The sequence below is a fragment of the Alteromonas sp. S167 genome (assembly GCF_036864375.1).
GTDB lineage: Bacteria > Pseudomonadota > Gammaproteobacteria > Enterobacterales > Alteromonadaceae > Alteromonas.
Map to the genome: position 1 here is coordinate 230,687 of NZ_JAZETR010000006.1, position 57,671 is coordinate 288,357.

Here is a 57,671-nt window from a genome sequence, read left to right on the forward strand (position 1 = left end):
CAAAAGCCAATTTATACAACGCCTTTTACTGCAGAAGTCTTAAGGCGTAAGCTCTCTCGAAGTAAATTGGCTAATAAAATACCTATTATCGAAGTTGATGCCGGCAGCACCAAACAAATTGGCCCGTTCTCTGTTACATGGCTAGAGATAACGCATTCTTTACCAGAACCGTTTGCCCTTAAGATTAGCACCGAGGCTGGTACGGTTCTGCATACGGCAGATTGGAAAATAGACGCCAATCCAATAACCGGCAAGCCTTTCAATGCAAAGCTATACAAAGCGTTAGCTGAAGAAAATATAATGGCGCTAGTAGGTGATTCTACTAACGCGCCTAAAACGGGTTTCTCGATTTCTGAAAGAAACTGTTATGACGGCCTACTCAGTACGATAAAAGGCCTCAGAGGCCGTGTTGTCGTCGGATGCTTTGGCAGCAACGTTGCACGATTAATTTCAATAGCACGGGTGGCACAAAAGACTAATCGTTATGTAGGTCTTTATGGTCGCTCACTAGTGAACATGTATGCTATTGCTCGCCAGCAGGGTATATGGCCAGATGATCTTCCCATAGCTGACCCAAGCCATTTAGGATATTTACCGCCAAATGAAGTGCTTGCTATTGCAACAGGTAGCCAAGGGGAGCGCAACACGGCACTTTCTCGTTTTGCCAAAGATACGCATCCTCATCTTCAATTAGATAAAGGCGACACCGTACTATTTTCTTCTATTGTGATTCCAGGTAATGAAGTTAGCGTTAAAAAGCTAAGCGACGCCTTAAAAGCGAAAGGCGTTTCTGTTATCCATAGTGAAGACAGTCCGCTGCCCATCCATGCAAGCGGCCACCCTTGTGCCGAAGAATTGAAATTAATGTATCACTGGGTCAAGCCACAAATCGCCATTCCTGTACATGGAGAGCACGAGCATTTGCAGGCTCATGCAGATATTGCCAAAACGTGCGGAGTAAGTAAGCACTATGTTGGTCAGAATGGTGACTTATATCGCATTGCTCCTCAGCCAAGTATTCGTCGCCAGGTAGTGCCCGTAGGTCGTGTGCCAGTACAGCAAGATTAATTGTTGCTAATCAGTTTACTATCCTTGGTGAATTTTTTGGTAATTATATATTATTCATCAATGAGTTATGTGTTGTTCTGTTATGTAAATAAGAATGCCTTCTGCATTGCCCATCTTTAAAACAATCTGGTACACTTGTACGCAAAATAACAATAATGAATTAAAGCGACCCTCTTGGTATGAAATGTTTTAGTTTCCTTTCACTGCTCCTTCTTTTTATTAGCGTTCACGCTGACGCTTCGCCAAGGCTAAACAACCCTGTTTTCCAGTCTCTTTCTACTAAGAATGGTTTGCCGCAAGATATTGTTACTGACATTGAAATAGATGCATCCGGTTTCGTATGGATAGCAACCGAGGGTGGCCTGGTTCGTTGGGATGGTGTTAGAACGCGACGTGTAACCGGCCCTGATAATTCCCTTGTAGACGCTTACATCAATAAGCTGTCGTTACAAGACTGTGATGCGCTGTGGTTTAGCGTTTATGGGCAAGGTGTTTTTTACCTAGATTTGGCAACTCAAGAAGTTGTGCAACTAGAACCCACAGCTTATAAAAATTTCGAAGACTTCACGCAATATGCCCAAGACTTTCACTGGCAAGATGAGGACAATATTGTTATTGCACTCTCTGAGCAAGTGCAGCGCTACAACGTTAAAACCAAAACACTTGAAACTCTCGCCATATTGCCTGATGAAGCGATAAAGAACTTCCAAAGCATTCGCGCTGCTATGGTGGTGGAAAACATTCTTGTAATGGCAACTACTGCAGGCGTTTACACAAAGGTGTTAGGCGAACCCAACTCACCATTGGAAAAGCTAGATTACTTAAACGGTATTGAAGAAAACCTAGACAACGCTAATGCGAAGTTTCTTTTGCATGATGAAGATGAGCGCGTGTGGATATCTACTGTGCAAGGCGTTTATGTTTCCACAGTGAAAGATTTTGTAGGGCAGGTGAGACACAGCGCTGAAAGTCAGTTTAAGGTAGCTATTGCCGATAGAAATGTATGGACAATGGAACAGTTTAAGAACGATGCGTTTTGGGTAGGCACGAACAAGGGCTTGTACATGCTTAGCGATACCGCGACCGGCTGGAAGAGTGAGCATATCCTTGAACCTCACAACGGTTTTACTGAAGTTTCAGACAAAAAAATAACGGCAATCGAAAAAGACGAAACTAACAATTTGTGGTTAAGCTCTGTTTACGCGGGCGCGCTGTATTTCGGTGTTAAAAGTGCCGATATCTACGCTATTCAGAACCAGCGAAGCGGCAAAGAACAAACACTTTCAAGTCCTGTTGTGTGGGCTTTTGCAGAAACTGAGCCTGGTAAAATGTGGGTGGGTACCTCAAACGGGCTTAATAACTACGACTTCTCAACAGGGGAGTCTGAAAAGTATCTTTATGCAGAAGGCGAAAATACCTACGTGGGTGAAGGCACCATTGAACGGATCATTCCCATGCCTACAGGCGAATTGCTGCTTCAAACCTATGACGGTATCAGGCTGTTTAATACGGTAACCGGCGAAACAAGAAGGCCGCCAGTTAGTAGTGGTGCAGAAGAGACTATCTTTGATGCTTACAGTGCAGGCACGACGCTTTCAAGTGATGGCATTTTATATTTTATCGGTAATGAAAATTTTTACGCTTACGATATTGCATCATCCTCAGTAAATACGTTGTCACTAGACCCACGTATTTTCGATATCAATTTCTCTGTAGGCTTTTTGGGTGAGTCAAAATATCACGGAAACCGCTTGTTCTTTGCGACTGAAGGTGGTTTGTGGTTAGTCGATCCAAAAACATTCGAGCATGAGCTTGTTTATCGCTTCTCGGAACAACAGCGTGGTCAGGGACGCTCGATATCATCTTGGGTAATTGATGACATCGGAGTGTTGTGGCTTGCTTATGACAGTGTGGGCTTGATAGGGATAGACGCTGACACGTTTGAGCCGCTTTATAATTTAAACGATACCAACATTCTTCTCTCGAATCTTGTTTATGGATTGCAAAAAGATGAGTTGGGCAATATTTGGTTTAGTTCTCACAAAGGGTTGCACAAGTACGACCCGTCCACAGGCCAGATAAATAACTTTATCTATGGTAGAGAATTAAGTGTTTCTGAATTTAACCAAGGTGCTTTTATTAAGCTAAATGATGGACGCTTTGCCTATGGCTCTACAAGTGGCGCTGTAGTGTTTTCCGCGTCTCAGTTAGAGAGCTTAGAGTCTTCACGCAGCCTTATCAGTAAGCAAACTGCCATCACTCAAGTCGCGGTAGACAACAGGTTAGTGCCACAGCCTATTAAAAACCTACATGAAAGCCATTTCGATTTGGATTATGAGGACTACGGTTTAACCATTCATTTTTCGGCACTCGCAATGTCGGGCATTGGCAAAGTGAAATATTATTATAAGCTGCTTGATAACGACCGCATTGTTACCGAAGGGTTAACTGAAGACGCTAAAATTACCTTCGCTAATATTGAACCCGGTGAGTATGTATTTTCAGTATCTCCAACGCCTGGCAGCTTTGATTTTACCGTGTTACCCGCCGAAATTACCTTGTCCATGCCTTATGCTCCTCTTCGCTCGCCGTTGGCTTATAGTATTTACGCTACCTTACTGGTGGCACTGTTTGTGGCTTACTTACTTTCAAGGCAGCGACAAATTTACCAACTTCAAAGTGCACAACAACAGGTAACGCTTTTTAGTGATGCATTCAGGCAAACTCGCGATTGGGTCTTAATTTTCGATGAAGATAAGCGCTTGGTTGCGGCAAATCCCGCGTTTGAACAGGTATTTGGGTTTAATAAAAGGGAACCTCTTCCTAAGCAGTTAGCAAAGCTATATACACGCTATCCAAATTTAAACCGTCAGCTTTCAGGTAAATTACCTGACATGCAGGGAGGCGATTTCTTCAAAGATGAAGCCGTAATTGATGGAGCTGACGGTAAACGTTACGACGTGCTAATAGACATAACCGCTGTAAGTGGTGAAAGCAACGCGCCAGAGCACTACTTAATTGTTATCTCAGATATTACTGAGCAAAAAAATGCCGAGCGAAAACTACTCAAAATAGCCACCTACGATAATTTAACAGGGTTGGTTAATCGCACGCTTCTGCTCGATAGACTAGAACATGCAATAGGGCTTGCTAGGCATCACAAGCACAGAGTTGCCGTAATGTTCGTCGACCTTGATAGGTTTAAGGGAATCAATGACTCATTAGGCCATGACTATGGCGATAAACTGCTGCGTATTGTGGCAAATCGTATGAGAAATCTAGTTGCCGATTCCGGCACGGTGGCAAGATTGGGTGGCGATGAGTTTGTTATCGTTATCGAGGAAGTAACCAATGATGATGATTTAAGCTCATTTGTAGGGCAAATCATCGACTCGGTTGAAACACCGATATCCCTTGCTGAAGAAGTGTTAAGAGTATCGTGCAGTATTGGTGTGGCATTTTATCCAGAGGATGCCTCTGAGCCAGCTGAGCTTATTAAGCAAGCCGATGTGGCAATGTACACCGCGAAAAAAGACGCACTTAGCGGCTTTACGTATTTCACAAAAGACATGAATGAGCGTGCGAAGACCCGCTTACAGTTAGAGAATAAAGTGAAGAAAGCGTACTCAGAAGATGCCTTCTATAACCACTACCAGCCTATTATTGATGCCCGTTCAAACAAAACGGTTGGCGTGGAATTGCTGCTTCGTGGCACGCTTGAAAGTGAACCTTTATATCCTGATCAGTTCATCCCGGTGTTAGAAGAGCTAAAATACATCATTGAAGTAACGCGCAAAGCCATGCGCCGTTCGGCCGAAGACTTAGCAAACTGGTACAAAGACGGTTTTACAGGTTTTGTGTCGATAAACCTTTCAGCGCTGCATTTTAAAACCGAATTCGATTTGAATGGCGTGTTTGCTTTGCTCGATGAATATGACTTGCCAAAAGAAGCGTTCCGCTTTGAAATCACCGAAGGCGTATTGATGGATGACAGCGACAATGCGTTACGTCAAATTCAGCGCTTTGTTGACGAGGGCTTTGTGCTTGCACTTGATGACTTCGGTACAGGTTACTCATCGTTGAGCTACTTAAAGCGTTATCCGTTATCGGTGCTTAAAATCGATAAAAGCTTTGTTAACGAAATGGCGCCGGGTAATGCGAATGAAGCACTTGTGGCTACCACCATCACCCTTGCCACAAGCTTGAACATGAGCTGTGTTGCTGAAGGTGTTGAGACAAAAGAGCAGGTTGAAGAGTTACTGAAAAAAGACTGTTATTTCCACCAAGGCTATTTTTATGCCAAGCCTTGTACAGCAAACGAGGTTAAACCTCTGCTGTTTAAATCTTGGGTAAATCCGCAATAAACATAGGCTTAGAGAGATGGTTCTATTAAGAGATAGGACCATCATAAATCGAAAGTATCGACTATAAGAAATTTCAATTCTACCCGTTATCCCACGTCGTTCGTCGCATAAGAATGTAAACGCTTGTTTAAAAAGCTTGTTATTCTGTTAAAAATAAGGATTATTAGAAGTCTGTGAAATCATTGTAAAAATGAACTACATTATAACAACAAATGAGTGAACTATGCCGCTAGATATGACAGCAGACGCCAACAGCACGGAAGTAATAAAATCGCCATTAACTATGTTATACCACTGGGAACAAACCCGTGGAGACGAGGTATTTCTTACTCAGCCTATTAAAGGTGAATATCACGACCTAACTTGGAAACAAGTAGGAGAGCAAGCGCGCAGGGTTGCTGCTCGTTTACGTGAAATGGGCTTGCCGAAGGGAAGCCGCATAGGCATTTTCTCAAAGAACTGTGCTGAATGGTTTATCACTGACCTTGGCATCATGATGGCTGGGCATATCTCGGTTCCTATCTTTTCAACTGCAGGTCCAGATACTGTTCAATATGTGCTAAAGCACGCAGACGTACAGCTACTCTTTGTCGGAAAACTCGATAATACGGCAGAGCAAGTAGCTTCTATTCCTAGCGAGTATCTAACGGTAGCGTTCCCATACCCAAATATTGCGACAAAGCAACAATGGGACGAATTTGTAGATATTGAGCCAATTAGCGACATGCCGGTTCAAGACATGGATGATGTTATGACGATCATCTATACCTCTGGTAGCACAGGCCAGCCAAAAGGTGTTGTGCATAGCTATAACACGGCATGCTGGGCAGCGCGTCGCTCACTTGATCAGCTTGGCATCAATAAAAACGATAGAACAATGAGTTACTTGCCACTTGCGCATATTACCGAACGCGTATTGGTAGAACTTTCGAGCTATTATAGTGGTGGTAAAATACACTTTGTTGAAGATCTCTCTACATTCCAGAGAGATGTGGCCCATTGCCAACCAACATTGTTTATTTCTGTGCCTCGTTTGTGGACTAAGTTCCAAATGGGCGTGCTGGCAAAAATGCCACAGAAAAAGTTAGATGTATTACTTAAAATTCCATTCCTAAACAAAGTGGTTGCGAAGAAAATTCGCAATGGCTTGGGCATTAATAATGCGCGTTTGTGGGCAAGCGGTTCAGCACCTTTGGCGCCAGCGGTTATCGAGTGGTTTGCTAAAATCGGTATCAACATTTCTGAAGGCTGGGGAATGACTGAAAATAGTGCATACGGAACGGGAAGTGTGCCTTTCAGACACGATAAAATAGGCTGTATAGGTCGTCCATATGACGGCGTGGATATTCGCACGTCTGAAGAGGGTGAAATTCAGGTTAAGTCTCCATGTAATATGCTGGAATACTATCTAGAGCCTGAAAAAACTGCAGAAGTGTTTACCGAAGACGGTTATCTTCGCACTGGTGATAAGGGCGTTATTGATGCCGATGGCTATGTGAAGATTACCGGTCGTTTGAAAGATATCTTCAAAACGGCCAAAGGCAAATACGTCACACCAGCTCCCATAGAAGCCAAGTTCATGGAAAACCCAATTGTTGAGCAGGTATGTGTTACAGGTAATAACCTACCGCAGCCAGTTGCGTTATTAGTACTTAGTGAAGATGCGCAGAAAAAAGATAAAGCAGGTATAGAAGCGAGCTTGAAGAAAACATTCGATGCCATTAATGCTAAGTTAGAAAGCCATCAGGTAATGGACAGGGTGGTAATAATGAAAAACGAATGGAGTATAGAAAACGACTTGCTTACGCCTACGCTTAAAGTGAAGCGACATGTGCTAGAAGAGCGGTTCGAAGAAATTATTCAGGGGTCTTACAGCGAAAAGCTGGTTTGGGTTGATGCTTAAAAAACCGTAACCTTGCTTCATTCGAAAAAGGCGCTTATTAAAGCGCCTTTTTTATGTGTTTTGAACTACTTGAACGCTAAGCTTAACGCTTAAGCTTGTGGGTAGCGTGCTTTCAAACCATCGTACACTAAGTCACTAAACTCTGGCTTGCTTAAATCTAGCGCATCCATAACTTCTACCAAATGTTCATTATCTTCGCGGCCATTCCACATTTTAATATAGCTGCCTTCTTTATAGCCGTTATCCTGACGGAAGAAGTTAAGCACGTTTTTGCCAACGTACTGGCGGTAAAGTTCATCAGCCGACATATCGCACTGAGTAACAATAAACATGAAAAGCGGAACGCTGAAACGTTTTGCTGCACATAAACCCGTCATTAACTCAAGGTTATCAAGCAGGGACTGCATAGAAGCGTCGTAGTCTTTACCATCGAACGACACCGTTGTATTTCCGCTAGCAAGCTCTGCCGCAATACTCTGCGCCGACGCATCAACATCGCCTTTATAGTCAATAATGCAGGCGCTAAGCGCAAAATGCCATATATCAACAAGCTCCATTTGTAACTGAGGCAAATCTTTTTGTTGTGCCTTCCACCATTTCCAGCCATGGTGCTCTATCGCTTCTACCGACTCTACCATTGCGGCGCGCAAATATCCGTAGCCTGCGTTTAGCCAATCTGGGTTTACCTTTTTATTCATTTTATCTTGTAGGTTTAGCATGGTCGCTAGCTGTTGCGCACTTAACATCGAGGCTCCTGAATTATGATGAACGATAACGCACAAATTGTACTGGATAGCGTAGGGAAGCAAAACCGTTTAATTGAGCAAACCCAAAAATGTCAGTCTCTATTTTAAAAGGGGAGTTCACGTAACCAAAAAATATGTAGGTTGCCGATCAATATTATGGCTTGCTTGCTTTTGGTGCGCTTGCACCACACTTAACGCACAATGTCATTTATACTTTATGTTTAAATTTTTAAGTGCATGATTTATATTGATTTTAATGTTGGCATTGAACCTGCAAAACCTAAAAGTGTTAACAGTGCTATGTGGTAACGCTAACGTGAGTAAGTGCCAGGCAACGCTTTTTCACGTTGTTACTGGATGGCCCGTAAACCTTACCCATACAGATTTTTCGTGTCCTGAGGTCTGTATGGGTTTTTTTTAGCGCATGGTGCTATTCTATTATGTGCATTGTGTTTGTCTCGGCAAAAGATAGCTTTATTTCCCTCTTACCACTTTCTTGAGTTACACTCATTCTACGGTTGTATCTACCTTACAAAACTGGCGTAACTAAGCTTTAGTGAGCTTTGGTTGCGATTTAACGCCATGCTGCATAAAGGATTTTTAGATTGCTCGCGCTTTATCCCTCAAACAAGCTTGAACACTTAAGTTTTCTTCTTACAACGCTACTAAAGCAACAGCCTACGGGTATTTTTGTACCCGAGACCATTTTGGTTGAAAGCCCTGGTATGCAGCATTGGATAAGCATGCAGCTTGCCCGCGAGCAGGGTGTGGCAATGAATATCGACTTTCCTTTACCAGTGCGCTTTATGTGGAATACCGCGCGCACTGTGTTAGGCAGTGATACCGTACCTAAACAGTCACCTTATCGACGGGAAGTGTTAACGTGGCGAATAGATAATTTGCTGCAAGATAAATCGTTGATAGATACGCCCGCGTTCGAGCAAGTAACAAAGTACTGGGCAACGGCGGGAAACGAGCAAGAACAAGGTGTTCAAAGGTTACAATTAGCCACTGCATTGGCCGATGTATACGAGCAATATCTGCTTTACCGACCCGATTGGTTGTTTGCATGGGAAAATAACGAACGTGTTGTGTTTGATGACATGGAAGTGTGGCAAAGCGAAATATGGCGAGAACTGACTAAAAGCCAGCCGCTGCACCCTGCGCGTTTACACCAGATGACCCTTGAAGCACTTGAGGCGGGGAATGTTCCAGATAACTTACCTCAGCGTGTCATTGTATTTGCCATTAATACTATGGCTCCTCAGCTCATTGCATTCTTTGACGCCCTTGCAGCACATATCGATATTCACATTTTCCACCTTAACCCCAGCGTAAACTATTGGGGTGATGCAAAAAGTAACGCCGAGCAAGCCAGGCAGCTTCGTACCGAAGGCCTTGATAAGTGGATGGAACAAGATCAGTCAAACCCTTTGTTGGGTAATTTAGGTAAGCAAGGCAGAGAGTTGTTTAATTTACTTACCGAGTTAGACACGTTTGAAATTAGTGCTTTTGATGCACCGCGATTCAGTGAACCCCCAATTAGTAACAGTGCCGATATTAATGACGCCAATAGCGAGCACGGTTTTAGTTTACTCGACTACATTCACGACGATGTACTTCAGGCTATTAAACCCGTTTCAAACCGCGCTATAAAGCCTGACGATGACAGTGTAACCGTAATGTGTGCGCATTCAGCGTTGCGCGAAGTGCAAGTACTTCACGACCATCTTCTGCATTGGTTATCTCAGGATCCTTCGCGTACACCGTCCGATATATTAGTGATGTGTCCGGCCATAGAAAACTACGCTCCTTTTGTAGACACTGTTTTTCATCGTGTTGGCACAAAGCCACTGCAAGATAACGGTCCCGTGCGTTTACCATGCTCAATTGCCGACAGAAGCCCTATGGATGCCGAGCCACTTATTGCTGCGTTTATGGCACTTTTACAGCTACCTGATAGTCGGTTTGGTGTGTCGGATGTAATGGATTACTTGCAGTTAGATGCAGTTCAGCAGCGCTTCGATGTGTCGCAAGACGATATTGATCAAATGACGGTATGGCTAAAGCAAGCGCACATACATTGGGGCTTAAACGCAGGCCATAAGTCAATAGTGTCTGAAAATGAAGCGTGTGACGATACTTACAGCTGGTGGTGGGGCATCCGCCGATTGCTAATGGGCATGCTGGCGCCCGACAGTGAAATGAAAGTAGAACACCTACTTACTATTCCAGATGTTGAGGGGCAAAGTACCCTGACATTAGGAAAACTGATAGATGTAATTCAGTTGCTGGGAGAGTTTTCTACATCGTTGACCGTAGCGAGAACGCCAAGCGAGTGGGGACGCGATTTAATAGCACTTCGTGATGCCTGTTTTAAGCCCACCCGAGAGCAAGATCAAAGTTGGGATTTAATAGCAAAAGTTGCGGCGGACCTGGCTGCGCGCTGTGAAGAGGCCGATTACAGCCATAAGCTAACACTTCGCCAAGTGAGAGAGCTACTGTTAAATAGATTTTCATCGCCTGATGCTGGCAACCACTTTATGACGGGGCAAGTAACGGTATGTTCTATGCTCCCCATGCGTAGTATTCCGTTTAAAAAAGTGTGTATTTTAGGGCTGAACGACAGCGAATTCCCGCGTAAATCTACTCCCTTAGGGCTCGATTTAATGGCAGGCCCTGAGCGGCGCCTTGGCGACCGCTCTCGTCGATTGGAAGATCGCTACTTGTTTCTCGAAGCAATAGTGTCGAGCCGTGAAGGCCTATATCTAAGCTACCAAGGTAACGATGTAACTAATAACAGTGAGCGCCAGCCCAGCTTAGTACTGGCTGAGTTTCTTGAAATGCTAGAAATAGGCTATAACGTTGAGTTACCTCATTATGTGAAACACGCCGCGTTACATCCGTTTAGCGAAACTGCCTTTGCAGGCAGTATACCTAGTTACGAAACGGGTTGGCTTCGGCTTGCGCAAGCGCTAAAACAATCAAAAGGCAATGTTGACGAGGGCGTAATTAATGCAAAGAACACGTCACCTGCTATTGAAATACCTACCGAGTTTGATGGTCAAGCGCGCTTCAGTGCCAGTCAGATTGCACGAGCGTTTGACGACCCTCTAGATTATTTTGCTACACAGCGATTAGGCGTTAACTTGTCACAATCGTTTACATTGCTTGAAAACAGTGAACCCTTCGAAACCAATGCGCTGGTGCGTTATCAAGTGCTAGACGCTATTTTTTCTTCGCCAAGTAGAGCCGTTTCAACAGAGCAAGTTAACAGCTCACAGCATTACAGTGAACAAGTTGTCGAATTTGCGGCACTTAGGGGTGACATACCAAATAACCCTGTTGCCAAAGAAGAACTTAAAATGTGGAAAGAAGGTGCGTTAGCGCTAAACCAAGCAATGGGGCCACATGACGCCGACCTTAAAACAGCTGTATTTACTGGGCAACACATCACCATAACTGCCAATGCTTACGCCGCTAGCGACGCGCTGGTGTTGCTGAGTGCGGGTAAAGTAAACGTAAAACGCGCTCTTGAGTATTTCATCACGCAATTAGTATTTTGCGCACAGGGCGCAGAAGGCCATTATCAACACTATCCACTAGATGTGTTTTTCTGCGATTGGGACAAAGGTGATATTAAATTGATGAAGCGTCATTACACTCCGTTTGACGCCGAGACAGCGAAAGATGTATTGCTATTTATTGAGCATCTTTTCGTAGCGCTTTATTCGTCGCCAACACCAATGTATAGCAGCTTGTTCGCAGAAATTGTTCCGGGCAAGAGAAAGTCAGACAGCGCAGCCATCGTGGCAGAAATTCAACCGCCCCTTTTTGGTGAATTGTCTCAACAATGTTTGCAAACCTACAACGACATGCAAGGAACTGCATCAAGCGAGAATGCTCAAAAAGCAGCAGATGTTTTGCGCGATATCACCGACTTTCTTCACGGATCATCTGCTGAAAAAGCAATTAAAACCTGGCTACAGTCTACAGGTCAATTTAGCGCTGATATGGTAAATAACCCTTATCTTAAGTGGCTATTTCCTGATGGCGTAACCTGGACTGATATGCCAGCACAGCACGCTTTTGTGTTGTTTTCCATGGTGGCAAATGCTGCACAAGAGGAGACATTGTAATGACGAACAATGCCAAATTACTTGATGTAGTGAACATGCCGCTGCGCGGTAGACACCTGATTGAAGCCAGTGCTGGCACAGGAAAAACATTTAATATTACTCGCCTTTATTTACGTTTGTTGTTAGAGGAAAAGCGCAGCGTAAAAGAGATACTAGTGATGACATTCACTAAAGCGGCGACAGAAGAGATAAAAGGTCGTGTGGCGAAAACGCTGCGTGAAGCCACGCATATATGGCAGCAAGCAAAACACAATGACAATGTCATTGATGACGATTGTGACGACGTGTACAAGCATCTGTTCAACAACAACGATATAGATGAATGTTTGTCGCGACTGCACGCGGCGCAGCTAGAACTTGACGAAGCGTCAGTGTTTACCATTCATGGGTTTTGTCAGCATGTTATTGCACAAATGGCTTTTAACAGCGGTTTCGCCATGACGTTAAACCTAGGTAATGATACCAGCGAGCTTTATCTGCAGGCGGCAGAGGACTTTATACGCCAAATCAGTAACGATGAAGAAAGCTTTATGTTATTGGCGCAGTCTGGCTGGCATGTGCCAGAGCGGTTGTTGAACGACTTCAATGGCAGCATTAGAAGCACACTAACGCCTAACTTGCTCGACGAAGCGCAAATTCAAACCGCATTTGTCACAGGCTTAAACAGTAACGAAGGTACTGCACTTTACGTTTTCAGCGATATGCTTCGGGCAATTGAAGACAATGAGCAGCTGCTTCACGAACAGCTAATAAAAACACCAGCGCACAAAAAAGAGCGCCCGCAGGAGCTTGAGGCCCTAAAGCTATGGCTGCAACAGCGAATAGATAAACAAAATTATGAGGTTGCTCCCGCCTCGGCACAGGCTTTCCTTGATGCTAGGCGATATGCCCGTAATAAATCTGGTGTAAAAGAGTTGCTTACGCCTATCAAAACACTGGTAAAAGCCATTGATGCCGCGGTTGAAGAACGCGATGCCGCGCTGTCGCAAATCCCCGTGTTTAAGTTAGTTAACGATGCCATTTTATTTATAAAGCAGCGCGTCGCTAAACAGAAAAAACAGTTGGGACTTATCGATTTCGATGATCTTATTCGCATGCTTGCAGATGAAGTAGTGAAACCTAACAACACACTGGTGCCACAGCTTCGCAAGCGATTTCCGGTAGCGCTTATCGATGAGTTTCAAGATACAGATGCCAACCAGTACGCCATTTTAGACGCTGTATATGAAAACGCGCCGAGCAATGAAGTACCGACAGCGGATTTAGCTTCCAATCATAAAAGTGAGTCTTCTAACAGTGCGTTACTGATGATTGGCGATCCTAAACAGGCAATTTATCGCTTTCGCGGCGGAGATATATTTACCTACCTTAAGGCGGGGAGACAAGCCGATTATCGCTGGGTGATGAACACGAACTGGCGCTCGGTTGAAGGCATGGTGAAAGCCTATAATCGCCTGTTTTATGGTGCGCCTGTTGCCAATAATCAATCGTCAGATGTTTTTGGGTTTGATATTCAATACACACCCGTTGAATTCACAAGCAAAGCCGCTGCCGCTAAAACGCCGCTTGTCGATACACACGACGAACGCAAGTCAATGAACTACGTAGCCATGTACTTGCAAGACAAGCAAGACACCACTTCGATGCGTCGAGGAATGGCGCAATGGATAGCACAAGAAATCTATCGCCTTTTGAACGAAGCGCATTTTCAAACAGAAACAACACGACCTGTTCGTCCTGCTGATATTGCCATTTTGGTAAAAGACAGAGGTGAAGCCAACATCATTAAATACGTGCTGCAGCAGAAGGGGCTTAGCACCGTTTATCTAAGCGACAGAAGTAATTTATTTACGTCGCCAGAAGCTAAAGACGTACTGCGTTTACTCAATGGTATTTGGCATGCAAGCGATACACGTAAAGTAGCATCTAGTTTAGCATCGGCACTGTGGGGTTATAGTGCGCAAACGCTTATTTCGCTGTTGTACCAAGAAGATGATGCTCTGTGGGATGAGGCCTTTGAAAAAGTACTAATGCTCCGCGATATGTGGCTTCAAAAAGGCTGTATGAGTGTGTTGCTTTACTTGCTGAAAAACAGCTATGTACCGCATGGTGGTGATGTTGAACGGGCTCTGACTAACTATCAGCACTTAGCAGAAGTGCTTGAGAAAGCGAGCACCACGCACTCAAGACCCGAGCAATTACTAGACTGGCTAAATAAACAAATTCACCAGCCAGACAGCAATGAAGAGCTAACGCTTAGGTTAGAAAGCGACAATCAGCTAATTCGTTTAATTACTCAGCATGGTTCAAAAGGATTGGAATACCCCATTGTTTTTGTGCCGTTTGCTACGTCATATAAAGACGCGGCGCGTAACGGTAAATCAATGTCGCATATTTTTACCTATTACGACGAAGAAAAAGAAGACTTACAGCTACAGTTAGGGCAAACCAAACAGGCGATAGCGCGGGTTCGAGCCGAAGGTGAAGCGGAAGATATGCGTCTTACTTATGTGGCCGTAACACGCGCCGCGCATCGATGTTACATGGGCGTACTACCGTTAGATGGAAACGAGAAAAGCGCTTTAGGGCGTGCAATGAAAATAGGCGAAGCGCGTGATGATACTGGCGAACCGGTTAGTTGGGAAGACGCGTTAACGCTTCTCGATAGCGAACATGACGCCCATGCTCGCTATATAAATGCCGATGAGTTTAATGAAGTGTATAGCGCCTTTGAACAACACCAAAATATTGATGCGTTGCACGCTCAGCAGTTTACTGGCACAGCCAGTGAGGATTGGCGACTATATTCATTTTCAGCGCTTAGCCGACTTACTCAGTTCGCAGGTGGAGCAGCTTCACACAACAGTAAAAATATTGGCGAAGCAAACACTCAAAACATCCCTAGCATTCCTATAGTGCAGACACAGCGCGACGAAGAGGTGTACTTTGAAGACGTGCCGTTTAACAGTGTTTTTGAAAATGACAGGTTAGACAAGAACCAGCTTCGTTTTACTTTGGAAAAAGGTGCAAGTGCAGGTAACTTGCTGCACGATTTACTTGAACACAACGATTTTAGTGCCCCCGAATGGGAAGAAACAGGTGGTGAGTTGGTGACGCGATTTGGGCTTGAGCAACGTAGTACACCACAGTTATACGAATGGCTTGATGAAGTATTGCAAACGCCGCTGTACCCTAACATGCTGTTTTCTATGAGCGACTTGCCGCTTGATAAGACGTTGCGAGAGGCCGAGTTTTATTTTCCTATGAATGACAGCCGGTGGCAGGGGTTACGTTCGGTGCTTAAAGCGCATCGACAAGACGTTGCACAAATATTGAATACAGAGGCACAAGATACACCACAGCTTCTTACCCCTTCGTTGCAGGGCATGATGCACGGGTATATTGATTTAATCTTCGAGCATGAGGGAAAGTATTATGTGGCGGATTATAAGTCTACTTGGCTTGGCGATACCGTCGACAGCTACACACCGTCGGCACTGTTTGAAAACAATCAACATCACCTTTACGACCTTCAATACCTTATTTATTGCTTAGCACTGCACCGATATTTAAAGCAATCACTACCCAATTACAGCGCCACTGAACATTTTGGCGGCGTGTATTATCTGTACTTACGTGGAATGCACCCAGAAAATGAAAAGGGTGAGGGCGTGTTTTATTCGCCTATCACACCCAATATTCTCAATGCACTTGATAGTGTTTTTAGTACTAACGATTTCAGTAGCAACGTTTTCAATAACAATGAGGCTGAGGAGACAGCAGAATCTGTAAACACATCAGAGCAAGAAGAAAAGCAGCCAGCAGATAAGCTTTCTTCGCCCATTTCCGAAGGTGGCCAGCAGCAGCTTTTGTTCGATGATGAATGGGAATAAGAATGACCGCGACAACAACACAACATTCTACACCTAGCAAAAAGCTAATTCTCTCGGCACTTTTTCAGCGGTTACATGGTATTGAAGCCATTGATAAATTTGTTGCAGAAGAGTTTGCCACTCTGCCTGAACTTAACGCTGATGATGTTGAGCTTTGGGGCGCATTACTGGTTACGTTGTCTTTCATGCAGCGAAATGGGCACAGTTGCCTAAGCTTGGCGGAACTTGCAGATAAGCGCATGTTCGATGAGCCAGAAACAAGTATCGATAATGCACAGCAACAAAAATTAAATGCCACAGATGATGCTTTAGAAGAGGAGAACCAAGAGCGTTTAAAAGGTATTGTATTTCCCGCACTTACCCCGCTTATTAAATGTGTAAAAAACGCCCTTGAAAACCAGACGGTTGCCCAATTGTTTGTGTATCAAGAGGGGCGTTTGTACAGCCGTCGCTACTTCGATTTTGAACGTGAAGTCGCTTCAAGTATTGTGCAACGAACGGCCCTTGAAGTGTTAGATGAAACAGCAACAACACGCGTAAAAGCGCTATGGCCGCAGATGTTTCCCACATCAGAGGTACTTCAACAAGATTGGCAGCAGGTGGCAGTTGCAAAAAGTATTGCACAGCGTTTCAGCGTAATAAATGGTGGCCCGGGCACGGGTAAAACCTACACGGTTTTACGTTTGTTGCTTGCGCTTCAAGCTGTTGATGAAAACATAAACATTGTGCTGGCAGCGCCCACGGGCAAAGCGCAGCAACGTATGACGGAATCAATAGTTAGTAACATTGAAGGGTTGCGTGGCTTAGTACCTGAAGAGACACTACAAAAAGTACCTACAGACGCCGTTACGATTCACCGCTTGCTAGGACTTCGTGAGCATACGGTAGCAACCAAATTTGGCACAAATAATACGTTAAACCTTGATGTGTTAATCGTAGATGAAGCCAGTATGGTGGATTTGGCGCTTATGGCGCGCATAATGCGGGCGTTACCTGAGCATGCGCGTTTATATTTTATTGGCGATGCTGATCAATTACCCGCAGTAGAGCTTGGTAACGTGCTTGAGCAACTTGTTGAAGGCAATGTGACATCGAAGTTAGAGCTAGTAGGAAGCGACGACAGTGATCAGCTAAAAGGGAAAGCGCTGAGCGAGACAGACTTAAACAGTGCAGAACAGCTAGGAGCGGTACCAACTGATATGCGCCAGCACATTGTGTCGCTTTGCCCTCATTTGCCTTTATTACCTGTTAATGAGAGTGCCAAAACATGGGTATCTACTCTACAAGCTCCTCAACGTTTCAAAGGTCAGGTAGCAGAGGTGGCCACCGCTATACAGCAGGGCGATGCAGTAAAGGCATTATCTTCCCTCACACCAAAAAACGTATTAAGCAATAAAGCACAGCTATTGTTAACAGAAGGCGTTCATTTAATGTCCGAGGGTGTTAACAATTCAGAGCTATTAAAGCAGTTAGCCAAAGAAAGCTTTACAGATCTATTTGCACCACCGCTAAAAGAAAACGGTCTGCCGTTTGGGCCAGCAGACGCACTTGCCTTGTTAAACGCCGTTCGCTGGCTTACGCCAATGCGCAAGGGGCCTATGGGGGTTGAAGGCTTAAATGCATTAGTATTTGATGCGATTAAGCACAAAATAAAACGAAGAGAAGGGCAGTTTTATCAAGGCCAACCCATCATGATAGTTAAAAATCACCACCCACAGCGACTGTCTAATGGTGAGGTTGGCGTAATTTGGCCAGATAAATGCGGAAAGTTACAAGCGTGGTTTGAAGCACCAGAAAGTAGTGTAGAAAATGGGGCTGAACGTGGCGTGCGTCATATTTCTTTGTCGCGTTTGCCACAATTTGAAACTGTGTTTGCTATGACCATCCACAAATCACAAGGCTCAGAATTTAAGCATGTGGTGTTAATTCTGTCTGATGCACCCAGTGATATAGCAGCTAACTTGTTACATCGAGGCTTGGTGTACACCGGATTAACGCGTGCTAAGAAAGGATGTTTAATCTTAGCCAAGCAGCACACATTAACCACTATGATTGAAAAAGTAGACAAGCGTTTTTCAGGCCTTTCTCAAGCCATAAATGTGCTAGAAGCCAATAGGCAGCGCTAATACAACGTGAAGTAAATCCAAAAGAGTGAAAGGCACAAAGAGTGCGGTGCCAAGGCTAGAGTGGACAGAATAAAAACACACCGTGTTTGTGAATAGATCCTAGTTCGCGCCCCATAAGGTAAATACGGGTTGGAAGCGTCGTACGCAGAACGCCGCAGTCTGCACGTAAGAATTGGGAGGGTAAAAGCACTGACCCCTTCTCGCGTTGATTCAAGTGCGCAGCCTGTAACTCTCTTGCAGCTTTATGTTCATTCGATGATTGCAGGTGGTGCTCTGTTTCATGCTGAACCCCATATTCCACGTTGAAGTGAGACAAGCCAGTGTGGTCTACCCATCCAATGATGTTATGTGGGCGAACGATAAAGCTCGCAAATTCAAACATGCTACTGTGCAGCGTAATGTTAGCGCCGAACACTGGCTTCGTTTCTATAGCAACCTGCGTAGTGGGTTTAACACAAAGTTTGTAAAGGCTGTGAGCCTCCGCCTTAATGCTGGTATTTGCATCGGTATCACCAATAATAGAAAGCATGCGCTTAGCCTTGTGCAAAGGGAGTAATGTTATTGTGGTTAAACATCGAATTGCATGCGTTGATGTGGATCAAAATTGCTTGGTGTAATGTCAAGGTAGCGTTTAATATCGGCGCGAAAATGCGATTCTGGCTAAGTTCGCCCGCAAGACGTAGGCATTTCAACTTAACCATGGGGGCTGCTACAGCTGCTACGCTTTTATTCATTTTGTAATAGTTGTTGGTGTGGGTTTGCTTTGATAAGAGACGTGAAGAAAAGGCCAACACATGAAATAATAAACCCAATTCAACGCAGTGGAATATTTAGGTAGTGACAAAAGCAACACAGACTGTGTCGGTAAGCTTCCGCTTACTAAAATTAGATATGATGCAAGCCTATACCTTCAAAAAAGAAATCAACGGTGCCTCTTTTTATAAGTTAGATAATGAAAACATTTTTGTGGGCACAGTGCCGCTAAATGATGACTTGTTTGATGAACTAAACGATTTTGTCATTCGCCAACAAATTCAATATGACGATTGTGATATTTACGTTGAAAGTACGGTAAGCGCTGCCAGCACTGGAATAGAAGTGCCACGAGTAGTGAACAGAATGTTGAAGTACATAGACTGCAAGCTAAGCTACGGTATTGCCAGCTATCAACATTAATGCGGGCAACAGTAAGGTAATACAATCACAATGAATAAAGTTCACCCCAAGAAGTTGCTACACAGCAAATGGACGGCAGTTAGCCCATTTAATAAAGAAAAGCATTTTATGGTAACGTCAGTAGAATTTGACGACGATAACAACGTAATTGACTGTGTTGTTGAAGCTGTGATGTCGAAGAACGAATACCATATAGCATGGCGAGACTTAAACAACATTTCGCAGTGGCGTCAGGGTTGGAAGTAGGGCTATACATTACGGTATAGTTTTCAACAGCATGGGATGCACGCATATCAACACATGTACCAACACCAAAACCAAGATCAATACCTACTTAACTGGGAATACAAAGCATGGAAGTGAAGTACGTAGAGCAACAACACATTCGCGGTTTTTCTACCATAACTAATAATGAAGCTGAAATGACGCCGGGCAAAGGAAAGATCCCAGCGTTATGGCAAAAGTTTGATAATACTATTCCTGTTAATTATCAAGGTGGAGAACGCGTTTATGGTGTTTATTCAGACTACGAGTCGGACCATACTGGTCACTTCAGGGTACTTGCTGGCTTCGATGGTAGTCTTGATGATAAAACGTTATCTGAAGGTGTGAAGGTAGAAACTGTAACCATACCAAGCGGGAAATATTTAGTGTTCAGCCACAAAGGCGAGATGCCACAAATTGCCATAGACACATGGGCATCAGTTTGGCAGTACTTCACTGAAGGCAAACCTGAACACACGCGTACCTTCGGTGTAGACTTTGAACACTACCCAAACGCAAATCAGATTGATGTGTATATTTCAGTTACGTAGTTAAGCCAAATTCCAGCGTAAAACTATATTGCCGTTAGCCAACGTAAGAACGCTTTCTTATCAGAAAGGGTTTGAAAGTGAATGTTTTTCAGCTGAAAACTGTCTTTAAACACAACGTTGAGTTTGTTAGCAGATATAGCGGTGATGGGGGGACGAGCGTTTATTCTGTCACCATTATAATGATAAATCATGATTTTTAGTCTTATTGTAGATTGGTCAGTTTATTAGAATTGTCTTACAGAGTGTTGTTTAGCGTAGATATTTTATGGGAAGTGGTGAGCTGAAATAAAAAAGGCCAGCTAGCACTAGCCTTTTAAAAAGAACGTTAATTAAAGTGCAACAACGTTTGCTGCTTGTGGTCCTTTTTGACCTTGTTCAATAACAAACGACACTTGCTGTCCTTCAGCAAGTGATTTGTAACCTTCAGAAGCAATTGAGCGAAAATGAACGAAAACGTCTTTGCCACCTTCAGTAGGTGTTAAAAAACCAAAACCTTTCTCTTCATTGAACCACTTTACTACGCCAGTAACTGTGTTAGACATATTTGAAACCTTTTATTAATTAAAAAACAGTATCGGTATTGAACCGAAAGAACTCTAGATAAACCACGTAAAACATTAACCAATAGAGCAAATGGATATACAAGTTCGACCTAAATTAATAAAAGAAGAAAAAGAAGTACAAAATGCAGTAGTAGATAAAGCTTTAAATTTCTAAAGCCGGTGCACAGTACGCTATAAAAGTAGGTTTGTATATAAATATATTTTTGATGATGTATAAAAGAGGTTAATTCATAATATCGATATTATTTTTCAGTTCTTATGATTTAACTCTGATCAATTCATCACAAGTAAACTTATAAAGTACACATAATTCTTTGCCGCTTTAGGAAACAACATGAATAAAAAGCAAGGTAGCTTGTTATCCGTAGCACTACTTTTAGCAAGCTGCATGTCGCTGGTATTTGCAAAAACCGAGTTTCAAAAGCTTCCAGAAGGCAACTATCAGGTAGATTTAACTCACGCCAGTATTGTTTGGAAAGTAAGCCATCTTGGGCTTTCAAATTATGTGGCGCGGTTTGCAAAATTTGATGCAAGCATAAACTATAACCCTCAAGACATCGAAGCTTCTACAGTAGCTGCTTCTATCGACCCAATGTCGATACAAACCGCGTTCCCCAATCCTGAAGAAAAAGACTTCAACAATACATTAGCTACCGATAGCGGTTGGTTTAATGCGGGTGAATTCGCTAGCATCGACTTCGTTTCTACAAGCATTAAAATGAACACCGAAACTACAGCAACAATGAAAGGCAACCTTACATTTTTAGGTATTACCAAACCTGTAACATTGGCCGTTACGTTAAATGGTGCAATGGCTCGACAGCCTTTTTCAGGAAAGCCAACCATGGGTTTCTCAGCGACTACCACCATTGATAGAACGGCGTGGGGAATGGATAAATATGCGCCCATGATAGGCACCGATGTTGAAGTAATGATTGAAGGCGAGTTTTTCAAAAACGATGAATAAACCTGCTCGCTACCATTCTTTCGCTATTGTGCTTCATTGGGCAATGGCCCTAGGCGTTGCCTTTATGATTGGCTCTGGCTTGTATATGGTAAATGGCGATCTGCCAAAAGCACAGCAATTCGACTTGTACCAAATTCACAAAGCGTCTGGCGTGGTGGTGTTGTGGGCTGTGGCATTACGAGTAGTGCTGCGGTTTATGTTACCTCGTCCCGCACTTCCTAGTTCAATCCCGCCCACTCAAAGGCGCAAAGCGGCTTATGGCCATGTAGCACTTTATTGCCTTCTGTTTATTATTCCTATTGCCGGGTGGGTAATGGTTTCGGCAAGTCCTTTCGGCTTGCCAACGTTTGTGTTTTTTGACTGGCTTAAGTGGCCGCATATACCGGGAATTGCTAGAAATAAAACGGTTGAAGGTATAGCAAATGCCGCGCATTGGTATGGCATGTTGGCGCTTGTAATGCTTTTATGTGCGCATATTGGGGCGGTTGTTTTACATAAAATTAAGCACAGTGAAAACTTACTAAAAAGAATGTGGTGGTAAATACATGCGAATTATAACAATGCTAATGTACTGTATTCTCTCATGCAGCGCGCTTGCCGAGACTATAAAAATTGATTCGAAAAATGCGAGTTTGCAGTTTTCTGGCGAGCATGCGGGTAGGGCGTTTACTGGTAAATTTAATGAATGGCAGGCCACGCTGATGTTGCCTCCAGAAACTGAACCGCGAATAGAAGCGCAGTTTTCATTAGCATCTGCTGAAACTGGCAATGCAATGTACGATGAAACCTTGGTTGAAGACGACTGGTTCAATGTCAAAAACACACCAACGGCGAAGTTTGTTGCATCAGACATCGCTAAAACTGACAGCGGCTACATGGTAAAAGGCGAGCTTTCTTTACGTGGTATTTCACACCTAGTGACTTTTGCGTTAACACGAAACCAAACAGGCCTAAGCGCAGAATTTGACATAGACCGCCTGGCCTTTGGAATAGGCAAAGAGTCTGACCCTGACGCAGAGTGGGTGAGTCGAGAGATTGGGTTAAGGTTAACTATTCCAAAATAGGGGGCTTTCAAATTAGAGCGTTAAGGAGAAAGTAAAAAACCTTGATGGTGATGACGTTATCTGTAACTATCGAATGGGACGCAAAGACCTTCGAAATAACAAGGAGTTACCATGGCATCACAATTCAGGGATTTTATCAGTGGTTTTAAGAAAATAGGCACCTATACCACGGTCGCTGTTGTGCTGTTTTTAGGCGCTAGTCATTTTCATACTGTTGCTGCTCCTACGCAGAATGAAGAAGCTAACGAAGTAACCGTTATTAAAAGAGCAATGCCCAAGTACCCTCAATAAGCGGTAAAAAACGGCTTAGAGGGCGCTGTTTTAGTAAGCTTTAGTATAGAAAAAGACGGCAATGTGTCAGACATTCAAGTTGAAGCGTCTGACAAAGATGGGCTGTTTGATGCAAGTGCAATACTTGCAGTGCAAAGGTGGGTTTTTACCAAACCTAGCAAAAAAATCAGAAACAATTACGTATCGCTAGAGTTTGCCCTTACTGATAACCCTGATACTACGTTCTTTAGTAATGTTGAAATAATTCAAATCAAAGGTAGCTGATGTAGGTTTGGTTCAAAATTTCATACGACGCCGATAGAAGTCTTATCGGCATCTTTGTTCAATCAAGGAGCGGTCGTTCACAAGTGTCGATTTTAGTGAATATACCCGACCCCTATGTGCCAGAAGCTCCCGTTCAATTATTTGTGATTAAACGGCAGAGGGGGTACTAGAGCAGCCCTTCAATTAAAAGCAGTGAAACTCCAGCAATTCGCTTGAAGCAGTCTACAATACTACCAACCCTATAGGCGAGAAACTCAGATTAGTTATGAGTTTATACAATTTGAAGTGTTGTTCTCAGCCCCGCCCGTTTTCCCAAAAACTAGCTTCTTATGTCGTCTGCTGAATCAAAGCTGCAGCATGTTTAATGGCTTTTCGAATTCTATGATAGGTACCACAGCGGCAGATATTGTCGCTCATAGCTTCATCAATGTCACGATCGTTGGGATTGGGATTAGACTCTAATAGTTTGACGGCGGTTAAAATTTGTCCCGCCTGACAAAACCCACACTGAGCGACATCTTCGTTTATCCATGCTTCTTGCACCGGATGCAGAATATCATCGACCGCAAGCCCTTCAATAGTGGTTAGCGATGCACCTTCCACTTCTTCCATCGGAACAATACATGGGCGAACTAGCTCACCGTCTTTAAAGATAGTGCAAGCGCCACACACGCCAACACCGCAACCATATTTTGGGCCAGTAATACCAAGTCGATCACGCAAGAGATACAGAAGCTCATCATCGTTTTCAGCGTCGATAGAAACCGGGTTATTGTTAACATTAAATGTAATTTGTGGCATGAATTAACCCTCTGGATAGAAGTCACGAAGTGGAAAACGACGTGGTGCGATACCCGTCGCCCTGGCAAATGCGTTGGCTATCGCCGCTGCCGCCGCAGGCACTACCAACTCGCCTGCACCTCCCGGTGTTTCTCCGTTAGGCGGCATAAAGTGCACTTCAATTTTTGGTGGCGTGTTGCGCATTCGAGCAATCTCAAAATCGCCATAACTGCTCTCGCGTATTGCGCCATTGTCGAGGTGTAAACTGGTGCGAATCATGTAGGTAATGGCATCGGTTGCCGCACCGATAACTTGCGCCTCTAGGCCGGTTGGATTCAATACTCGGTTCACGTCCAGCGCAACAACAATCTTAGTGACTTTACATTCTTTCTCCGGATTTTTGAACGTTTGTAATTCAACAAGCACTGCGGCTCGAGACTTATACTCTTTATGTAACCCGAGGCCCTGGGCACGTCCTTTTTTCATTCTCCTTCCCCACTTGCCCTCTCGAGAAACTTTCCGCAAGACAGATTTGGAGCGCTCATCATCCAGCATTTGTAATCTGAACTGGCATTCGTCCTCGTTCATTGCGCGTGCCAATTCGTCAACAACTATCTCGTTTGCGACGGCAGCTGTGCCAGAGTAGATGCCGCGCCAAGAGGAGGTTGGCACAACGAATTTTTTTTCGTTTAGCAGCAAGGAAGTTGCACCAAACTTATATTGCACTAGTTGCGTTGAGTGCCAGACTGTCTGGCTGAAAGCAGCGGGAGCTAATTCTCCTCCCAATGCAGTAATACCGTCGCCAAAGCCATGTTCGAGATCCAATTCAGCGGTTGCAGCGCGATGGTCAAACGACAACACTTTTTTGCCTATTAAAAAACCTCTAGTGTAAGTCGCTTTTACGTTGTGCAAGCTGAGCGGTCGTGCGCGGCCAAACTTTGTATCGTCCTGTCGGGTAAACATAAGTTTGATGGGGCGGTTTACAATTTGTGAAATACGCGCGCCTTCAACTGCTGCATCAAAAAATAAGCGACGGCCAAATGAGCCGCCGCTCTGAATTACATTCACCTCAACGTCAGTGGGTAAGACTCCAAGTTCACGCGCAATTTTAGCTTGTGCTGCAAGTGGCGTCTTGGCGCCAGTCCATACCCTGATCTTTGAGCCGGTTGCATCGGCAACTGCTGTCATGGTTTCCATAGGGGCATGTGCCAAATAAGGAAAGATGAACTCGCCGCCAACAGAATCGGTAGCCAGAGGAATATTAGGTAAGGTTGGCAGGTTTATCGCACGTAACTGCTCAATGACCTCGGCATCAGACAGGTGTTCGGCAGCACCCACACTCCATGAAATTTTAAGTGCATCACGTGCCCGAAAAGCTTCGCCAAAGGAACGCGCAACAACTGCCACGCCAGAGGAATTTGCATCAACATCCAATGGAACTTCTTTGATGGCAAGGACACCGGGCAGGCCTATTGCCTCAGAATCGTCAAACGTGACCACGCAACCCCCTAAGCTGGGTGGCCTAGCGACCACAGTGGGCATCGCGTCTGGTATGTCGAGGTCCATCGCGAAATCTAGTTTGCCGGTAACAATATCGCGCGCGTCAGCCCGCTTTTGCGGCGTACCGATAATTTTGTATTGAGACGGGTCTTTAGGCTTTGCCAGTCGAGCTGCATCGTTGCGTCCCTCAACACCTGCGGTGAGCTCAGAGTAAGCAATGCGGTTGCCATTGTTATCAATTGCAAAGCCAAGTTCTGTACTAATTTCGTTCACAGAAATCCCGAAATGCACTGCGGCTGACAATTTTATCTTATGTAACAGCGCTGCCGCGACCTTGCGCAACGGATCCCAAAGAGAGGTTACGGCGTGAGAGCCTCCTGTAATTTGACCAGTCGCTCGCCTGATTTCTGCCGGAGATAAAGTCGCATCAATTGAGGACATTTCAACGTCCAGCTCTTCGGCAAGAATCATCATTGCAGCAGTTAATATACCTTGCCCTACCTCCATTCTTGGAAGCTCAAAACGGACACGGTTATCACTCGTTATCTTAATTAAATAATCGTAGTAGAAAGGGTCACCGGAGATAAGCAACAGATCTGTTAAATCCAGTTCATCTGCAAGTTCCGGTATTCCTAACAATCGGGCGTTGGCATCCTGAGGACGTATAGCTCCGCTAGTTATATGTAACGCAACAGCAAAACTCGACCCCTTAAGCATGTAACCAATAAACTTTCTTCGTCCGGTGTTTTCCAACTCGACAATGTGTTCGTCATCACTACCGGATTGATCATGTTTTTGTGAGGAGGTAATCGTCTCTATTTGTTCTGCATGGTTGCTTTTTGTCATAAATTCTCCGTTTCAGGTCAAGACCTTCAATCGTTAACTTAAGCTTAAGAAAAGTCGTTTATTTAACGTAGAAATTTGCAGCTTGCTACATAAATGTTAATGAGATGCTAACATTGCGTACACTTTATTAAGCGTTAATAATAATTAATACTAAAGTAGGGGGATCCCCTTATTGTAATAGCGACTTTACTCACTGCGAACACGATTTTCTTGAGCAAAAGGGCAGAAGCTCAACACGGCCCGTGCTGGCTAATGGATAACTATCCGCCAGGGCATTGCTGGCTGCCATCAACGTGCCATCGCTGATTAAGGACGGAGCATAAGAAACAGTAACGCCATACTAGGCACAATGGCAGACGTATTTGATTCTGGTATGTTTTCCTGATGGGTGTTTTGAAGAAAAGATGAAATGAGTTGTCGCCAAAATAATTCAGTGAACTGAACTGTGTACTAAATTTCTAAATGAGATTTGTGGAAGTTCTTGCCTCAACATATTGTATGTTCAAGCTCTCGCATGTTTTGCAACTTATGCATCAAAGTCAAAATCTCGTTAGATGGTGTAGTCGTCAAACACTGCGGTTTGTGCAGATTCGAAAATCTGCTGGGCTCGACAAGTATTGGCGGTAATCGGAGAGTCTAATTTGTCTAAATGCATTATTAATTTGTTGATGTCCGCTTGATTGAACGGTCATCAGCAGTAATACAAGGAACTATGGTCTCAAAGCACTTATTATCATTTTTTACGTTTTGATGAATGTTTTCCATCTAGAGATCTGAGACCACGACCGAAGTTCAAGGAAATTTTCTGAATATCCGCTCCTTGTCTGAATCTGACCAGCGAAGAAGATATTCCAATGTCCGATTAACGCTCGCCACAGCCAGTCACACATCCCATCTCTTTCATTGATGACAGCTAATAAGGTTATTGCTAAGCCATATTATCAATATGCTTTAAGATGCTGCCGAACGCCCGAGCACCGTGCTTTTGAATTTGTTTGTCGAAGTACAAGGTTCCTAACAAAAAGATGGTGATATGCCCTTGTGAGCGCCACGTAACGTGGGTTTTTCCATCGCGTTCTTCCAACGTTATTTCGCCTAAACGGTGGTCGTAGGGAAGGGGCTTTGACTTTATTACTTTATAACCCAGTTTATACGGTGGTTCGTAAGCAACAATTTCTTCATGCAGATTAGCGCCGCCAGCAATGATCTCACGCACAGCGCCTAAACCGTTTTTCTCAGTGTTACCTTCCGATAATAGGTTAGATTCATCCACACCTTTAAACTGTGAATAATTAGCATGGTCGCTAAGTGCCGCAAACACCTGTTGAATGGGTTTGTTTATGGTTCTTTCTACGTGAATTGAAAACATACGTAATCCTACTTCGTGTTACGATTTTCGTGCGCTGTAAATAATGAAAAGGCGCGGCTTGTTTCTTTTTTTAAAGTTAAAACCGCGCCGTAATGAAGCCTACTTATTTCTCTACAGTAAACGTAAGGCCTGCGTGCTTTTCTAGTCGAGTAATTAAACTATCGCCTAGTGCTGCAGCGGGTGTGTAGAAACCGCCATTGAGCGATACGTCTTTACACAAACACAGTGCCGACTCCGCAATCATTTTGCTGGTAGAGCCGTAGCCTGGGTCTTTGTCGCCTTTTACCGACACCGCTAACATATCGCCGTTCGATGCAGTGCCTGTAAAGACGACATCGTAAAAACCGTTCTCACGCTCTTCTTTGCTTGGACCTTCGCCTGGCTTCGGGCCATCGTCACTGGCTAACGACTTATCTTGTGCAACGTGTTTAGCCATGGCTTCGCCCTTTTCGCCGGGGCCTGTCATCATCATTTCATCGTACTGAAAACTTTTTCCATAAGCATAGCTAGATAGATAATTAGAGCGGTGAACATTTTTCGTGTTAATTGCAGCCATGATAAATGGCGCAACCCATGTACCAAGCGCTTCATCGAAGTAAGGCTTATTGCCGTCTGGCTGCGCTTGTATTACCTCGTTACCCGCTAAGGAGAACGGATTGATGAGAGCCGCCATAACAGACTTATCTTTATGTGCGGCAGCCATAGTGGCTTTTAACGATGCCGCCGTGCCGCCAGAAAATGTACCCTGCATTTTTCTTACGCGGCCCTTCACGTATTCAATAACGGCGCCGGTTACTTTCGTTGCGTGCTGCTGTAGGAAATGCACACCTAAATCGAATGGTACCGAGTCAAAACCGCACGAGAACACAATGTTTGCACCAGTTTCTTTGGCTTTTGCTTCGTACTTATTAATCATTTGGTGCATCCAAGCAGGCTCACCACATAAATCGGTGTAGCCTGTGCCGTTATCTACGCACGCTGAAAGCAGTTTTTCACCGTAAATTTGATAGGGCCCAACGGTAGTCAACACAACTTGGGTGCGTTTGGTAAGTGCGTTTAGCGCGTCTGCATCATCGCCATCAGCTACAATACCTTGCACGCTATCCGGAATACCAAGTTCTTTTTTAACGTCGTTAAGCTTTGTTTCGTTTCTACCTGCAACAGCCCACTTTACACTACTGTCGTTTCCGTACTGGGCCTGAAAGTATTCCGCAACAAGCTTTCCTGTAAAGCCTGTTGCGCCGAAAATCACAACATCAAATTCGCGTTCACTACTCATAATTTAGTCCTATCTGTGTGGTGTATTAGCCAAATATACGCATGAACACGGCGATGTATCATTTTTTTCGATAATATTTGTATATTCACAATATTGTTGCTTTCGGTTTTTATCTATCACGGCTATTTATTGCATGACTGTGTCGCGTAACTATATTGCATAACCTCGAGCCTTACAGATTTAGCGGCGTTGTACATTTATGCCAGTTCTAGAAGATAAAAAACTACTTATCGAATCTGTGTTTTGCGATAACGGAAAAAGAGGTAAGGTTAGACATTACTTCAGGAAACAAATACACGTATAAAAATACTCACAATCGAAAAATTGATTGAATAACCAAAAGCGTTAGAGGGAATCGTAAATGCACAAATTGTTTGGCTTTTTTGTTCAAAATAGCAAAAAGAGAAGGGCGTTAAAGGTAAGTTTTATCACCTTATTGGTATTAGGTGTGTCTCCGGTGTGGGCGGCGCTGCCTACCATTGCTGAATTTACACAAGATATGCAGCTTAAACAGGGCTTAATTCCTATCTACTATGATGAGTCTGCAGACAAAGTGTATTTGGCCGTGCCGCAACAAGCCTCACAGTTTTTATTTCAAAGTAGTATGCCTTACGGCGTGGGGTCGAATGACATTGGCTTAGACAGAGGTCAATTAGGACGAACGCGCTTAGTGAGCTTCGAGCAATTTGGCAACAAGCTTTTGCTTAAACAGCATAATACCGAGTACCGCGCGAGCATGGGAAGTGCGGCCGAAAAACAGAGTATTGATGAAGCGTTTTCCGACTCGGTGATTGCAGGGTTTACCATTGTTGCGGCAAATGACAGTGCTAACTTAGTGCACTATACGGCATTTTTGCTTAGTGATATTCACGGCATTGGCAACCGAATGAATAGGGCAAAGCAAGGGAGCTACAGCGTAGATAAATCGCGCAGTGGCGTTTATCTTAAGCGTACAAAAGGGTTCGAAAAAAACACCGAGTTAGAAGCACTGGTTACGTTTGCTGGTAAAAAACCGGGCAATTTTGTGCAGCAGGTAACGCCAGATGCTGAGAGCTTAACCGTGCATTTGCACCATTCTTTTGTGGCGTTGCCAGACGATAATTACACGCCTCGCGTTTATCATCCTTATTCAGGGTATTGGAAATTCAGCTATTTCGATTATTCAACGGCTATTACTGAGCCCACGGAGCAGCGTTTTATTACGCGCCATCGACTACACAAAAAGTCACCTCATGCTGGGGTAAGCGAGGCAGTAGAGCCGATTGTTTATTATCTTGACCCCGGTATACCAGAGCCAGTGATGTCATCACTTAAGGAAGGGGCTAGCTGGTGGAATCAGGCCTTTGAGGCAGCAGGTTACAAAGATGCGTTTCAAGTAAAAGTGCTGCCCGAGGGCGCAGACCCAATGGACGTGCGTTACAACGTTATTAATTGGGTTCACAGAGCTACGCGAGGTTGGTCTTATGGTTCATCGGTTGTCGACCCTCGCACCGGAGAAATTATTAAAGGTCACGTTACCTTAGGCTCTCTTCGTGTGCGCCAAGACTATTTAATTGCGTTGGGGTTAACCAGTCCGTTTAAAAATGGCAACACCGATACCAGCCTACAGCAAGAAATGGCGCTTGATCGCATTAAGCAATTATCTGCACATGAAGTAGGGCATACGTTAGGAATTGCACATAACTTTGCGGCCAGCGAAAACGACCGAGCTTCGGTAATGGATTATCCACACCCTAAGCTTACGCTTAAAGACGGTAAGGTGTCGCTTGAGGGGGCTTACGACAAAGGCATTGGCGCATGGGATAAACACGCTGTCGCATATGGATACTCTGACTTTGGAAGCGATGTTGAAGAGGCCGAAGCGCTAGCAAAAATTATTGTGAAAGGGCGAAACGATGGATTAAGTTTTAAATCTGACCCCGATACACGAAGTGCTAAGCATGCCTCTGCAAATGGCCACATGTGGGAAAACGGCAGTAACCCGCTTGATGCGTTCGATGAAATTTCTCATATAAGGCAAGTGGCACTAGATAACCTTGGACTTGATACCCTGCCACCTAATAGCACGTTATCGTCGTTAGAAAATGCGCTGGTACCCATTTATTTGTTGCACCGTTATCAACTGGAAGCGGTAGCAAAGCAGGTTGGTGGCTTGAAGTACGATTATGAACGAAAGGGCGACTACACCAGAGCGCAGGGGCAAGTATTCGTAGCTCCCGCAATTCAAGAGCGCGCAATGCAGCAGTTAATAAGAGCAACTACGTCTGATTACTTATCTATGCCTCAAAACGTGCTAGCACTCATACCACCCACAGCCTATGGCGACGATATTACTCGTGAGCACTTCAAAGGTAAGATGGGCTTAATGCTAGACCCGGTTTCAGCTGCAGCTTCGGCATCGAATTTTGCGTTTGAACTGCTTCTGCACCCTGAAAGGTTGAATCGTCTTGAGTGGCAAGCAACGAGCAGTAAAGACAGACGAAGAAAAGTAGATGTAGCGTTGCTGCTTAAACAAATTCTAAATGTACATTGGTATAGAAATGAAAATAGCAGCCCATTAAATGAGCGCTTAAAGCTAGTGGCCCTTAATGCGGTGATGCGCGCAGTGACGTCTAACACGCTTGCGCCTGAAGCAAAACTGGCAGCGCAGGAAACCTTGCTAGAATTTACGCAGTGGTTAGAAGATGAAGCTGACAATAATCGTTACACGGTAATTCACAAACACTTCATGCGTTATTGGGAAACAGGTGAGTGGCCAGCAATGTTCGACGTTGAGCCACTTCCTCCAGGCTCACCTATCTAGTCTCGAAGCAAAATTTATTTACCAGCTAAAAAAAGCGCTATTTCTAGCGCTTTTTTTAAGTAGCATAGTTGATCTTTACTAGTAAGGCTTGAGCAAGGCGCTTTGTATTTAGGCGTTGGTACCAGTCGTTGAAAACAAGGTCGATATGCTTGACGGTAATGGTACCAAAGTGGTGATTGCGGTAGCGCTTAAGGTAGTTAAGTAACAACTCGCTTTCGCTAGCTTTTGTATTAGAGCTAGTATTTAGCGGCGAGCAGAAACGTGCGGCTGTGCAGTGCGCAGTTTTTAGCGTGTAACGAGAGTCTATGCTGCTGCGAAGTGTCGATGATTTAAAAGCGTTTCGTAGCCGCTCCCGCAATAATGTTAATGTGTCGCTTTCTTCGTTTTCCCCGCTCTTTCCATGGTCAACAACACCCTGTATTACCACACAATCTGGTGTGGCGGTTACACCCCTAAAAGTAATGTTAAACTCAGGAAGCCCTAAAAGTGCTTCTTGAAAAAGTGCTGTGTAGGGTGGGATATGAATATCGTCCAGCGTGAAGTCGTCTACGCAAGAAATGACGGATAACATGGTAAGGTGGAGTTCATCAGTAGGGTAAAAGTATTGGTTTGGAATAACCTGTTGTAGTCCTGCCAAAAACTCGCTAATTCGCGTTGCTACCTGCGTATCATTTTTTTCTATGTAGGCGAGGGCAGTTACACCTCGTCGGGTGTCGGCGTTATTGTGAATATTGTGGTCAACGCTTACCCCCTCATTGTGAAGAGCTTGGTCAAAACGCTGCCACATTTCTTCGTAAATACGATTTATATCGTTAATATCGACACCTTATTTTCTTCACAATAAAAGCCAATATCCATGTAACGCCATGTCTCCCTTCTAAAGCTCAACGTAGTTGGTAAACACTTTATAAAGTTGTGTTCCGCTTAACACCGACGCCGACGGGAAATGCAAAATAGGAATTAAATCGCAGGGAGCAGTGAGTGTTCTGCTGCCGTTGTCGGTATCTAAATCGTCGATATTTAAAATTTGCGCCATTGGCTCGCCTTTTAATACAGGGTGCCCAGGTTTCGCAATGTATTCCACCATGCCGCCCCAATCAGTAAACATGGTTTTGTAGTCTTTAAGGTAAACGCCCAGTCTCGTCATTGTCTTAGGCGTGATGTCGCATTCATGAAGCACGTTCTTTGCGTTCAAATAGCTTAAAATGCTGGTGGCATCAATGTCTCCTTCGGCAAAATTAATCACTTCTTGGCTACCCATTTCTAGCGTAAATGCTTCCACGTCAAAGTGGATATCCCGCTGCAAGTTCTGTTTTACATTTTCCTGAAGCGTCCACCAGGGGCAGAAAGTAGCTTCATCGAGTGCGCCAGCGAATACGTTTGGAATGAAGATACAATGCGGAATGTTAAACAACGTGGCGCTTTGCTTTGCGTATTCGGGAATATATACGTGGCGGGTGCTAACGGGCCCGTTATGTAAGTCCAGTACATAGTCAGCGTTAACGGCAAGCTGCTGCAACTTTAAATTTAGCTGTTGCGCTAAACCTAAGCCCCACGGCTCTGCCAGTTTCTTATCTATAGCTGCCGAAAGGTGTGCGCGAAAGCGTGCCTTAATGGCTGCTACAGATTCTTCGGGCGTAACGGTTTTCGCAAATTGCTGCACTGCTTCTTTGTCGAAGAAATAGCCACGATTCCAATTTGTGCCGTTGACGGGGTCGAAGCGGCCAAGGGTGTATTCACCTGCTTTTATATTGGTACCAATGGGGTTGCAGTTAGGCACTAATATAATTTCGCCGCAAATATCCATTTGCTTTAAGCGCTGGATAAGATGGTATATCACCACGTTGCCCTGTACCTCAGCACCGTGGATAGAGCTTTGAATGTAAACGGTAGGGCCTGGGCGTGCCCCCTTCATTCTATAAATTGGCACATTCATATTTCTGCCAGAGGCATTTTGTGCCACAACCATGTGTTTCTTTACTACTTCGGTTGTCATGTTTGTCTCTACTCTTTTTCTGTCGTTATTTTTCGTGCATCGACACTGTTTTCGCATATCGGGCATGAGGTATTAGGTGGTAGCGCCCACTGTTGCCATTCGTGAGTTAACCCGTCAAAGGTTAGCAGGGCATTTGTGGGAACGGTCGACATGCCCATAAGCAGCTGCATAGCTAATAAGGCCTGATAAGTGCCGACAATATTAACCACGGGTGAAAAAATGCCTGCTTCAACGCAGCTTAACTCTACGGAGGAAAATAAGGTGCGCAAACAGCCGTAACAGGCGGTTTGGCCAGGAATGGCTACAAACAGCTGTCCTTCAAAGCGAATTGCTGCGCCAGATACCAATGGTCGATTATTGGCAAAACACAGTTCATTAATGGTGTCGCGGCTTTTCAGGTTGTCAGTGCAATCGAGTACTATGTCACAGTTTTTAATAACGCTTGCTAAAGTTTCATCGAAAGCTGCATTTACACAAGCGATGTGGCATTCACTGTTTATCTCGTTTAGCCTTTTTTTGGCGGCCTCTACTTTTGCTTCGCCCACATCTTGTTCGCTAAACAAGGTTTGCCTTGGAAGATTTGTTACTTCAACCGTGTCAAAATCGACCAGCGTAATATTACCCACGCCACTGGCACACAAGCTTGTCGCAGCGGCTGTACCCAAGCCACCCACACCAATAATGCACACGCTAGCATTAAGCAGGGCTTCTTGGCCGTCTAGGTCAACTTTCTTAAGTACAACTTGACGGTTATAGCGCATGGCTTGTTCGGTTGTCAGGCTCTTAAACATAGGTTATGCCAACTTAATTGTTGAATTCATGGTGTACACCCTTATAAAGTGTTTACCAAGTATTTAGTTTTGCTGGTACTTTATCAAAACCAGTTGAAATGTCGCAGATCAAATTAGGATTTTATATGTCTGTTGTTAGCCAGCCTCTGAATATTGCCGTGCTTACCATCTCTGATACACGCACGTTAGACAACGATAAATCGGGTGATTATTTAAAAGACGCCCTTACCACAGCAGGGCATGTGCTGTTTGACCGTGACTTGGTGAAAGACGATATATACCAACAGCGAGCGGTGGTGTCTAAGTGGATTGCCGATAAAAACATTCACGCAGTGCTAATTACAGGTGGCACGGGTTTCACTCATCGCGATTCAACGCCAGAAGCCATTAGCGTATTGTTCGATAAAGAAGTTGATGGGTTTGGTGAGCTATTTAGACAAATTAGCTACCAAGAAATTGGCACATCTACCATTCAGTCTCGCGCCATTGCCGGCTTTGCTAACAATACCGTTATTTTTTGTTTGCCGGGCTCAACAGGCGCATGCAAAACCGCTTGGGAGAATATTATTTCAAGTCAGCTGGATGCCGATTTTCGACCGTGTAACTTTGTTAAGCATTTGGTGGAGTCATGAGCACGTTTAGCCATTTAAATGTGGGGGGCGAGGCAAACATGGTTGACGTTAGTGACAAAGACGTTACCAAGCGAGAAGCTACCGCAGAGGGTTATTTGTACGTTAGTGACAACGTAATAACGCAAATTAGTGAAGCTAAAATTGCCAAAGGTGATGTGTTTGCTGTAGCGCGTGTTGCTGGCATTCAAGGTGCGAAGCGCTGTAGCGACCTTATTCCATTGTGCCATCCGCTGGCACTGTCGAAAGTAGACGTGAATTTTGAAATAGAACCAGCTCAAAGCCGCATTCGCGCTACCTGTTTTTGCAAACTAAGTGGAAAGACGGGCGTAGAAATGGAGGCGCTAACGGGGGTAAACGTAGCGCTATTAACGTTGTTTGATATGTGTAAGGCCATCGACCCCGCCATGAGATTAGACGGTATAAAAGTGCTAGAGAAAAAAGGCGGTAAAACAGGCTACTGGACAAGTCAGTAGCCTTTATTTCAACTTTTATAAAAGTGAAAAACATGCAGATTTCGGTGAAAACCTTCGCGCAAACCCGTGAAGTGTGTGAAGAGCCACAATTATCATTAACACTTAATGAAGGCGCGAGTGTTGCTGAAGCTATAGCGCTTTTAGGTAGACGCAGTGAAAAGTGGGCGTTAGCGCTTGATGCAAACGTGCTTACTGCCTGTAACCAGCAGCTTTGCGACCAAGATACCGTGCTGTGCAGTGGCGATGAACTTGCGCTATTTCCACCGGTAACAGGGGGATAACGTGTTCGCAGTTATCCAGCAGCAAGACTTTGACCAAGGTGCTCTGTATAAAAAGCTTCAGCAAAATGCACATAATGCAGCCGCTGGGAACACGGGGGCCATAGTGACTTTTACTGGCTTGGTAAGAGACTTTAACCAGTCAGGTAATATAGACGGCATTGAGCTAGAGCACTATCCAGGCATGACTGAAAATGCGCTGTTATCGTTAGTAGAACAAGCCGTGTCTCGGTTCTCACTAACAAGTGCCGGCGCCGTTCACAGGGTTGGGCGTATTTTAAATGACGAACAAATTGTATGGGTTGGTGCAGCCGCGCCACATAGACAAGCTGCGTTTGATGCTGCGTGCTTTTTAATGGATATGCTAAAACAGTCGGTTCCGCTTTGGAAAAAGGAATTTAAAGGCACCGATGAAAAGTGGGTGCAGGTGAAAGCCACAGACGACCAAGCTGCACTTAAATGGATGCAGAAATCTTGAGGATTAACAATGTTTTGCACCGAAGCGGTACTCTAGCGGTGCACGATTTTTATCTTACTTTATCTCCACTTATCGCTCTGATAAAACAGTCACTGTCGATGCGTTTTGTACTTTTCTTATTATCTATATGCCTTATTTCTCCTTTACCGTTGCGCGCAGCCGATAATGCATCGGTTAATGTGGCTGTTGCTGCCAACTTTGCAAAACCGCTTCGAGATATCGCCAGTGAGTTTACGCAGTTAACCGGCGTCGATGTAGTGATTACTGTTTCGTCTAGCGGTACTCTGTTTGCGCAAATTCAACATGGCGCTGGCTTTGATGTGTTTTTATCCGCAGATCGCAGCCGCCCGCAAGCGCTTGTTGACGCCCAACTAGTGCATAAAGACAACCTAGTGAATTATGCACTTGGACGGTTAGCATTTGTTTATACCAATGAAAAAAATGCCAGCTACGCATCACATTCTGAGATAAGCTCAGCACAATTTTCGAAGATATTTGAAAGCGTAATGTCGGTAACCAATGCAAAACTGGCTATTGCGAATCCAAAGCTTGCGCCTTACGGCGTTGCGGCTGAGCAAGTTTTAGCAAGTATGCATACGCGGCAGCTTCATCATCAAAGCCAAGACCAAACGCAAACTGAGCAAAAGCCAACTTCAGCAATGTTTACCAAGGTTAAAGGAAAGAACGTTCTACAAACCTATCAATTCTTCACCACAGGCAGTGTTTCTGGTGCTTTGGTGGCACATTCACTTACGCTTGAGTCAGAAAAAAAAGGCGCCGCTGAGAATAGTGTTCTTGTACCCAGCACCTATTATTCGCCCATCGTTCAGTCGCTTATTATTAATAGCAAATCGGCGGCGCAACTAGTGCCCAATGTGTTTGATTATACAGGTGAAACAGAAATACCGCTAAACAAAGAAAGTGCAGAAAGCCTTAACGGTATTTCCTCTAGCCATCTGTTTGTGCAATATTTACTGTCGCAGAGTGTGCAAAACCGATTGCCGGAGTGGGGTTATCTTCCAGCAGTTGCTGCACCTTAAAGAATAATTGAGTAGCCTCAACATAGGTTAGATAGTGTAAAGCACGCGGTGCTGACAGTGTATAGACACTACACCGCCACGATAAAAATAAGGTTTAACAGAAGAAGACCTATTTAATGAACAAAACTTATATATTGCACAATTAAATTAACTATTTATGTCCTTTTTCAGTCATATCAGCGACCCGGCCAGCTTAAGTGCTATAGCACTTACTTTGAAGCTTGCAGTAATCACGAGTGCAATTTTACTCGTGATTACACTGCCGCTCGCGTGGGCTCTAGCGAATTGGGAGGGCAGAGCCAAACCCTTTGTTATGTCTGTTTTCGCGCTACCGATAGTGTTACCGCCAACAGTATTAGGGTTTTATTTACTCATTGCCTTTTCCCCTCAAGGTTGGTTAGGGCAAACATGGCAAGCGATAACGGGTTTAACCCTAGCGTTTAGCTTTGAAGGCTTAGTTATTGGGTCGGTTATTTACTCGTTTCCCTTTGCGCTACAGCCTCTTTACAGTGGTTTTTCACAGTTCGAGCGGGGGTATTTAGATGCCGCCTATTCATTGGGCTTTTCAAAGGTAGAAGCATTTTGGCGTATTGTGTTACCCATGTGCAAAGCCTCTATTATGGTGGCAGTGGGGTTAAGTTTTGCCCACACTATTGGCGAGTTTGGTGTTGTGTTGATGATAGGTGGTAACATTCCGTCAGAAACACAAGTATTGTCGATTGCGCTGTATGAAAATGTTGAGGCGTTAGACTACGAAAAAGCGCATGCGCTGTCGCTAACCTTGTTGGCGTTTTGCTTTCTACTACTAAGCGTGCTGTACAAATTTAACGGTATGCCGTTATCGCGTGAGCCAGCGCCGCGTAGCAAAGCAGGAAAACTCAGTAAAACAGGAAATCTCAGTACTACAGAAGCGCGCAGCGACTCAGCACAAAAGGGCAACGGTTTGTGACTTCAGTAAACGTTAACTTTCCCGGTCGTATTAGCGCGTCATTTTCGTGTGAAAATAACGTTCGCGTTGTGGGCGTTACAGGGCCATCAGGGGCGGGAAAAAGTTCATTGCTGCGTGCCATTGCCGGTAGTGAAAAAAGCGCCGTGGTTGAGTGTAGCTGGGTAAGCTCAAGGCGCGATAATGCTGATAAAAACGTAAACACTCGCCAAGTTTCAAAAGTAGGCATTGTGTTTCAACAGCCTATGCTGTTCCCTCACGTGGATGTTACAGGCAATTTTAAACTGGCTCAGCGGCATCAGGGTGTAAAAGCCCTTTCAGTGGATAAGGCCGCGGCTGGCTGCTGTTGTGAACATCTGCTAGACAAACCTATTTCGTCGTTATCCGGCGGTGAGGCTCAGCGTGTGGCAATAGCACGAGCACTTATTAACGGCCCTGATGTGTTGCTGCTAGACGAGTCATTAAGTGCTGTTGACGTTGTAACTCGACGAAAAATATACCAATTTCTAAAACAGCACTGCGAGGCAACACAAACTACATGTATTTTTGTGTCTCATGATTTAGAGGAGCTCGCTTTGTTCAGCGATGCACTGGTTTACATTGAAGACGGAAAATTACAATACTCCGGCTCTTCTAACGATGTGCTGAGCAATATATTTAACTCCGGCCTTATCGATAACCCCAGCGCTGTGCTTTGTGGCTCGTTACGCGACAATTCAAGTGACGCTGACAGGCTATCAAAAACGCCTTTCGCTGAAACATCAAGCTGGCCGTCGTCAGTTAAAGCAATAAGCATTGGCGATCAAACTGTTTATGTTTCTCATCAAGCTGCAGTTGTCGAAAATTGCGCGGATACTCAGGTGTCGTCTGCGCAGCACATTAAGACGAGAAAAGTAAGTGTTGCTGTTAAAGCAAGCGATGTAAGCCTAGACACCAATGTAAGCATGATGAAAGAAGCGCATACATCAAGCATGTTGAATGCCTTGCTATGTAAAGTTTCACATATTGCACCGCTGGGTAGTAACAAAGAGGCAAAAGTGTTGATAACACTGAGCGTGCTCAATTTACAAGAGCATTTTCACAAGGGCTTTCACAAAAAAACGCACAAAAGCGCATTTGACAATCCTCCTGAGCGACATCAAACCCTCTATGCCAGCATTAGCGAACTGTCTGTCACTAGGCTAAAGCTGAAAGAAGGGATGCAGGTTCTTGCCAGGTTTAAATTGCTCTAGAGTAGCGCTGAGACATTGCATCTTCGTGAAAATATGCGTCAAATTTCACACAAATTGCTCTAATGTATATTCGTGCGCTTTCAGGCACTAAAAGCCAGTGTTTTTTCATTAATAGTAAACCGTCATTTTGAAGTGGCTTAAGCTTCTCAATGGTTTTGTTAAAGTACTCGCTAAATACAATTGCATGTTTATTTTCAATTTCTTGTATATCAACCTGCATATTGCACATCAGGCTTGAGATTACGTCGCGTCGTATTAAATCGTCTTTGGTGAGCGTTAAGCCAACAACAGCAGTGGGTAACTTGTTGTCTATTTGAAGGTAATAGTCATTTAACTTTTTAGGATTTTGAGCAAAAGCGTTACCTATGGAACTGATTGACGATAACCCCAACCCGAGTAAGTCGCTATCACCGTGAGTGGTATAGCCCTGAAAATTGCGATGCAACACGCCATTTTTGTAGGCAACTGCTAGTTCGTCAGTTGGCTTGGCAAAATGATCTAGCCCTATTTTTTCGTAGCCAATACTTGTAAAACTCTCAACGGCATAACTATATAGCTCAGATTTTAACATGGCATCGGGCAGCATATCGTCACTGAATTTTCGCTGTGCTGCAAAACGCTCGGGAAGATGTGCGTAGCTAAATAATGAAATTCTATCGGGCGCTATTGCTTTCGTGGCCGCTACTGTTGTTTTAAACGTTTCTAAATTTTGGTGTGGCAGACCATAAATTATGTCTAAATTTACAGAGTCGAAACCAAGTGATTTTGCTTCAAACACCAAATCGGCAATATGTGAGGTACTTTGCACACGATTGATAGTGTGTTGCACGTTGTAATCGGTGTCTTGTAAGCCAAAGCTTAAGCGGTTATAGCCAAGCTGCTTCAATGTTCGTAAATAGGGTTTAGTGACGTTTCGTGGGTCGAGTTCTATAGACAGGGTGGCATCTACCTCGAACGAAAAGTATCGGCGCAGAGTCGACATTAATTCAATATGCTGTGACTCGCTAAGAAAGCTTGGTGAGCCCCCTCCCAAATGTAGGCTAACAATACGCTTTGCGTTAGCCAGATGTTGGCGTGCTATAATTTCTTTTTCAACATAGCGCAAGTAAACATCGGCTTTTTCGCTGTGGCGGGTCACTATTTTATTGCATCCGCAGTAATAACAAAGTGTTTTACAAAAAGGAATGTGTACATACAAGCTTAGTGTGTCAGCATCGCTATTTTCATTCGCATCAACAAGAATGTCGTGGGTTACAGGGGCAAACTTTAATGCTGTTGGGTAAGACGTGTACCGAGGGGCATGTTGGGCATACATTTCAACAATGGCTTTACGCTGCGATGCTAATTTACTGTCAGTCATAATCAATTACTTGCTAACACGTGTAGAAAGGGGATAGGTTTAGTTTACTCATGTGAATGGAGCACACTTTGATCTACTTCAAACTTTTGCTTTTAAACACAGCACTGTTGGTTTTATTTCCTTTGTTATTAGTACAAGGGCTATGGGTAAGAAGACGCACGTTGCGTCTTCCTGAACCCGATGGTGAGCGCTTATTTGAGAGCCCTTCGTTTTATACAGAGGATGGAGTGAATGTACTTGTTCTTGGAGATTCCGCCGCAGCTGGTGTTGGTGCCACCCATCAGCAGCATGCGTTGTCTGGGCTTTTGTATTCCGCTTTGTCTAACGTAGGTAGCGCTCGGGTAGTGCTACAGGCAAAAACAGGTTACACCAGCGAAGATGTGCTTAACATGCTGCAAACCGCAGCTGCAGAAAAGTTTAACGTTGCCCTTATTTCTGTCGGCGTAAACGACGTTACGCATTTCACATCACTTCGCCGCTGGCAGCAACAATGCCAGCAAATACAGGCTCTGTTAGCCAGAAAATTTCAGTGTGATCTTGTAATATTCAGTGAGCTTCCCCCAATTCACTTATTTCCCGCGATTGTACAGCCGCTGCGTTGGGTTTTAGGACAGCGAGCAAAGCTGTTTAATCAAGCATTACAGGATGTCGTGCGTTTACAAAATGCGAAGGGTGAATGTTGTAGTGTGTTTTTGCCCCTTGATATTTTACACAATCCGAAAAATCACGATGACAATACTGTTGACGATCTTTTTGGCATTGCTGATGCCAATACTCAAGTAAAGATCGAGCGCAAAAAGAGCACGCCAAGTGAAATCGTTATGCGCTTTCAAGATATTAAAGACAGTGGGTTTATGGCAACCGATGGATTTCACCCGTCATCTAAGGCTTATTCACTGTGGGTTGACCGCATTATGGTAGTGTTGAGTAAGCAAACATGGATAAAATCATAATGTTACTGGATTTATAGGAATGCAGTGTTTCCATTATCCAACGCCAGCGAATGCATAAAAGCAAACAGCACTAAAAAGCTATTCAATGTTACAAATAAAGGCAGCAACACATGAGTAATCACGTTAATCATTTACTTTCACAATGGCTACCGCTTAAAGATAAGCACAAATGGGTGCTTGGTTTTATCTTTAAAACACAAGGTTCGTGTTACCGCAAGGCGGGCGCCATGATGTTGTTTAGTGATGCAGGCCATCAATTTGGAATTTTAAGCGGCGGGTGTTTAGAAAGTGACATTGTTAAAAAAGCCCATCGCGTTATGGATGACGGTAAGAGCCGAACAGCTGTATACGACGATGAGGATGAAGAGGATATTGCGTTTAAATTGGGTGTTGGCTGTGGCGGCGTTGTGCACTTGTCATTAGTTTCATTAAACCAAGCTAACCAATTTCTTGAACTTGATAACGTTAGTCGTTTGCTGTCACAAGGAATAGCCTGCACATGGGAATGCGATATTGCTGGAAAGCAGGGGAAATGCGCATCATTAGACACCGTTAATGTACGCCCCCAAAAAGCTAAATTGGAGCAGCGGGAAGGCACACAAACGCTTACTGTTACACATGTGCCACCAATTCATCTGTTAGTTATCGGGGGAGGCTACGATGCTACCTTTATGACGCAAATGGCTAAAGCGCAAGGGTGGACGGTTACACTGTGGGATCCTAGGCCTGCTCAGGCAAGGCTAGAGCATTTTCCCGAGGTTAATTTTTTAGTTGAAGATACCGATATTGAAGCGCTAAATATTCACATCGCCCAGCATGGTATTCACGCTGCGGTATTAATGTCGCACCACCGAGACATTGATGCACGGTCGCTTAAACTACTGAGTCGGCACAAGTTAATGTATATCGCTATGCTGGGGCCTTTGCATAGAAAGCAAGAGATCATGACATTAGCTGGTTTATCGGATACCTCGTTTTGTGACCACTTTGCCAGCCCTGCCGGTTTTGATATTGGTGGCGATTTGCCAGAGCATATTGCGCTTTCGGTTATTGCGCAGTGCCATGCAGTTTTTTACAAGAAGCCAGCTAGAAAAAAGTAATTGGCAAACAGTGTGCGCGCACCCTTAATTTAAAAGTGCGCGCTTATATTCCAAGCGTGTTAACAGCTTAAAATGACTTTCTAAAAGTAATACCAAAACTGCGCGGTGCGCCGGGGTATGCCATTATTTTCCCAGTTTGTACTGGTACGTCAAAACCGCTTCTTGCCACATATTCTTCGTCAAAAAGGTTGCGTGACCACGCAATGATTTCACTGTCCCATTGCGGGATCGACATACTCAGCCGTGCATTTACTGCACTGTACGCGCCTTCGAACTTATATGGGTCGTTTGCGTCATCAAGATAAACATCACCAGTATATTGATAGTCTACACTGGCTGTGAACGCGTAGTTGCTAATATCGAAGTGCTGATTCAGCATTATTGCCAAGGTATTTTGCGGCTCAAAACCAACGCGATCACCATCGCGTGAGCAAAATGGATCGGTAGGGTTCGCTCTACCTGGGTCGTCAATACCGGTGTGCCAGGTATAAGCAACCCAGCATGTTCCTTGTTCGAATTCATCAAAGTTAGCCAGCGTGCGCGCAGCGGCCATATGAAGTTCGGTGTTAGCTGTGACCAACCATGTCGCCTCAATTTCTAACCCTTGTACAACAATATCACCGGCGTTTTGAAGGTTAAAACCACTACCCGTGAAAGTTGTTGCTTGAAAATCGCTAATGCGTGTGTAGTGTGCTGCTGCGTTTATCCGCACATTATATTGTTCAAAATCATGCTTTATGCCTATTTCACCACTTCGAGATTTCTCAGCTTCAAAGAGAGGATCGAAGGAAGGCTGAATTCGGTCTGTGTTTGTTCCCCCAGCTTTAAAGCCTGTAGCAAAGCTTGCATAAGTGAGGGTGGTGTCGTTTAACTGATAGGCTAATTTCACCGTACCAGTTACCTGATTATCATCAAGTTCAGCTGACAATACAGGCCTCGGTAAGACTGCAGCGCTACCTAAAAAGAAGTAACCCCAGCCAGGTTGTTGAAAAGGCGCAATCGCACCTAATGCTGCTTCAGAGGGCAGGGTGTCATTAAGAAGTGCTACACCAATTTCTTGCAACGCCAATGCGGCATCATTAATGTTTGGCCATCTAAATGGGTCTTGTTCAAGCCCATTAATGCCTGGCCCTTGCTCAAAGTATTCGCCTTCAATGGATTTCTTTTCTCGCGTAAAGCGAAGGCCAGTGGTCAACGTAAATGCATCGGTCAAAAACCAGTCGGCTTGCGCAAATAACGCGATACTGTCTTGCTCTTGATACGCGTTATGTTCAAATGCAGTCCCCGCAGGCGCTGGCGCGGCTGAAGGTGCAATTAACCCTCCAGTCAAAGCACTGAACTGGTCAATTGCATTTGCCAAGGGCAGTAAATCTGCGGCGGCAGCTGCAAAGAAAGCATCAAAGTCTTGCTGTGTAGTGGTATCAAAAGTAAGGTCTAAGTTTTGACTGAAGTAATAGGCTCCCACCATTGCTCGCAGAGTATCACTGCTGTAATGCAATCTAAGCTCTTGTGAGAAAGACTGTTGCTTAGCATCGTTGGTGGCTGTCAGTAAGTCAGCATTAGAGAAGTCGGTATCGACCGTATCTACACTGTCAAAAGCGCGGTATGCAGATATGCTAACTATATCCCAAGCGTTATTGAGCTCAGCATCAATTTGTAGTGATACACCTTTGTCTTCCATTTTTGATATTGGCGTTTGAGACAACGACGTGCGGTAGTTATAGAAGTCTGAACGGTTGTAAATGGTAGCATTAAAAGGCGGTTGAAGCAGAAGCGCATCAGTACCAAACTTCCCAGGAATTTCATTTGCCTGAATATTGTCTTGCAGAGTAAGCGCGCCGCAGCAGCGCTCATCAAGCTCACCGTAGTCGGCAATAAAACGCATACTTATTTTGTCGTTTGGAGTATATAGCGCCTGAGCTTTAATTGCTGAGCGGTTTCTATTGTTTAAGGTTTTGCCTGAAGTTTCATCAGTAATAAAACCGTCGCTTTGTGTATTAAAACCTGAGAAGCGCACTGCAAGCACATCGTCAACAACCGAAAAAGATGATGCCCCGCTTACACGTACTAAATTGTTGTTTCCTAGTAATACTTCTGCAAAGCCATTATGACCATCATGACTAGGCGCTACAGAATTTACTGTCATTGCTCCCGCGGCGGTATTCTTTCCAAACAACGTGCCTTGAGGGCCACGTAATACCTCGACCGATTCTACATCAACAAGGTCGTTAATCAGCGCATTTTGGCGAGAGCGGTATACGCCGTCAACGTATAAACCTACTGATGATTCAAAGCCGAAGTTCTGTGCAGAGGTACCAATACCACGAATTGAAAAGCCTGAGTTGGTAACACTTTGGCTTTGGAAGGCAGCGAATGCCGGTACGTAGTTTTGCAGGTCGAATATGTCGCGACTTACTGTTTCTGAAAGGTCTTTCCCCGATAGCGCCGTAACGGCAACGGGTACGGTTTGAAGGTTTTGTTCCGTTTTTTGTGCCTGAACAACAATGCGTTCAAGTTCGGTATTTAGTTTGTCGTCGGCGCTAGCGCAAAAAGTTGAAGATACAAGACAAACAGTAATGGCACTGGCCAAGCGTGTTAGCCGGTGTGATGTCCGGCCTGTTGCATTAATTGGTGACTTCATTATTTTTCTTTTATGTAACGAGGCAACGTGAACTCAATTTCAGCGCTGCCGAAAGAAGCATCATGCTTCAAGCAAAAACAATCACGATTTACTCGTGCCCGAATGCGTATCATCCATTAATTCAAGCAACGTATTTTGTCCGCATCCTTGACCAAAAGCTCATTACTGCGTTGCTTACTTTGAAAGCCTAATGGGGCTAAGTTGCATGGACATGAATCAAACGTGTCACTTTTTGTTCAAACTGCATGCGCTTAATACCATACCAAACAATTCTCATAGTTTCACATGATGCATACCCATTCAAAATATCAATTAAACTTATATTGCTCTATTCCTTAGTATGGTGAGATAAAATTTACAACTTAATAACATTAGAGAGCGGTATGGCCGACATATATCTGGTACGCCACGGACAAGCGTCATTTGGAAAAGCCAACTACGATAAGTTAAGCGATTTAGGGGCTCAACAAGCTTACTGGCTTGGCGACTATTTTAAGCAGCGTGAAACGCAGTTCGATGCCGTATTTATGGGCGACATGGTAAGACACAGAGAGACACAAGAGAGTATTGCTAACGGTATCCAGTCTAAAGCTTATTGCTTACCCGATGTCCAGACTAACAGCGCGCTTAATGAATTTAATTTTCAAGCAGTGGCTGCAGCTTATTTGGAGCGTTTCCCTGAACAAAAAGTGCCTGAGGGAGCGCCTGCTTCTGAGTACTATCGTTTACTTCGAAAAGCGATGCTTGCGTGGTCAAAAGATGAACTAGAGCATGGTTTATTGGATGAAACCTGGAAGACGTTTGAGGGAAGAGTAAGCGGCATGCTAGAGCAGTTACAGCATTCAGATGCAAAACGTGTGTTGGTGGTCAGTTCCGGTGGTGCAATTGCCATGATGCTCAAACAAATTCTAGGGTATAGCGATGAAACGGTTATCAATATGAACCTTCAAATTCGCAATACCAGCTTTTCTCAATGCTTTGCTAATCCGCGAGGCTTGCATCTCAATAACTTCAACAGCGTACCTCACCTGGATGTGTTAGACAGGTTGCACGCCATTACTTACAGCTAACGAGGGCAGTTATGAACTTTGAATACAATGAAAAAACCCAAACACTTCTAGAGAAGTTGCGTGCGTTTATGAATGAAGAAGTTTACCCAATCGAAAAGGACTATATTCACGCAGTAGAAAGCGGCGGTGCAAATGATACAAGTCGTTGGAAAACGCCTGACATGATGCAAACCCTCAAACAAAAAGCGAAAGACGCAGGGTTGTGGAACTTGTTTCTTCCTGAAGAATATAAACCTTATGGTGCAGGCTTAACCAACGCTGAGTATGCGCCGCTGTGTGAAGAAATGGGGCGTGTTCTTTTTAGTGCTGAAATTTTCAATTGTAGTGCGCCAGATACGGGCAATATGGAAGTAATAGCAAAATACGGTAACGATGCACAAAAGAAGCAATGGCTGGAGCCTTTGCTTAACGGTGAAATTCGTTCTGCGTTTGCTATGACCGAGCCTGCGGTTGCGTCGAGTGACGCGACAAATATAGAGACGTCTATAAAGCGCGATGGTGACGAATACGTCATCAACGGACGAAAGTGGTACACCAGCGGTGCCATGAATGAAAACTGCAAAATTATGGTTGTGATGGGGAAAACTGATTTTGACGCACCGCGCCATCAACAGCAGTCGCAAATTCTTGTGCCCATGAATACCCCTGGCGTAAAGGTTGTTCGCCCAATGGCGGCCATGGGCTATTACGACGAGCCAGTAGGGCATGCAGAGATTGTTTTTGATAATGTTCGTGTTCCTGCTGAAAATTTATTGTTGGGTGAAGGGCGAGGATTCGAAATTGCGCAAGGTCGCTTAGGACCTGGCAGAATTCATCACTGCATGCGTTTAATTGGCTGTGCGCAGCGCGCGCTTGATATGGCGTGTGAACGTGTAGAGCAGCGCGTGGCGTTTGGAAAGCCGCTTAGCAAACAACAGTCGGTGCGTGAAAGCATTGCAAAAATGCACTGCGACATTGAACAAGCCCGTTTACTTACGCTAAAAGCGGCCGACAAAATGGACCGTTATGGCAACAAAGTATCGCGCGACCTTATTGCTGCGATAAAAATAGTGGCACCCACTATGGCATGTAACGTTATTGACGAAGCCATTCAAATGCACGGCGCTGCAGGTACAAGCCAAGACTTTGTATTATCGGCTATGTATGCCTATGCTCGTACCATCAAGTTAGCCGATGGACCAGATCAAGTGCACATGATGCAGCTTGGTAGAAATTTGATTGCAGAGAAAAATGCATAAGGAGTGAGTGTGTCGAAGGATATTGCTAGCACGCCCCACACGATCAATTTACCCACGCTGAATGAGTATCTGTGTTCAGCGTGTCCTGAAGTTGGTGAGATAAAGGCTGCTGAAAAATTTGCAGGTGGACAGTCCAATCCTACCTTCAAACTTATCACTGACAAAGGCACATTCGTGCTGCGCCGCCAACCGCCAGGGAAGCTGTTAAAATCTGCTCACGCGGTAGACAGAGAATATCGCGTTATTAGTGCGCTGCAAGACAGCAGTGTACCCGTACCCACGGTATTTCACCTTTGCGAAGATACCAGTGTTATTGGCAGTATGTTTTACATCATGGATTATGTTGAAGGGCAGATATATTGGAACAGCGCACTGCCTGAAATAGCGTCGCCACAAACACGCGGTGCCATGTACGACGAGATGAACAGTGTGCTTGCCGCTCTACATAGCGTTGATATTGAAAAGGCCGGATTGTCAGACTACGGCAAGCCGGGCAGCTACTTTGAACGTCAGTTAAGTCGTTGGACCAAGCAATACCGCGCTTCCGAGCTTGAGCATATTGAAGAAATTGAAGCACTAATAACTTACTTAGAAGCAAACTTGCCCGAAGATGATGGTCAAGTATCGCTGGTGCATGGTGATTTTCGTTTAGACAACATGATGTTTGATATGTCTGATAGCAATAACCCACGGGTTATTGCAGTACTTGATTGGGAGTTATCAACGCTAGGGCACCCTTATGCCGATTTGGCGTACCAGTGCATGCAGTTGCGTCTTCCTAGTGACATTGCCCATGCAGCTGGATTGGGTGGTTTAGACAGAAAGGCGTTGGGTATTCCAAGTGAAGAAGCTTATATCGACGCATATTGCCAGCGCCGCGGTATTGAGAGTATCGATAATTGGACGTTTTACTTGGCGTTTAGCTTCTTCCGCTTAGCAGCCATTTTACAGGGCGTAGTTAAACGTGCACACGATGGGAACGCATCAAGTGAAAAGGCCATGCAGCTAGGCGCAATGGTTCGCCCTCTTGCACAAATAGCGAATGAAACCATTCATCAACGTTAAAAATTTTGAACAGGATTTGGAGTATTTATGAAAGCAATCGTGTGTGAAGCATTCGGCCCTATTGATGAACTTCAGTATAAGGACGTTGTCGATCCAGAAGTTAAAAAAGGCCACATTGTCGTTAACGTTGAAGCAGCAGGTGTGAATTTTCCAGATGGGCTGCTAGTTCAAGGTTTATATCAGCTTCAGCCTGACTTTCCATTCGTGCCAGGAAATGAAGTAGCAGGCACTGTAGCTGAAGTAGGTGAGGGCGTTACTCATATTCAAAAGGGGCAGCGCGTAATTGCACTGTCTAATTTAGGCGGTTATGCAGAAAAAGCGCTCATTCCAGCAAGCCATGTTATGCCGTTACCAGACCCTATTCACGTTAACGAAGGGGCTGCACTGGTCACTGCTCATGCGACGGCTCACCATGCCCTAAAACAGCGTGCAAAACTACAGGCTGGAGAAACACTGGTAGTGACTGGTGCGGCAGGCGGTACAGGTTTAGCAGCAGTGCAAATCGGTAAAATTATGGGCGCGAAGGTAATTGCTGTTTGTTCTACCGAAGAAAAATTAGCTTTGGCAAAAGAGTACGGTGCTGATGTGCTCATTAACTACAAAGAAAAAGATTTGAAAGAGACGCTTAAAGAAGTAACTGGCGGCAAAGGCGCTGATGTTGTTTACGAATGCGTAGGCGGCGATACATTCCATGCTTGCAGCAGAAGTATGGCATGGGAAGGCCGCTTGTTGGTAGTTGGTTTTGCCGGTGGTGAAATTCCAAAGTTTCCGGTGAATTTAGCGCTAGTAAAAGGCTACTCTGTGATGGGCGTATTTTGGGGCTCGTTTACGCAGCATGACCCTAAAGGCTTTGCAGAAAACATGCAGGAACTATTAACTTGGTATGTACAAGGCAAAGTCAAAGTCGTAGTAGATGAAGCACTGCCACTGCAAGACGCCACAAAAGCCATGGCGAAGGTTATGAATCGAGAAGTAAAAGGTAAAATGGTACTTGTGCCGTAATTGATTTAAAGCACAACTGGGACTGAAGTTAGCGTTGTCTAACTGTGTTGGAAAAGCCCAGATATTTTTTCTGGGTTCTTTCTATTCTTCTTTACACCGTTTTTTATGCTGTAGCCTTAAAAACAAGGGTGTATACCTACGAGGCTTGCGCAATGTCTGGGTCATAGTTTCCATGAACGATGCCTAATAATTCTGGCTCATGGATAAAATAACCCTGTGCATAGTCTACATCTAAATTCTTCACTTCGTTGTATGTGGTTTCATCGGTGACGTATTCGGCAACAGTCTTAAGGCCCATGGAATGTGCAACGTCACAAATCGATTTCACAATTTGACCTGAAGTGCGGTTCGACGATATGTCGCGAATAAATAAGCCGTCAATTTTGACGGTGTCCACGGGTAGTGATTTTAAGTAATTAAACGATGCTAAGCCTGTACCAAAATCATCAAGTGAGAAAGAAAACCCTTTTTTTCGTAAAGCCTTTATATTTTTTACTGTATCGTCAATGCTCATCATTGCCGTTGTTTCGGTTATTTCAAAGGTAATGTTTTTGGGTTCAAACACATAGGTATCCATTATGCGTTCAACAAACGCAACAAAACTCTTGTCTGAAATGGTTTGCCCTGACAAATTCACTGAATAGGTAATGTTGTCTACCATGTTGCGCACAAGGCTTTCAAATACATGCCGGTCTACAAGCGGCATAACTCTGAATCGTTTTGCCTGAGGTATAAATGCAGACGGAGACACAATATTGCCGTTTTGCTGCTTAAGCCTAATAAGCACTTCACAATAGTGCTGGCTTTGTGCTCTCAAGTCTTCTATGTTTTGGGCATAAAGCAGTAGGCGTTTATTTGAAATGGCCTGTTCAATTTCATCAATCCATTTCACATTCTTAAGGTGGTCTTTAAACTCGGTGCCGGTGGCCTCGATAACATGAAGCGTGTTCTTACCCTCGCTTTTAGCAAGATGGCAGGCTGTGTCTGCAACACTCATTAAGCTAGTAAATGTGTCGGTTTCGTACTGCTCTACAGACGTTAGTCCAATGGAAACGGAAGTGCGCACAAGCGCATCTTTTGTAAAGACTTCAATTGATTCTATTTTTTTGAGCACTTCGAGCAGTTTTTTTTCACCTTGTGCCAAAGGACAATTATTGAAAAATATTGCGAATTCATCGCCACTTAGTCGCGCAATAAAGTCTTGTTCTCTTACACAGCCTTTTAATAATGAAGCAACACACTTAAGTATTTCATCACCCACAGCATGTCCATATTTATCGTTAATTGCTTTAAAGTTATCGATATCAACATAGGCGAAAGCTGCTTTATGTTGAGCCTCTATAATTTCAGGTAGAAGTGTATCTAGCGTCTCTTCTAGATACTGGCGATTATGGACTTCTGTTAGCGAATCGTGTGTAGCCCTGTGCAGCAGTAAACTCTCTTGTGTAATATCTCGAAGGACAACAAGAAACCCCTGTGGCATGGTTCTGCACTTAATAGTAACTACCCGTTCTCCAATAGAGATCTCTGTTAAATCAAGGGTTGGCTTTCTGTTTTTCAGCATTACTTCACTAATCCGCGTATACACGCTATGTTCATTAACGAAGACATTTTCAAAATGTCTGTCAATGAACTCACCAATCAATAAATGGTTTAACCCAAGGATTTCGCACGCCTTCTGGTTTAATACCTGGACTTCTAAAGCATCCGATACACACATAATGCCATAGGGTATAGAGCCTAGAATGCCAGACAACATATCTCGAAGCGTCGAGACGTGTTCACTATTTTCAGTCATAACACTTGGTCCTTATTACTTGAAGCGTTGCATCCTTATTGCTCTTTGCGCACTGATTGAACACATGCGTTGCAAGAGTGTAGGTGTCAGTTTTTGACGCTGAGACAGATAATCGACTTTGAGTAAAATCAACGCCGAGAGAGCCAATAGCTAAAACACTGTTTTCAGAATTAGGAAGTTTTAAATGCGTAATACCATCATGACTACATGGTAACGGGCAAATGCGATAGTTATTTGCGCTTTGCTTCTGAATAGCGCAAAACGGCATGTTGTGTGTACCTATAAATTCTATGGTGTTTGAGCACACTTTTAATAGGCTCAATGGAAATTGACCATCGCCACTAATACGGTGAAATTTTTTGAAGAGTTCGGGTAAATCCAAGCGGAAAAACTGGTTAAGTATTTGATCAATGGCATCTTGGAAATAGATATGCAAATCTCTGTTTGCAACAGAATAAATGCCCAAGATTGCATGCTCTCCATCGAATGTTTTTTTCAACACTCTATCGTGATTGATGTATTCATTTTCAGCAGGAAAAGATATGTAATCGACAGATATATCTTGTGGGCGGGGGGGGGCAAAAAATGAAAGGGCAATAGATAACCCATTTTTATCATTTTTCTGAATAACAAACTCATCCACTGCATTACGGGCCGCATTTAAGCCCAAACCCAAACTGGAAGACCTATGTGTACTGTAACCGTTTTGAAATGCCCTCGCTAAGTCAGGAATACCAGTGCCTTTATCTTCTATAGTTACTACAAGGCCATTCAAGTTTTCTAACAACGTAGTGGAGGCTGTAACATTTTTTGCATAGCGAAGCGCATTGGTGGCTATCTCTGATACGCCAGTGGCGAAATAGCTAGATTTAAAATCGTCATTATAAATATGATAGCAAAGCAGCTTACAATGTTGGCAAAGTAGATCAATATCGCGCTGACTATTCAGGTGAACGATATCGTGAGTTTTCTCCTGATAATCGCACTGAAGCATGTGCTAATTTCCGGTGCTCACAATAGTACAGTTTAGTTCCTTAAGCGCTTCATGTACTGCTTCTTTTAAGCGCTTTTTCACTGTATTAGAGCCTAAAACAACGCCGTTTTTCACCATTGTCATCGCTATTACGCCGCGGATACCACAGAAAATAGTTTTCACTCCAATAAGATTGAGCGTTTCTGACGTCTGGACTAGTTGTGAAGCTACAGATGAGTCGATAGCATCGACGTTTGAGAGGTCAATAATAGACACGGTGTAATTGCCATTCTCAACCATTTGAATAATCTTATTAGTGATAGCAGTCATACGCGCTGAGTCTATGCTGCCAAAAAAGCCTGAATAAATGCACTTATCGAAAAGTTCAGAGGCTACAATGGGCGATTCGCCGCCAATTTGTTTTCTGCTAATTGCTACACTATCCATATGAGGCGCCTTTGGAGTTTTTGATATCTCGAAAACGTTGGCTTAATTGTCTTCTATGAAAGCTTTAAAGAAAGGAATTAAGTCAAATTAAAATTGCTTAATGTTTGAACTATAGACCGATGCTCTCAGTTTGCTCGTGTTTTGCACGATATTTAGACTAAAGTTTAAGAAGCTAGAGCACATGAACATATAGCTTTCGATTAGGGGAAGCATATTCATTTTATAATGTGCTAAGTAGGTCGAGCAAAACTGGGTTTTTTATCTCTTGCAAGAAAAAATTTCAGCTTTAAAGACTTTGATGTGACTTAATTTGGCAACTATCTACACGTCATTACTCGTCGTGTTCTACCGCTGGAAATGAAGTGTGTGTAGACGATGTGTTTTCCATTGTAGAAAGACGCTGTTCAATGAGTTTATGTAGGGTATCAGCTTGTGAACGTTGGCTACCGCGTATTTTTTTTGTCAGTAGATTGTTGCTAAATTCCGTTTTTTCAATGTCTTGGCTGGTGATATTTTCATCGCCGGCCATTGCAAAACTAGGTAATGCCAATGCTGCAACAAAGACAACTGCTTTTGTGATGGCTGTGACAAAAGTAGAGTTGTACGTTTTCATAGCAAGCCTGCTTGTTTAACTGTTGGCGGATGAAAAAACGAAAGGTGCACTGTTGCCGCACCAAGCGTTAGTTTTGTTTGTTCTTGTTCATTACACCGCAATGCAACGAACAGCAAAAGTAGAAACATTATACCTACGTATATGATTTTATACTTTTTTCATTTTTAGCAGGCTTACCAAAGCGTTAGGCCAAGCAGGTAAATTGAACAATTGGACCAAATAGTTTTGTGGTTTATTGTTACCAAGCCGTAACACCGCCATCTACGGCAATTGTTTGACCGTTCATGTAGCTGTTTCCTGGTGACAGCAGTAACATCATCGTATTCACAATCTCTTGCGGTTCTCCTAAACGCTTCATTGGACTGCCCATACCCAGCTGTTCTCTTGCTTCTGGTGTGTTGTAACCGTCTATATTTAAAATGTTGGTTGGGCTGTAGAAGGGGCAAATGGCGTTTACGCGAACATTCTTCCTTCCATATTCCACAGCAGCGGTTCGTGTAATACCCGATACTGCATGTTTTGCAGCAGCATAAGCCCCACCTTTTGGCGCACCGCCTAACCCTGCCAATGAACTGACATTTAAAATATGCCCGTGCTTTTGCGCAAGCATCGCTGGAATTTGGTATTTCATGCCGAACATTACACCTTTAACATTCACGGAAAATTGTGTGTCGATTATTTCTTCTGTCATTTGGTGCAATGGCGCAGGATTATGTGCAATGCCAGCATTGTTCACGGCGATATCTAGGCGACCAAATGTTTCCAACGCCAGTTCAACCAATTGCTTATTCAGTAGTTCTTTAGAAATATCGCCCGCCAAGGCTACTGCCTCAGTTAGACCGCTTATATCTTTTCTTGTGTCTTCTAGCGCTAATTCGTTGATATCCGTAAGTACTAGTTTTGCTCCACGATTGGCAAGTCCCATTGAGAGTAGACGCCCAAAGCCGCTTCCAGCGCCCGTAATTAAAACCGTATTTCCCGTAAAATCTAAAAGTGCGTCCATGATGCGCTCCTATAAGTTATGTGTTTGTTCTATAAATTGTTTTAGCAATGCAGCCAATTCTTCGCCTTTATCTTCTTGGATAAAGTGCCCTCCGTCTTTTATTACTGCGTGTTCAATACCTTCACAGCCAGGGACCAATTTCTGAAATATGCGATCGCCGCCTGCGGTAACTGGATCACTATCACCAAATGCAGTCATAAACGGTTTTTCAAATTGCCTCAGTTTTTCCCACGCATTGTGATTAGATTGCGCTTCAACGCTGTCAGGGCTAGCAGGTACCAATAATGGGAACATTCGCGCACCAGCTTTATATTCTTCAGAAGGGAAGGGAGCGTCGTAGGCTTTTAAGGTGTGTTCCGATAATTCAGAAACCGTTGCACCTTGAATGATGCTTGAGGTTGGGAAGACAGGCACATCTTGTGAAAAACGACGCCATTTAGAAAATGCTTCATTTGGCGACTGGTCTCCAGTTGGTAAACCCGTGTTCGACACCATTACACCAACAAACCGTTCGGGCATATCTGCAACTAACCTCAGTCCCAGCAATCCGCCCCAGTCTTGACAAAACAGCGTAACAGGCCCTTTAACCACCTGATTAAACCATTCTTTCACCCATATAAAGTGACGAGCGTACGTATAATCCTCGCATCTTTCTAATTTATCCGAACGTCCAAACCCAATGAGATCTGGAGCTAAAACGTTGAATCCGGCCTCTACCAGTGTCGGTATCATCTTTCTGTAAAGGTAGGCCCACGTAGGTTCACCATGCATGAGCACAATAGTGTGACCATCTTTTGGCCCTGCTTGATAGTACGCCATTGTTATCTCACTGCTTACTGTATCAGTGACCTGAACATAGTGAGGCGTATAGGGAAAATCAGTGATATTCGCAAAAGCGCTTTCCGGGGTTTTCAACACTTGCATGGTGAATTATCCATTGTAATTTTCTTGTAAATAATTTGGTGTTGGTGTTAACAAAAACACTGGTTTGATTTGGTGTCAAACCCTCCTTAACCAATACCTCACGCTGTACTGAGGCGAAAATACCACCTCAAAAGGGCTGGCTGTCAATATTAAATATTGTGATAAATGTCTATAACACCAATAAACTTGGATGATTAACGTCTCTGCAATAACATCCAAATAACGTGATAAACAGGACATGGTTATGACACAAACGGAAAATCAAGTAGTTGCCTATGACGTTCAACAAGGCGTCGCTACTCTTACAATGCAAAGTGCACCCGTTAACGCTCTTTCTCGCGCGCTACGCGTTGGGCTAATTGACGGCATTGAAAATGCCTCGAAAGATGAAAGTGTTAGTGCAATAGTAATTACTTCTGCTTTACCAATATTTTCAGGTGGTGCAGACATTAGTGAATTTTCTGGCGGTGACTTGTCACCTATGCTTCCTGAGGTTCTCGACAAAATTGAAAACGCGAACAAGCCGGTTATTGCAGTGTTGCCAGGGCCTGCTTTCGGTGGCGGGCTTGAGGTAGCACTAGCGTGTCATCACCGCATTACCTTTGCAGATAACAAGGTTGGGTTGCCAGAAGTGAATTTGGGGATCCTGCCTGGTGCAGGTGGTACACAGCGGTTACCAAGACTGGCGGATGCGCAGACAGCGCTAACAATGATAGCCAGCGGCAAACCTACGTCAGTACTGAAGTTACCTGGAGTTTTCGACAAAATATCAGATAAACCTGAGCACTTATTGGAAGACACCAAAGCATATCTAGCATCTCTTACAGCTGACAATGCAATTAAACGTACATGCGATATCACGCTATCAATGACCGATGAAGTTCAAGCGGTGTTTGATGCGGTAACTGCGCAAACAAAGAAGGCCGCGCGTGGCTTCTTTGCGCCGCTTAAATGTATCGAAGCAGTGCACGGTGCGTACACACTCGATTTTGAAGCTGGCCTTAAAAATGAAGGCAAGCTGTTTATGGAATGTATGAATACGCCACAGGCACGCGCCCAACAGCACTTTTTCTTCGCTGAACGTGCGGCGGGACATGTAAGCGACTTTGATAAATCAACACCAGAACGCAGTATTCAAAAGGTCGCAATTATTGGCGCGGGTACGATGGGTGGCGGTATTGCAATGAACTTCGCTAATGCTGGCATTCCTGTAACTATGCTTGAGCTAAAAGAAGAGGCGTTAGAGAAAGGGTTAGCGCTTATTCGCAAAAATTACGAAAACTCTGCGAAAAAAGGTAAGCTTACCCAAGAGCAAGTGGAAACACGCATTGGCCTTTTAACAGGCACAACGTCTTATGATGACCTTGCCGATGTTGATTTAGTTATTGAAGCCGTGTTCGAGAAAATGGAAGTTAAAAAGACGGTTTTCTCAACACTAGATAAAGTGTGTAAGCCCGGTGCAATTTTAGCATCAAACACGTCAACGTTAGACATTGACGAAATTGCGACTGCTACATCCCGTCCAGAAGATGTTATTGGCCTTCATTTCTTTTCACCCGCAAACGTTATGCGCTTACTAGAAGTAGTAAAAGCGGATAAAACGTCACCTGAAGTCATCAAGACATGTATGAAGATGGCGAAGCGAATTAAGAAAGTCGCAGT

The 57,671-nt window shown here is 44.2% G+C and carries 46 protein-coding genes and 1 pseudogene (2 of these 47 running past the window's edge); 29 read left to right on the plus strand and 18 right to left on the minus strand.

Going from position 1 to position 57,671, the window contains the following annotated elements; translation table 11 throughout:
• The 3 genes from V7R35_RS11390 to V7R35_RS11400 all read left to right on the plus strand — a co-directional run.
• Positions 1–1,068, plus strand: partial view of a ribonuclease J gene (locus V7R35_RS11390; RefSeq protein WP_334014956.1) — the 3' portion only. The gene continues 315 nt to the left of window position 1, outside the view; 1,068 of the gene's 1,383 nt are visible here — the last part of the coding sequence; its start codon lies beyond the left edge, outside the window; it ends in the stop codon at positions 1,066–1,068.
• A 179-nt stretch (positions 1,069–1,247) separates the two neighbouring features.
• Positions 1,248–5,432 (plus strand): EAL domain-containing protein, encoded by a 4,185-nt coding sequence (locus V7R35_RS11395; RefSeq protein ID WP_334014957.1) that lies wholly within the window; start codon positions 1,248–1,250, stop codon positions 5,430–5,432.
• Between the two features lie 223 nt (positions 5,433–5,655).
• On the plus strand, positions 5,656–7,335 hold the full coding sequence (locus tag V7R35_RS11400; RefSeq protein WP_334014958.1) for an AMP-binding protein: 1,680 nt from the start codon (positions 5,656–5,658) through the stop codon (positions 7,333–7,335).
• A gap of 89 nt (positions 7,336–7,424) precedes the next feature.
• Here the strand turns inward: V7R35_RS11400 and V7R35_RS11405 are convergent, their stop codons facing one another.
• Positions 7,425–8,081 carry a dUTP diphosphatase gene (locus V7R35_RS11405; protein WP_334014959.1) on the minus strand — a complete coding sequence of 219 codons (657 nt, stop codon included), beginning with the start codon at positions 8,079–8,081 and terminating at the stop codon, positions 7,425–7,427.
• A 605-nt stretch (positions 8,082–8,686) separates the two neighbouring features.
• Here V7R35_RS11405 and recC point away from each other — a divergent pair.
• The 3 genes from recC to recD are packed head-to-tail and all read left to right on the plus strand — an operon-like array spanning position 8,687 to position 18,239.
• On the plus strand, positions 8,687–12,220 hold the full coding sequence (gene recC / locus V7R35_RS11410) for an exodeoxyribonuclease V subunit gamma (protein WP_334014960.1): 3,534 nt from the start codon (positions 8,687–8,689) through the stop codon (positions 12,218–12,220).
• Entirely contained in the window at positions 12,220–16,113 is a 3,894-nt protein-coding gene (recB, locus tag V7R35_RS11415) for an exodeoxyribonuclease V subunit beta (RefSeq protein WP_334014961.1), read from the plus strand. The genes recC and recB overlap by 1 nt, the downstream gene beginning before the upstream one ends.
• Positions 16,114–16,115: 2 nt before the next feature.
• Entirely contained in the window at positions 16,116–18,239 is a 2,124-nt protein-coding gene (recD, locus tag V7R35_RS11420; RefSeq protein WP_334014962.1) for an exodeoxyribonuclease V subunit alpha, read from the plus strand.
• Between the two features lie 55 nt (positions 18,240–18,294).
• On the opposite strand, the gene V7R35_RS11425 is transcribed toward recD, so the two are convergent.
• Complete coding sequence (locus V7R35_RS11425; RefSeq protein WP_334014963.1) at positions 18,295–18,768, minus strand: hypothetical protein; 474 nt, start codon at positions 18,766–18,768, stop codon at positions 18,295–18,297.
• Between the two features lie 308 nt (positions 18,769–19,076).
• Between V7R35_RS11425 and V7R35_RS11430 the strand changes: the two genes are divergently transcribed.
• The 3 genes from V7R35_RS11430 to V7R35_RS11440 all read left to right on the plus strand — a co-directional run bounded on the left by V7R35_RS11430 (position 19,077) and on the right by V7R35_RS11440 (position 20,230).
• The gene (locus V7R35_RS11430; protein WP_334014965.1) at positions 19,077–19,415 is read left to right on the plus strand and encodes a hypothetical protein; all 339 of its coding nucleotides are present in this window, start codon (positions 19,077–19,079) and stop codon (positions 19,413–19,415) included.
• A gap of 30 nt (positions 19,416–19,445) precedes the next feature.
• Entirely contained in the window at positions 19,446–19,661 is a 216-nt protein-coding gene (locus tag V7R35_RS11435; RefSeq protein ID WP_334014966.1) for a TIGR02450 family Trp-rich protein, read from the plus strand.
• 107 nt (positions 19,662–19,768) lie between these two features.
• Complete coding sequence (locus V7R35_RS11440) at positions 19,769–20,230, plus strand: GyrI-like domain-containing protein (protein WP_334014967.1); 462 nt, start codon at positions 19,769–19,771, stop codon at positions 20,228–20,230.
• A gap of 329 nt (positions 20,231–20,559) precedes the next feature.
• On the opposite strand, the gene cspE is transcribed toward V7R35_RS11440, so the two are convergent.
• Positions 20,560–20,772: a transcription antiterminator/RNA stability regulator CspE gene (gene cspE, locus V7R35_RS11445; RefSeq protein ID WP_334014968.1), complete on the minus strand. Its 213-nt coding sequence runs from the start codon at positions 20,770–20,772 to the stop codon at positions 20,560–20,562.
• A 355-nt stretch (positions 20,773–21,127) separates the two neighbouring features.
• Between cspE and V7R35_RS11450 the strand changes: the two genes are divergently transcribed.
• The 5 genes and pseudogenes from V7R35_RS11450 to V7R35_RS11470 form a co-directional block, all read left to right on the plus strand.
• Complete coding sequence (locus V7R35_RS11450) at positions 21,128–21,760, plus strand: YceI family protein (RefSeq protein ID WP_334014969.1); 633 nt, start codon at positions 21,128–21,130, stop codon at positions 21,758–21,760.
• Positions 21,753–22,301 (plus strand): cytochrome b, encoded by a 549-nt coding sequence (locus V7R35_RS11455; RefSeq protein WP_334014970.1) that lies wholly within the window; start codon positions 21,753–21,755, stop codon positions 22,299–22,301. Before V7R35_RS11450 ends, V7R35_RS11455 begins: the two co-directional genes overlap by 8 nt.
• Positions 22,302–22,305: 4 nt before the next feature.
• Positions 22,306–22,824, plus strand: a complete 519-nt coding sequence (locus tag V7R35_RS11460) for a YceI family protein (protein ID WP_334014971.1) — start codon at positions 22,306–22,308, stop codon at positions 22,822–22,824.
• A 111-nt stretch (positions 22,825–22,935) separates the two neighbouring features.
• Positions 22,936–23,115: a hypothetical protein gene (locus tag V7R35_RS11465; RefSeq protein ID WP_334014972.1), complete on the plus strand. Its 180-nt coding sequence runs from the start codon at positions 22,936–22,938 to the stop codon at positions 23,113–23,115.
• 12 nt (positions 23,116–23,127) lie between these two features.
• Positions 23,128–23,379 (plus strand): annotated as a pseudogene (locus tag V7R35_RS11470) (energy transducer TonB); the annotation flags it as partial.
• 327 nt (positions 23,380–23,706) lie between these two features.
• On the opposite strand, the gene V7R35_RS11475 reads toward V7R35_RS11470, so the two are convergent.
• The 4 genes from V7R35_RS11475 to V7R35_RS11490 form a co-directional block, all read right to left on the minus strand.
• Complete coding sequence (locus V7R35_RS11475; protein ID WP_039218518.1) at positions 23,707–24,180, minus strand: (2Fe-2S)-binding protein; 474 nt, start codon at positions 24,178–24,180, stop codon at positions 23,707–23,709.
• 3 nt (positions 24,181–24,183) lie between these two features.
• Entirely contained in the window at positions 24,184–26,505 is a 2,322-nt protein-coding gene (locus V7R35_RS11480) for a molybdopterin cofactor-binding domain-containing protein (RefSeq protein WP_334014973.1), read from the minus strand.
• 928 nt (positions 26,506–27,433) lie between these two features.
• Complete coding sequence (locus V7R35_RS11485; protein ID WP_334014974.1) at positions 27,434–27,874, minus strand: SRPBCC family protein; 441 nt, start codon at positions 27,872–27,874, stop codon at positions 27,434–27,436.
• Between the two features lie 103 nt (positions 27,875–27,977).
• Positions 27,978–29,153 (minus strand): saccharopine dehydrogenase family protein, encoded by a 1,176-nt coding sequence (locus V7R35_RS11490; RefSeq protein WP_334014975.1) that lies wholly within the window; start codon positions 29,151–29,153, stop codon positions 27,978–27,980.
• Between the two features lie 361 nt (positions 29,154–29,514).
• On the opposite strand from V7R35_RS11490, the gene V7R35_RS11495 reads away from it, so the two are divergent.
• Positions 29,515–31,956, plus strand: a complete 2,442-nt coding sequence (locus V7R35_RS11495) for a zinc-dependent metalloprotease (RefSeq protein ID WP_334014977.1) — start codon at positions 29,515–29,517, stop codon at positions 31,954–31,956.
• 55 nt (positions 31,957–32,011) lie between these two features.
• Here V7R35_RS11495 and V7R35_RS11500 read toward each other — a convergent pair whose 3' ends face one another.
• From V7R35_RS11500 to V7R35_RS11510, 3 genes are all read right to left on the minus strand, one after another.
• Positions 32,012–32,743, minus strand: a complete 732-nt coding sequence (locus V7R35_RS11500; protein ID WP_334014978.1) for a 2'-5' RNA ligase family protein — start codon at positions 32,741–32,743, stop codon at positions 32,012–32,014.
• Positions 32,744–32,833: 90 nt separating this feature from the next.
• On the minus strand, positions 32,834–33,952 hold the full coding sequence (locus V7R35_RS11505) for a succinylglutamate desuccinylase/aspartoacylase domain-containing protein (RefSeq protein WP_334014979.1): 1,119 nt from the start codon (positions 33,950–33,952) through the stop codon (positions 32,834–32,836).
• Positions 33,953–33,960: 8 nt separating this feature from the next.
• Complete coding sequence (locus V7R35_RS11510; RefSeq protein WP_334014980.1) at positions 33,961–34,743, minus strand: HesA/MoeB/ThiF family protein; 783 nt, start codon at positions 34,741–34,743, stop codon at positions 33,961–33,963.
• Positions 34,744–34,868: 125 nt separating this feature from the next.
• Here V7R35_RS11510 and moaB point away from each other — a divergent pair, with 125 nt between their 5' ends.
• The 7 genes from moaB (at position 34,869) to V7R35_RS11545 (ending at position 39,822) form a co-directional block, all read left to right on the plus strand.
• Positions 34,869–35,375: a molybdenum cofactor biosynthesis protein B gene (moaB, locus tag V7R35_RS11515; RefSeq protein WP_334014982.1), complete on the plus strand. Its 507-nt coding sequence runs from the start codon at positions 34,869–34,871 to the stop codon at positions 35,373–35,375.
• Positions 35,372–35,848, plus strand: coding sequence for a cyclic pyranopterin monophosphate synthase MoaC (moaC, locus tag V7R35_RS11520; protein WP_334014983.1), 477 nt, complete (start codon positions 35,372–35,374; stop codon positions 35,846–35,848). The genes moaB and moaC overlap by 4 nt, the downstream gene beginning before the upstream one ends.
• Positions 35,849–35,880: 32 nt before the next feature.
• A complete protein-coding gene (locus V7R35_RS11525; protein ID WP_334014984.1) occupies positions 35,881–36,129 on the plus strand; it encodes a MoaD/ThiS family protein in 249 nt (82 codons plus the stop codon).
• Between the two features lies 1 nt (position 36,130).
• On the plus strand, positions 36,131–36,604 hold the full coding sequence (locus V7R35_RS11530) for a molybdenum cofactor biosynthesis protein MoaE (protein WP_334014985.1): 474 nt from the start codon (positions 36,131–36,133) through the stop codon (positions 36,602–36,604).
• Positions 36,586–37,644, plus strand: coding sequence for a molybdate ABC transporter substrate-binding protein (gene modA, locus V7R35_RS11535; RefSeq protein ID WP_334014987.1), 1,059 nt, complete (start codon positions 36,586–36,588; stop codon positions 37,642–37,644). Before V7R35_RS11530 ends, modA begins: the two co-directional genes overlap by 19 nt.
• Before the next feature lie 157 nt (positions 37,645–37,801).
• The gene (gene modB / locus V7R35_RS11540) at positions 37,802–38,593 is read left to right on the plus strand and encodes a molybdate ABC transporter permease subunit (RefSeq protein WP_334014988.1); all 792 of its coding nucleotides are present in this window, start codon (positions 37,802–37,804) and stop codon (positions 38,591–38,593) included.
• Positions 38,590–39,822, plus strand: coding sequence for an ATP-binding cassette domain-containing protein (locus V7R35_RS11545; RefSeq protein WP_334014990.1), 1,233 nt, complete (start codon positions 38,590–38,592; stop codon positions 39,820–39,822). The genes modB and V7R35_RS11545 overlap by 4 nt, the downstream gene beginning before the upstream one ends.
• Here V7R35_RS11545 and hemN read toward each other — a convergent pair.
• The gene (hemN, locus tag V7R35_RS11550) at positions 39,809–41,182 is read right to left on the minus strand and encodes an oxygen-independent coproporphyrinogen III oxidase (protein WP_334014991.1); all 1,374 of its coding nucleotides are present in this window, start codon (positions 41,180–41,182) and stop codon (positions 39,809–39,811) included. The genes V7R35_RS11545 and hemN overlap by 14 nt on opposite strands.
• A 68-nt stretch (positions 41,183–41,250) precedes the next feature.
• On the opposite strand from hemN, the gene V7R35_RS11555 reads away from it, so the two are divergent.
• Positions 41,251–42,135, plus strand: coding sequence for an SGNH/GDSL hydrolase family protein (locus tag V7R35_RS11555; protein WP_334014993.1), 885 nt, complete (start codon positions 41,251–41,253; stop codon positions 42,133–42,135).
• A gap of 110 nt (positions 42,136–42,245) precedes the next feature.
• Positions 42,246–43,235, plus strand: a complete 990-nt coding sequence (locus tag V7R35_RS11560) for an XdhC family protein (protein WP_334014994.1) — start codon at positions 42,246–42,248, stop codon at positions 43,233–43,235.
• Positions 43,236–43,302: 67 nt separating this feature from the next.
• Here the strand turns inward: V7R35_RS11560 and V7R35_RS11565 are convergent, their stop codons facing one another.
• Positions 43,303–45,876, minus strand: a complete 2,574-nt coding sequence (locus V7R35_RS11565; protein ID WP_334014995.1) for a TonB-dependent receptor — start codon at positions 45,874–45,876, stop codon at positions 43,303–43,305.
• Positions 45,877–46,259: 383 nt separating this feature from the next.
• Here V7R35_RS11565 and V7R35_RS11570 point away from each other — a divergent pair, with 383 nt between their 5' ends.
• The 4 genes from V7R35_RS11570 to V7R35_RS11585 are packed head-to-tail and all read left to right on the plus strand — an operon-like array spanning position 46,260 to position 50,251.
• The gene (locus V7R35_RS11570; protein ID WP_334014996.1) at positions 46,260–46,946 is read left to right on the plus strand and encodes a histidine phosphatase family protein; all 687 of its coding nucleotides are present in this window, start codon (positions 46,260–46,262) and stop codon (positions 46,944–46,946) included.
• A gap of 11 nt (positions 46,947–46,957) precedes the next feature.
• The gene (locus V7R35_RS11575) at positions 46,958–48,184 is read left to right on the plus strand and encodes an acyl-CoA dehydrogenase family protein (RefSeq protein ID WP_334014997.1); all 1,227 of its coding nucleotides are present in this window, start codon (positions 46,958–46,960) and stop codon (positions 48,182–48,184) included.
• Between the two features lie 9 nt (positions 48,185–48,193).
• Positions 48,194–49,249 carry a phosphotransferase family protein gene (locus tag V7R35_RS11580; RefSeq protein WP_334014999.1) on the plus strand — a complete coding sequence of 352 codons (1,056 nt, stop codon included), beginning with the start codon at positions 48,194–48,196 and terminating at the stop codon, positions 49,247–49,249.
• A 27-nt stretch (positions 49,250–49,276) separates the two neighbouring features.
• Complete coding sequence (locus V7R35_RS11585) at positions 49,277–50,251, plus strand: NADPH:quinone oxidoreductase family protein (RefSeq protein WP_334015000.1); 975 nt, start codon at positions 49,277–49,279, stop codon at positions 50,249–50,251.
• A 136-nt stretch (positions 50,252–50,387) separates the two neighbouring features.
• Here the strand turns inward: V7R35_RS11585 and V7R35_RS11590 are convergent, their stop codons facing one another.
• The 6 genes from V7R35_RS11590 to V7R35_RS11615 form a co-directional block, all read right to left on the minus strand.
• Positions 50,388–52,049 carry an EAL domain-containing protein gene (locus V7R35_RS11590; RefSeq protein WP_334015001.1) on the minus strand — a complete coding sequence of 554 codons (1,662 nt, stop codon included), beginning with the start codon at positions 52,047–52,049 and terminating at the stop codon, positions 50,388–50,390.
• The gene (locus V7R35_RS11595) at positions 52,042–53,043 is read right to left on the minus strand and encodes an ATP-binding protein (protein ID WP_334015002.1); all 1,002 of its coding nucleotides are present in this window, start codon (positions 53,041–53,043) and stop codon (positions 52,042–52,044) included. Before V7R35_RS11595 ends, V7R35_RS11590 begins: the two co-directional genes overlap by 8 nt.
• A 3-nt stretch (positions 53,044–53,046) precedes the next feature.
• On the minus strand, positions 53,047–53,469 hold the full coding sequence (locus tag V7R35_RS11600; RefSeq protein ID WP_334015004.1) for an STAS domain-containing protein: 423 nt from the start codon (positions 53,467–53,469) through the stop codon (positions 53,047–53,049).
• Between the two features lie 331 nt (positions 53,470–53,800).
• Positions 53,801–54,082 carry a hypothetical protein gene (locus tag V7R35_RS11605; protein WP_334015005.1) on the minus strand — a complete coding sequence of 94 codons (282 nt, stop codon included), beginning with the start codon at positions 54,080–54,082 and terminating at the stop codon, positions 53,801–53,803.
• 238 nt (positions 54,083–54,320) lie between these two features.
• A complete protein-coding gene (locus tag V7R35_RS11610) occupies positions 54,321–55,085 on the minus strand; it encodes an SDR family NAD(P)-dependent oxidoreductase (protein WP_334015006.1) in 765 nt (254 codons plus the stop codon).
• Positions 55,086–55,094: 9 nt separating this feature from the next.
• On the minus strand, positions 55,095–56,009 hold the full coding sequence (locus V7R35_RS11615; protein ID WP_334015007.1) for a haloalkane dehalogenase: 915 nt from the start codon (positions 56,007–56,009) through the stop codon (positions 55,095–55,097).
• 244 nt (positions 56,010–56,253) lie between these two features.
• Between V7R35_RS11615 and V7R35_RS11620 the strand changes: the two genes are divergently transcribed.
• On the plus strand, positions 56,254–57,671 hold the 5' portion of the coding sequence (locus V7R35_RS11620; RefSeq protein ID WP_334015008.1) for a 3-hydroxyacyl-CoA dehydrogenase NAD-binding domain-containing protein. Its footprint extends 703 nt past the window's final position; 1,418 of the gene's 2,121 nt are visible here — the first part of the coding sequence; it begins with the start codon at positions 56,254–56,256; the stop codon falls past the right edge of the window.

What these genes read in the sequence shown, in the direction of transcription:
- V7R35_RS11395 (WP_334014957.1), top strand. Translation starts at nt 1,248, where the DNA reads ATGAAATGTTTTAGTTTCCTTTCACTGCTCCTTCTTTTTATTAGCGTT.
- V7R35_RS11400 (WP_334014958.1), top strand. Translation starts at nt 5,656, where the DNA reads ATGCCGCTAGATATGACAGCAGACGCCAACAGCACGGAAGTAATAAAA.
- V7R35_RS11405 (WP_334014959.1), bottom strand. Translation starts at nt 8,081, where the DNA reads ATGTTAAGTGCGCAACAGCTAGCGACCATGCTAAACCTACAAGATAAA.
- recB (WP_334014961.1), top strand. Translation starts at nt 12,220, where the DNA reads ATGACGAACAATGCCAAATTACTTGATGTAGTGAACATGCCGCTGCGC.
- recD (WP_334014962.1), top strand. Translation starts at nt 16,116, where the DNA reads ATGACCGCGACAACAACACAACATTCTACACCTAGCAAAAAGCTAATT.
- V7R35_RS11425 (WP_334014963.1), bottom strand. Translation starts at nt 18,768, where the DNA reads ATGCTTTCTATTATTGGTGATACCGATGCAAATACCAGCATTAAGGCG.
- V7R35_RS11435 (WP_334014966.1), top strand. Translation starts at nt 19,446, where the DNA reads ATGAATAAAGTTCACCCCAAGAAGTTGCTACACAGCAAATGGACGGCA.
- V7R35_RS11440 (WP_334014967.1), top strand. Translation starts at nt 19,769, where the DNA reads ATGGAAGTGAAGTACGTAGAGCAACAACACATTCGCGGTTTTTCTACC.
- cspE (WP_334014968.1), bottom strand. Translation starts at nt 20,772, where the DNA reads ATGTCTAACACAGTTACTGGCGTAGTAAAGTGGTTCAATGAAGAGAAA.
- V7R35_RS11450 (WP_334014969.1), top strand. Translation starts at nt 21,128, where the DNA reads ATGAATAAAAAGCAAGGTAGCTTGTTATCCGTAGCACTACTTTTAGCA.
- V7R35_RS11455 (WP_334014970.1), top strand. Translation starts at nt 21,753, where the DNA reads ATGAATAAACCTGCTCGCTACCATTCTTTCGCTATTGTGCTTCATTGG.
- V7R35_RS11460 (WP_334014971.1), top strand. Translation starts at nt 22,306, where the DNA reads ATGCGAATTATAACAATGCTAATGTACTGTATTCTCTCATGCAGCGCG.
- V7R35_RS11465 (WP_334014972.1), top strand. Translation starts at nt 22,936, where the DNA reads ATGGCATCACAATTCAGGGATTTTATCAGTGGTTTTAAGAAAATAGGC.
- V7R35_RS11475 (WP_039218518.1), bottom strand. Translation starts at nt 24,180, where the DNA reads ATGCCACAAATTACATTTAATGTTAACAATAACCCGGTTTCTATCGAC.
- V7R35_RS11480 (WP_334014973.1), bottom strand. Translation starts at nt 26,505, where the DNA reads ATGACAAAAAGCAACCATGCAGAACAAATAGAGACGATTACCTCCTCA.
- V7R35_RS11485 (WP_334014974.1), bottom strand. Translation starts at nt 27,874, where the DNA reads ATGTTTTCAATTCACGTAGAAAGAACCATAAACAAACCCATTCAACAG.
- V7R35_RS11490 (WP_334014975.1), bottom strand. Translation starts at nt 29,153, where the DNA reads ATGAGTAGTGAACGCGAATTTGATGTTGTGATTTTCGGCGCAACAGGC.
- V7R35_RS11495 (WP_334014977.1), top strand. Translation starts at nt 29,515, where the DNA reads ATGCACAAATTGTTTGGCTTTTTTGTTCAAAATAGCAAAAAGAGAAGG.
- V7R35_RS11500 (WP_334014978.1), bottom strand. Translation starts at nt 32,743, where the DNA reads ATGTGGCAGCGTTTTGACCAAGCTCTTCACAATGAGGGGGTAAGCGTT.
- V7R35_RS11505 (WP_334014979.1), bottom strand. Translation starts at nt 33,952, where the DNA reads ATGACAACCGAAGTAGTAAAGAAACACATGGTTGTGGCACAAAATGCC.
- V7R35_RS11510 (WP_334014980.1), bottom strand. Translation starts at nt 34,743, where the DNA reads ATGTTTAAGAGCCTGACAACCGAACAAGCCATGCGCTATAACCGTCAA.
- moaB (WP_334014982.1), top strand. Translation starts at nt 34,869, where the DNA reads ATGTCTGTTGTTAGCCAGCCTCTGAATATTGCCGTGCTTACCATCTCT.
- moaC (WP_334014983.1), top strand. Translation starts at nt 35,372, where the DNA reads ATGAGCACGTTTAGCCATTTAAATGTGGGGGGCGAGGCAAACATGGTT.
- V7R35_RS11525 (WP_334014984.1), top strand. Translation starts at nt 35,881, where the DNA reads ATGCAGATTTCGGTGAAAACCTTCGCGCAAACCCGTGAAGTGTGTGAA.
- modA (WP_334014987.1), top strand. Translation starts at nt 36,586, where the DNA reads ATGGATGCAGAAATCTTGAGGATTAACAATGTTTTGCACCGAAGCGGT.
- modB (WP_334014988.1), top strand. Translation starts at nt 37,802, where the DNA reads ATGTCCTTTTTCAGTCATATCAGCGACCCGGCCAGCTTAAGTGCTATA.
- hemN (WP_334014991.1), bottom strand. Translation starts at nt 41,182, where the DNA reads ATGACTGACAGTAAATTAGCATCGCAGCGTAAAGCCATTGTTGAAATG.
- V7R35_RS11560 (WP_334014994.1), top strand. Translation starts at nt 42,246, where the DNA reads ATGAGTAATCACGTTAATCATTTACTTTCACAATGGCTACCGCTTAAA.
- V7R35_RS11565 (WP_334014995.1), bottom strand. Translation starts at nt 45,876, where the DNA reads ATGAAGTCACCAATTAATGCAACAGGCCGGACATCACACCGGCTAACA.
- V7R35_RS11570 (WP_334014996.1), top strand. Translation starts at nt 46,260, where the DNA reads ATGGCCGACATATATCTGGTACGCCACGGACAAGCGTCATTTGGAAAA.
- V7R35_RS11575 (WP_334014997.1), top strand. Translation starts at nt 46,958, where the DNA reads ATGAACTTTGAATACAATGAAAAAACCCAAACACTTCTAGAGAAGTTG.
- V7R35_RS11585 (WP_334015000.1), top strand. Translation starts at nt 49,277, where the DNA reads ATGAAAGCAATCGTGTGTGAAGCATTCGGCCCTATTGATGAACTTCAG.
- V7R35_RS11590 (WP_334015001.1), bottom strand. Translation starts at nt 52,049, where the DNA reads ATGACTGAAAATAGTGAACACGTCTCGACGCTTCGAGATATGTTGTCT.
- V7R35_RS11595 (WP_334015002.1), bottom strand. Translation starts at nt 53,043, where the DNA reads ATGCTTCAGTGCGATTATCAGGAGAAAACTCACGATATCGTTCACCTG.
- V7R35_RS11600 (WP_334015004.1), bottom strand. Translation starts at nt 53,469, where the DNA reads ATGGATAGTGTAGCAATTAGCAGAAAACAAATTGGCGGCGAATCGCCC.
- V7R35_RS11605 (WP_334015005.1), bottom strand. Translation starts at nt 54,082, where the DNA reads ATGAAAACGTACAACTCTACTTTTGTCACAGCCATCACAAAAGCAGTT.
- V7R35_RS11610 (WP_334015006.1), bottom strand. Translation starts at nt 55,085, where the DNA reads ATGGACGCACTTTTAGATTTTACGGGAAATACGGTTTTAATTACGGGC.
- V7R35_RS11615 (WP_334015007.1), bottom strand. Translation starts at nt 56,009, where the DNA reads ATGCAAGTGTTGAAAACCCCGGAAAGCGCTTTTGCGAATATCACTGAT.